General features: G+C 36.8%; 52 protein-coding genes and 3 tRNA genes (1 of these 55 running past the window's edge). 32 read left to right on the forward strand and 23 right to left on the reverse strand.

Annotated features, from left to right (window positions below; all coding sequences use genetic code 11):
* Nucleotides 1-113: 113 nt before the first annotated feature.
* From ftsH to O3643_RS06915, 15 genes are all read right to left on the reverse strand, one after another.
* Nucleotides 114-2,072, reverse strand: a complete 1,959-nt coding sequence (gene ftsH / locus O3643_RS06845; protein ID WP_036756480.1) for an ATP-dependent zinc metalloprotease FtsH — start codon at nucleotides 2,070-2,072, stop codon at nucleotides 114-116.
* Nucleotides 2,073-2,088: 16 nt separating this feature from the next.
* A complete protein-coding gene (hpt, locus tag O3643_RS06850; protein ID WP_371500769.1) occupies nucleotides 2,089-2,631 on the reverse strand; it encodes a hypoxanthine phosphoribosyltransferase in 543 nt (180 codons plus the stop codon).
* A gap of 4 nt (nucleotides 2,632-2,635) precedes the next feature.
* A complete protein-coding gene (gene tilS / locus O3643_RS06855; protein WP_371500771.1) occupies nucleotides 2,636-3,913 on the reverse strand; it encodes a tRNA lysidine(34) synthetase TilS in 1,278 nt (425 codons plus the stop codon).
* Entirely contained in the window at nucleotides 3,910-5,178 is a 1,269-nt protein-coding gene (locus O3643_RS06860; protein ID WP_314944540.1) for a serine hydrolase, read from the reverse strand. The genes tilS and O3643_RS06860 overlap by 4 nt, the downstream gene beginning before the upstream one ends.
* A complete protein-coding gene (locus O3643_RS06865) occupies nucleotides 5,171-5,293 on the reverse strand; it encodes an SP_0009 family protein (RefSeq protein ID WP_004250924.1) in 123 nt (40 codons plus the stop codon). The genes O3643_RS06860 and O3643_RS06865 overlap by 8 nt, the downstream gene beginning before the upstream one ends.
* Before the next feature lie 6 nt (nucleotides 5,294-5,299).
* Nucleotides 5,300-5,668: a septum formation initiator family protein gene (locus O3643_RS06870; RefSeq protein ID WP_371500774.1), complete on the reverse strand. Its 369-nt coding sequence runs from the start codon at nucleotides 5,666-5,668 to the stop codon at nucleotides 5,300-5,302.
* Nucleotides 5,661-5,927 carry an RNA-binding S4 domain-containing protein gene (locus O3643_RS06875; protein WP_371500776.1) on the reverse strand — a complete coding sequence of 89 codons (267 nt, stop codon included), beginning with the start codon at nucleotides 5,925-5,927 and terminating at the stop codon, nucleotides 5,661-5,663. The genes O3643_RS06870 and O3643_RS06875 overlap by 8 nt, the downstream gene beginning before the upstream one ends.
* A 65-nt stretch (nucleotides 5,928-5,992) precedes the next feature.
* The gene (mfd, locus tag O3643_RS06880; RefSeq protein ID WP_371500920.1) at nucleotides 5,993-9,496 is read right to left on the reverse strand and encodes a transcription-repair coupling factor; all 3,504 of its coding nucleotides are present in this window, start codon (nucleotides 9,494-9,496) and stop codon (nucleotides 5,993-5,995) included.
* Nucleotides 9,489-10,058 carry an aminoacyl-tRNA hydrolase gene (gene pth / locus O3643_RS06885; protein ID WP_371500779.1) on the reverse strand — a complete coding sequence of 190 codons (570 nt, stop codon included), beginning with the start codon at nucleotides 10,056-10,058 and terminating at the stop codon, nucleotides 9,489-9,491. Before pth ends, mfd begins: the two co-directional genes overlap by 8 nt.
* A gap of 72 nt (nucleotides 10,059-10,130) precedes the next feature.
* Nucleotides 10,131-11,246 (reverse strand): redox-regulated ATPase YchF, encoded by a 1,116-nt coding sequence (gene ychF, locus O3643_RS06890; protein WP_371500781.1) that lies wholly within the window; start codon nucleotides 11,244-11,246, stop codon nucleotides 10,131-10,133.
* A gap of 84 nt (nucleotides 11,247-11,330) precedes the next feature.
* Entirely contained in the window at nucleotides 11,331-11,525 is a 195-nt protein-coding gene (locus tag O3643_RS06895) for a DUF951 domain-containing protein (RefSeq protein ID WP_004250933.1), read from the reverse strand.
* A 66-nt stretch (nucleotides 11,526-11,591) separates the two neighbouring features.
* Nucleotides 11,592-12,728 (reverse strand): DNA polymerase III subunit beta, encoded by a 1,137-nt coding sequence (dnaN, locus tag O3643_RS06900; RefSeq protein WP_006154821.1) that lies wholly within the window; start codon nucleotides 12,726-12,728, stop codon nucleotides 11,592-11,594.
* Between the two features lie 158 nt (nucleotides 12,729-12,886).
* Entirely contained in the window at nucleotides 12,887-14,245 is a 1,359-nt protein-coding gene (dnaA, locus tag O3643_RS06905) for a chromosomal replication initiator protein DnaA (RefSeq protein WP_371500784.1), read from the reverse strand.
* 212 nt (nucleotides 14,246-14,457) lie between these two features.
* Nucleotides 14,458-15,219, reverse strand: coding sequence for a ParB/RepB/Spo0J family partition protein (locus O3643_RS06910; RefSeq protein ID WP_247913093.1), 762 nt, complete (start codon nucleotides 15,217-15,219; stop codon nucleotides 14,458-14,460).
* A 59-nt stretch (nucleotides 15,220-15,278) separates the two neighbouring features.
* Nucleotides 15,279-16,460 (reverse strand): S1C family serine protease, encoded by a 1,182-nt coding sequence (locus tag O3643_RS06915; protein WP_314944550.1) that lies wholly within the window; start codon nucleotides 16,458-16,460, stop codon nucleotides 15,279-15,281.
* Nucleotides 16,461-16,643: 183 nt separating this feature from the next.
* Here O3643_RS06915 and rlmH point away from each other — a divergent pair, with 183 nt between their 5' ends.
* The 7 genes from rlmH to O3643_RS06950 all read left to right on the forward strand — a co-directional run bounded on the left by rlmH (nucleotide 16,644) and on the right by O3643_RS06950 (nucleotide 19,820).
* Nucleotides 16,644-17,123 (forward strand): 23S rRNA (pseudouridine(1915)-N(3))-methyltransferase RlmH, encoded by a 480-nt coding sequence (gene rlmH / locus O3643_RS06920; protein ID WP_314944552.1) that lies wholly within the window; start codon nucleotides 16,644-16,646, stop codon nucleotides 17,121-17,123.
* Nucleotides 17,124-17,164: 41 nt separating this feature from the next.
* Nucleotides 17,165-17,238, forward strand: a tRNA-Arg gene (locus O3643_RS06925).
* Nucleotides 17,239-17,402: 164 nt separating this feature from the next.
* On the forward strand, nucleotides 17,403-17,528 hold the full coding sequence (gene comC / locus O3643_RS06930) for a competence-stimulating peptide ComC (protein WP_006149099.1): 126 nt from the start codon (nucleotides 17,403-17,405) through the stop codon (nucleotides 17,526-17,528).
* Nucleotides 17,529-17,549: 21 nt separating this feature from the next.
* Nucleotides 17,550-18,869 carry a competence system sensor histidine kinase ComD gene (comD, locus tag O3643_RS06935; RefSeq protein ID WP_371500922.1) on the forward strand — a complete coding sequence of 440 codons (1,320 nt, stop codon included), beginning with the start codon at nucleotides 17,550-17,552 and terminating at the stop codon, nucleotides 18,867-18,869.
* Nucleotides 18,866-19,618 carry a competence system response regulator transcription factor ComE gene (gene comE, locus O3643_RS06940; RefSeq protein WP_004250949.1) on the forward strand — a complete coding sequence of 251 codons (753 nt, stop codon included), beginning with the start codon at nucleotides 18,866-18,868 and terminating at the stop codon, nucleotides 19,616-19,618. The genes comD and comE overlap by 4 nt, the downstream gene beginning before the upstream one ends.
* 51 nt (nucleotides 19,619-19,669) lie before the next feature.
* A tRNA-Glu gene (locus tag O3643_RS06945) sits at nucleotides 19,670-19,741 on the forward strand.
* Between the two features lie 5 nt (nucleotides 19,742-19,746).
* A tRNA-Asn gene (locus O3643_RS06950) sits at nucleotides 19,747-19,820 on the forward strand.
* A 39-nt stretch (nucleotides 19,821-19,859) separates the two neighbouring features.
* Here the strand turns inward: O3643_RS06950 and O3643_RS06955 are convergent.
* Complete coding sequence (locus tag O3643_RS06955) at nucleotides 19,860-20,402, reverse strand: TetR/AcrR family transcriptional regulator (RefSeq protein WP_004250951.1); 543 nt, start codon at nucleotides 20,400-20,402, stop codon at nucleotides 19,860-19,862.
* A 128-nt stretch (nucleotides 20,403-20,530) separates the two neighbouring features.
* Here O3643_RS06955 and O3643_RS06960 point away from each other — a divergent pair, with 128 nt between their 5' ends.
* Nucleotides 20,531-23,185 carry a YhgE/Pip family protein gene (locus O3643_RS06960; protein WP_371500788.1) on the forward strand — a complete coding sequence of 885 codons (2,655 nt, stop codon included), beginning with the start codon at nucleotides 20,531-20,533 and terminating at the stop codon, nucleotides 23,183-23,185.
* 83 nt (nucleotides 23,186-23,268) lie between these two features.
* Here O3643_RS06960 and O3643_RS06965 read toward each other — a convergent pair whose 3' ends face one another.
* Nucleotides 23,269-24,891, reverse strand: a complete 1,623-nt coding sequence (locus tag O3643_RS06965) for an ATP-binding cassette domain-containing protein (RefSeq protein WP_371500790.1) — start codon at nucleotides 24,889-24,891, stop codon at nucleotides 23,269-23,271.
* A 207-nt stretch (nucleotides 24,892-25,098) separates the two neighbouring features.
* On the opposite strand from O3643_RS06965, the gene trpS reads away from it, so the two are divergent.
* Together trpS and guaB are read left to right on the forward strand one after the other, a co-directional pair.
* The gene (trpS, locus tag O3643_RS06970) at nucleotides 25,099-26,124 is read left to right on the forward strand and encodes a tryptophan--tRNA ligase (protein WP_004250956.1); all 1,026 of its coding nucleotides are present in this window, start codon (nucleotides 25,099-25,101) and stop codon (nucleotides 26,122-26,124) included.
* Between the two features lie 162 nt (nucleotides 26,125-26,286).
* Nucleotides 26,287-27,765: an IMP dehydrogenase gene (gene guaB / locus O3643_RS06975; RefSeq protein ID WP_247913086.1), complete on the forward strand. Its 1,479-nt coding sequence runs from the start codon at nucleotides 26,287-26,289 to the stop codon at nucleotides 27,763-27,765.
* A 54-nt stretch (nucleotides 27,766-27,819) separates the two neighbouring features.
* On the opposite strand, the gene recF is transcribed toward guaB, so the two are convergent.
* Together recF and yaaA are read right to left on the reverse strand one after the other, a co-directional pair.
* Complete coding sequence (gene recF / locus O3643_RS06980; RefSeq protein WP_371500793.1) at nucleotides 27,820-28,911, reverse strand: DNA replication/repair protein RecF; 1,092 nt, start codon at nucleotides 28,909-28,911, stop codon at nucleotides 27,820-27,822.
* 2 nt (nucleotides 28,912-28,913) lie between these two features.
* Nucleotides 28,914-29,282: a S4 domain-containing protein YaaA gene (yaaA, locus tag O3643_RS06985; protein WP_371500795.1), complete on the reverse strand. Its 369-nt coding sequence runs from the start codon at nucleotides 29,280-29,282 to the stop codon at nucleotides 28,914-28,916.
* Nucleotides 29,283-29,441: 159 nt separating this feature from the next.
* Here yaaA and yfmF point away from each other — a divergent pair, with 159 nt between their 5' ends.
* From yfmF to tsf, 12 genes are all read left to right on the forward strand, one after another.
* On the forward strand, nucleotides 29,442-30,692 hold the full coding sequence (yfmF, locus tag O3643_RS06990) for an EF-P 5-aminopentanol modification-associated protein YfmF (protein ID WP_371500797.1): 1,251 nt from the start codon (nucleotides 29,442-29,444) through the stop codon (nucleotides 30,690-30,692).
* Nucleotides 30,689-31,969 carry an EF-P 5-aminopentanol modification-associated protein YfmH gene (gene yfmH, locus O3643_RS06995; protein WP_371500799.1) on the forward strand — a complete coding sequence of 427 codons (1,281 nt, stop codon included), beginning with the start codon at nucleotides 30,689-30,691 and terminating at the stop codon, nucleotides 31,967-31,969. The genes yfmF and yfmH overlap by 4 nt, the downstream gene beginning before the upstream one ends.
* Before the next feature lie 42 nt (nucleotides 31,970-32,011).
* On the forward strand, nucleotides 32,012-32,839 hold the full coding sequence (rodZ, locus tag O3643_RS07000) for a cytoskeleton protein RodZ (RefSeq protein ID WP_371500801.1): 828 nt from the start codon (nucleotides 32,012-32,014) through the stop codon (nucleotides 32,837-32,839).
* An 11-nt stretch (nucleotides 32,840-32,850) separates the two neighbouring features.
* Nucleotides 32,851-33,390 (forward strand): CDP-diacylglycerol--glycerol-3-phosphate 3-phosphatidyltransferase, encoded by a 540-nt coding sequence (gene pgsA, locus O3643_RS07005; protein WP_247913081.1) that lies wholly within the window; start codon nucleotides 32,851-32,853, stop codon nucleotides 33,388-33,390.
* 2 nt (nucleotides 33,391-33,392) lie between these two features.
* Nucleotides 33,393-34,220 carry an energy-coupling factor ABC transporter ATP-binding protein gene (locus O3643_RS07010; protein WP_371500803.1) on the forward strand — a complete coding sequence of 276 codons (828 nt, stop codon included), beginning with the start codon at nucleotides 33,393-33,395 and terminating at the stop codon, nucleotides 34,218-34,220.
* Nucleotides 34,205-35,044, forward strand: coding sequence for an energy-coupling factor transporter ATPase (locus O3643_RS07015; protein WP_371500805.1), 840 nt, complete (start codon nucleotides 34,205-34,207; stop codon nucleotides 35,042-35,044). The genes O3643_RS07010 and O3643_RS07015 overlap by 16 nt, the downstream gene beginning before the upstream one ends.
* Nucleotides 35,037-35,831 (forward strand): energy-coupling factor transporter transmembrane protein EcfT, encoded by a 795-nt coding sequence (locus O3643_RS07020; protein ID WP_371500807.1) that lies wholly within the window; start codon nucleotides 35,037-35,039, stop codon nucleotides 35,829-35,831. The genes O3643_RS07015 and O3643_RS07020 overlap by 8 nt, the downstream gene beginning before the upstream one ends.
* Before the next feature lie 31 nt (nucleotides 35,832-35,862).
* Nucleotides 35,863-36,684 (forward strand): rod shape-determining protein MreC, encoded by an 822-nt coding sequence (mreC, locus tag O3643_RS07025; protein ID WP_371500809.1) that lies wholly within the window; start codon nucleotides 35,863-35,865, stop codon nucleotides 36,682-36,684.
* Nucleotides 36,681-37,175 (forward strand): rod shape-determining protein MreD, encoded by a 495-nt coding sequence (gene mreD / locus O3643_RS07030; RefSeq protein ID WP_371500811.1) that lies wholly within the window; start codon nucleotides 36,681-36,683, stop codon nucleotides 37,173-37,175. Before mreC ends, mreD begins: the two co-directional genes overlap by 4 nt.
* Nucleotides 37,176-37,268: 93 nt before the next feature.
* Nucleotides 37,269-38,477 (forward strand): peptidoglycan hydrolase PcsB, encoded by a 1,209-nt coding sequence (gene pcsB / locus O3643_RS07035; protein ID WP_371500814.1) that lies wholly within the window; start codon nucleotides 37,269-37,271, stop codon nucleotides 38,475-38,477.
* A gap of 224 nt (nucleotides 38,478-38,701) precedes the next feature.
* Nucleotides 38,702-39,484 (forward strand): 30S ribosomal protein S2, encoded by a 783-nt coding sequence (gene rpsB, locus O3643_RS07040; RefSeq protein WP_004250981.1) that lies wholly within the window; start codon nucleotides 38,702-38,704, stop codon nucleotides 39,482-39,484.
* 78 nt (nucleotides 39,485-39,562) lie between these two features.
* Nucleotides 39,563-40,603 carry a translation elongation factor Ts gene (tsf, locus tag O3643_RS07045; RefSeq protein WP_371500817.1) on the forward strand — a complete coding sequence of 347 codons (1,041 nt, stop codon included), beginning with the start codon at nucleotides 39,563-39,565 and terminating at the stop codon, nucleotides 40,601-40,603.
* A 101-nt stretch (nucleotides 40,604-40,704) separates the two neighbouring features.
* Here tsf and cysK read toward each other — a convergent pair whose 3' ends face one another.
* Both cysK and O3643_RS07055 read right to left on the reverse strand, forming a co-directional pair.
* A complete protein-coding gene (gene cysK, locus O3643_RS07050) occupies nucleotides 40,705-41,631 on the reverse strand; it encodes a cysteine synthase A (RefSeq protein ID WP_371500819.1) in 927 nt (308 codons plus the stop codon).
* A gap of 155 nt (nucleotides 41,632-41,786) precedes the next feature.
* Entirely contained in the window at nucleotides 41,787-42,422 is a 636-nt protein-coding gene (locus tag O3643_RS07055) for a YigZ family protein (RefSeq protein WP_371500821.1), read from the reverse strand.
* 55 nt (nucleotides 42,423-42,477) lie between these two features.
* Between O3643_RS07055 and O3643_RS07060 the strand changes: the two genes are divergently transcribed.
* The 9 genes from O3643_RS07060 (at nucleotide 42,478) to polA (ending at nucleotide 53,216) form a co-directional block, all read left to right on the forward strand.
* Entirely contained in the window at nucleotides 42,478-43,776 is a 1,299-nt protein-coding gene (locus O3643_RS07060) for a DEAD/DEAH box helicase (protein WP_371500823.1), read from the forward strand.
* Nucleotides 43,773-44,435 (forward strand): ComF family protein, encoded by a 663-nt coding sequence (locus O3643_RS07065; RefSeq protein ID WP_371500825.1) that lies wholly within the window; start codon nucleotides 43,773-43,775, stop codon nucleotides 44,433-44,435. The genes O3643_RS07060 and O3643_RS07065 overlap by 4 nt, the downstream gene beginning before the upstream one ends.
* Nucleotides 44,436-44,514: 79 nt before the next feature.
* Complete coding sequence (gene hpf / locus O3643_RS07070) at nucleotides 44,515-45,063, forward strand: ribosome hibernation-promoting factor, HPF/YfiA family (protein WP_371500827.1); 549 nt, start codon at nucleotides 44,515-44,517, stop codon at nucleotides 45,061-45,063.
* Between the two features lie 278 nt (nucleotides 45,064-45,341).
* Nucleotides 45,342-47,189, forward strand: a complete 1,848-nt coding sequence (locus tag O3643_RS07075) for a DHH family phosphoesterase (protein ID WP_371500924.1) — start codon at nucleotides 45,342-45,344, stop codon at nucleotides 47,187-47,189.
* The gene (gene rplI / locus O3643_RS07080) at nucleotides 47,186-47,638 is read left to right on the forward strand and encodes a 50S ribosomal protein L9 (RefSeq protein ID WP_004250991.1); all 453 of its coding nucleotides are present in this window, start codon (nucleotides 47,186-47,188) and stop codon (nucleotides 47,636-47,638) included. Before O3643_RS07075 ends, rplI begins: the two co-directional genes overlap by 4 nt.
* A gap of 42 nt (nucleotides 47,639-47,680) precedes the next feature.
* Nucleotides 47,681-49,039 carry a replicative DNA helicase gene (dnaB, locus tag O3643_RS07085; RefSeq protein ID WP_006153396.1) on the forward strand — a complete coding sequence of 453 codons (1,359 nt, stop codon included), beginning with the start codon at nucleotides 47,681-47,683 and terminating at the stop codon, nucleotides 49,037-49,039.
* Nucleotides 49,036-49,302: a Veg family protein gene (locus tag O3643_RS07090; protein WP_004250994.1), complete on the forward strand. Its 267-nt coding sequence runs from the start codon at nucleotides 49,036-49,038 to the stop codon at nucleotides 49,300-49,302. Before dnaB ends, O3643_RS07090 begins: the two co-directional genes overlap by 4 nt.
* Before the next feature lie 94 nt (nucleotides 49,303-49,396).
* Nucleotides 49,397-50,518: an SH3 domain-containing protein gene (locus tag O3643_RS07095; RefSeq protein WP_371500830.1), complete on the forward strand. Its 1,122-nt coding sequence runs from the start codon at nucleotides 49,397-49,399 to the stop codon at nucleotides 50,516-50,518.
* 64 nt (nucleotides 50,519-50,582) lie between these two features.
* Entirely contained in the window at nucleotides 50,583-53,216 is a 2,634-nt protein-coding gene (polA, locus tag O3643_RS07100) for a DNA polymerase I (protein ID WP_371500832.1), read from the forward strand.
* Nucleotides 53,217-53,321: 105 nt separating this feature from the next.
* Here the strand turns inward: polA and O3643_RS07105 are convergent, their stop codons facing one another.
* Both O3643_RS07105 and O3643_RS07110 read right to left on the reverse strand, forming a co-directional pair.
* Nucleotides 53,322-54,770, reverse strand: coding sequence for an APC family permease (locus O3643_RS07105; protein WP_006153364.1), 1,449 nt, complete (start codon nucleotides 54,768-54,770; stop codon nucleotides 53,322-53,324).
* A 429-nt stretch (nucleotides 54,771-55,199) separates the two neighbouring features.
* The gene (locus O3643_RS07110) at nucleotides 55,200-57,284 is read right to left on the reverse strand and encodes a GH92 family glycosyl hydrolase (protein ID WP_371500835.1); all 2,085 of its coding nucleotides are present in this window, start codon (nucleotides 57,282-57,284) and stop codon (nucleotides 55,200-55,202) included.
* Between the two features lie 172 nt (nucleotides 57,285-57,456).
* Here O3643_RS07110 and O3643_RS07115 point away from each other — a divergent pair, with 172 nt between their 5' ends.
* A protein-coding gene (locus tag O3643_RS07115) for a glycoside hydrolase family 125 protein (RefSeq protein WP_142559209.1) crosses the window boundary here: on the forward strand, nucleotides 57,457-57,671 show its 5' portion. It continues 1,066 nt past the right edge of the window; only the first 215 of its 1,281 coding nucleotides appear in the window; its start codon is at nucleotides 57,457-57,459; its stop codon lies off the right edge, out of view.

Below are 57,671 nucleotides of genomic sequence, written 5' to 3' on the forward strand. Positions count from 1 at the left end.
TAGTTTGTTTTGTTTTTTCTGAAATTTTTTTACTGGTTTTTCATAGATTAGTTTCTATAATAAGAAAGAGAGGATATAATAATACCCTCTCTTGTATCTCGTCTACTAATATTTTAGTTTTCTTCAGCCATTTTTGATTTGACTTCATCATATGATAGGGCACGTGATTCCTCTTCTACTGATTCAGGCATTTTCCCTGTTTCGTAAAGAGATTTGATTTGTGTACTATCCAATGTTTCATATTTCAATAAGGCTTCTGCAATTAATTTATGCGTTTCACGATTTGATTGAATAATTTCAGCTGCTTTATTACGTGCTTCATTCAACAATGCTCGAACTTCTTCGTCAATTTCATAAGCTGTACGCTCTGAAATAGATTTTTGTGGAGTTTGAGCACCAAACATTGCATGATTTCCTTCGTATTGAACAGGCCCAAGTTTTTCACTCATACCATACTCTGTAACCATTGCACGCGCCATTTGTGTAGCTTGCTCAAAGTCGTTTGATGCACCTGTTGTTTGGACATTAAAGATGATTTCTTCAGCAACACGTCCACCCATCAAACCAGCTAATTGTTCTTTCATGTCTTCTTTAGATAGCAACATTTGATCTTCTTTCGGAAGAGCAATCATGTAACCACCTGCACGACCACGTGGAACAATTGTTACCTTATGAACGACACGCGCATTTGATAAGACTAACCCTACGATAGTGTGCCCGGCTTCGTGATAAGCAACCATTTCACGTTCTTTTTGGGAAACAGTTTTATCTTTCTTAGAAGGCCCTGCAATAACGCGATCTTCTGCCTCATCAATATCAGAAGCATCAATGACTGATTTGTTGCGACGGGCAGCAACTAATGCCGCTTCGTTCAATACATTTTCTAAATCAGCACCAACAAAACCTGGAGTTTGTTGTGCTACTAACTTCAAATCCACATCTTCTGCTAGAGGTTTATTTCTAGCATGGACTTTCAGAATTGCTTCGCGTCCTTTAACATCTGGACGACCAACCAATACTTTTCTGTCAAAACGACCTGGACGAAGAAGAGCTGGATCTAGAACATCTGAACGGTTCGTTGCCGCAATGACAATGATCCCTTCATTTCCTTCAAAACCATCCATTTCAATCAAGAGTTGGTTCAAGGTTTGTTCACGTTCATCATTACCTCCACCAAGACCGACACCACGTTGGCGACCAACGGCATCAATTTCATCGATGAAGATAATAGCTGGTGCTGCTTTTTTAGCGTCCTCAAAGAGTGAACGTACACGGCTGGCACCGACACCGACGAACATTTCTACGAAGTCAGAACCTGAAATACTAAAGAATGGTACACCAGCTTCTCCTGCTACTGCTTTAGCAAGTAATGTTTTACCAGTTCCCGGAGGTCCTTCTAAGAGAACACCAGCTGGGATACGAGCACCTAATTTTGTAAAGCGTTTTGGATCTTTCAAGAATTCAACAACTTCAACAAGTTCTTGTTTTTCTTCTTCAGCTCCTGCTACATCTGAAAAGCGTACTTTGATATCTTCCTTATTAGCAGCCTTAGCTTTACTGCGTCCAAAGCTCATCGGATTGCGTCCGCTATTTCCTCCCATATTTCCCATCATAGAAAATAGGAAGAAGAATAAAATGGCAAATGGCACTACCGAAACTAGGATGTTAATCCACATACCACTTGAGCTTTCGTGCTTGACTTCAACTTGTGTTTGGTGTTCACCAGCTAGTTTTTGCAAATCTGCTACAGTAGTATCCGATGGAAGAATAATACTTGTAAATTTTTCTACTTTTGTTGCAGAAGGTGTGAAAAACTGAATACCTGTTTCCGGTTTTTCTGTTTTAGCAGTTTTATAGACACCAGACACTTCAATAACACTACCACTTGGTTGATAGGTTATTTCTTTTACATTGTCATTAGTGATTTCCTGCACCAATTCTGAGTATTTAATTTGTTGACTGTGCCCGGCAGCTCTCCCAGCGAAAAAGTACTGGAATCCCGTTACTAGCAAGAAAATCATCAACAAATAAAGAAATGGATTTTTTATAAAACCATTATTTTGTTTTTGCATTCAACAACTTACCCTTCTATTTTGAGTAAACTTCCTCTTTCAATACGCCTACATAAGGAAGGTTACGATAATTTTCATTATAGTCTAAACCATAGCCTACAACGAATTCATTTGGAATTGTAAAACATGTATAATCTGCTTCAATTTCTACAGTACGTCCTTCTGGTTTATCCAGCATAGTAACAATCTTAACAGACGCTGCTTCTCTAGCAGTAAACATATCTCTCAAGCTTTTTAATGTTTGTCCAGTATCAATAATATCTTCTACAAAGACAATATGTCTACCTTTAACATCTTGAGTGACATCTTGTTTGATATTGATGACACCACTACTTACAGTTCCACCATGATAACTAGAAACCATCATAAAATCCATTTCAAGATGAGTGTCGATATATTTGACTAATTCTGCCATAAATGGAATAGATCCTTTTAAAATCCCAACTAAAATCGGATTCTTACCCTCGTAATCTTTTGTCAATTGAGCACCTAACTTCTTAGTTGCTTCTGTAATTTCATCTTGTGAAATCAAAATCTTCTTGATATCTTGTTCTAACATGATTTTACCTATCTATTTTTTCTATATAAAGTACAGTGTTCATTATATCATTTTTCATTTTTATACTCAAATCACTGAGTTCGATTCCTAAAATTGAATAAATTTGTCCAAATTGCTCAACAATAATCGCATTTTTTCGTTTTTCTGCAGGTATTTTTAAATCAATAAAAAGTCGCCTTACTTTTTTTCGATGACCATTTATTATCAAATAATCACCTGGCTGTCGATGTCGCAAAATCAATGATGTTTCACGGGAAACATTTATTTGTTGAACACTTTTACCTTTTAGAGGAATTCCAAATGAAAATAGAAAACCTTCATAATAAACTTGATTTTGATAGTTTAACACACACTCGCTACTTTTTTCATCAGACTTTGGTCTGATTTTACTAATTTGAAAGTGCTGGTATTCTTTTATAAGTTCATAACCATTTTTTATATTATGGCAATATTGACTCTTAGTTTTTAAAATATGATGAATTTCTTGAAATTGTTCTCTTGTTACATTTAAATCAGCAAAACGACTAAGGTATTGTTGTAGTAAAACTCTTTGTGTTGCTTCGGAAAAAGATAAAAACTGAGTTAAATCTTCTACATCAACCGCTTCAGATAATTCAGCCAGAGCAATTTGATAATCAGAAACTTCTTTTCCAAACTCTAAAATTGCTTTTTTTACCTGAACATTTTCTTTTTCTAACTGTGGCAGATAGAGGTTGCGAATACGATTGCGAAGATAGTGATTTTTTTTATTTGTTGAATCTTCAAAATGCTCAATTTCAGGAAAATCCTTCTTATAAAAAGACAACAAAGGACGAATCAACTCTCCCTTATCAAATATTTGTCTTTCTTTAATAGCTGATAAATGGTGTAGTCTAACACCTCTAATCAATCGCATAAAGATTGTCTCAACTTGATCATCTGCATGATGAGCTGTTACAAGAGCTGTAGATGAAGTTTTCTCCATCACTTCTCTAAAAAATTCATAGCGAAATTGACGAGCATTCGCTTCTGAAAAATCTCCAGTAAAACAAGCTACATAAATTGGAACTCCAGCTTGTTCAGCTAATTTTCTTAATTCATTTTCTTCCTTATCTGACTCTGGTCGTTGTTTATGATTTACATGTGCTAAAAACAATTCAATACCAAGTTCTTTTTGATAGGTCAAAAGAAGTTGAAAAAGAAACATCGAATCCAATCCACCAGACAAGGCTAGCACAACTCTTGAATGTCCTTCAAAGTAACCTTTTTCTAGAAAATGATTTAAAAAATCTCGGTCTCTCATTTTAGGACCTCGTAGACATCCTTAGCAATTTTAGAAATGGTATCGTAATCAGAATTTTTGGTAAAGATTGAAATAACGAAAGGAGAATCTGTATAGACTATTCCTACATCGTGTTTAAATTCATCTGCATCCCCAATTTTATGGGCTACCTTAGCAGAAATATTCTTAGCAATCCGCTGATTATCAAATGATGTTTGTGATAGGGATTCTAAAACAAAACCATTTTGATTGTAAATAGATTCCATAACTTGACCAGCCATTTTAGCTGAAGCCATCTTATCTGTCACATTCCACTCTTCACCTGCGATAGTAGTCATCTCTTTTTTAAAGGCTTCATCTGATTTATTCGTAATATAATAAGCAAGAATATTATGAGCTACATTGTCAGATTCTTTTGCAGTTTTTGTGATTAAATCTTTGATTGTGTATTCTTTATTGTCCGCTGTTTTAGGGAGACTTCCGCTTCCTTCCGGTTTATAAGAACCAGGGAAATCATTAACTTCGGAAACATACTTCAATTTCGTGTCAAGTTGGTAATCACCTTGATTGATTTTTTCCTGAACAGAATAAAGATAAGGTAATTTCATAACACTAGCAGCGTACATTTTTTGATTTTCATTAATGCCAGCTTCCTTACCTGTACTCAATTGTTTAATATAAATAGAGAACTGTTCATTTTGATAATTCGCAGATAGCAACTCTTGTACTTTCTGAATACGATTATCATCATCGGAAATATAATCCGTCGAAATCCAGCCCGTTTGCTTGACATGTATGAATTCACGACCTTCTGCAAAAATAGACATATCTGCTTCAACTTCTTGATAAGGCGCTAAAGTAGACTTTAATTCTTGTTGATTATAAGGACTATTATAAACGACAAATCCTGGTTCTAACCATACTCGTTTAGAAAAATCGTTTACGATGGAACTATCGTATAAAAGTCGTTTATCAGCCATTACAAATTGATTATTTGACAATTTAAAGACAGGCTGTCCTTGTTTATTTAATCGCCATTCTAAAACGGTTAATTTTGTTTCTGCATTTACTTTACCCGATTCATTAATCAGGTCTTCTGTAGAATAAACAGGCGTCTCACCATAAAATTTTGGAGATTCTATAATATCTTGATAATAAAAATGATATGGAGTATGAGTTAAAGAATAAACTTCTTGTTTTGGAATGACAACTGGATTCTCAGTGCTTACTACTTGAACGCTTTTTAGGAAAATAGGAAGTAGTAATATCACTAAAAATTTACGCATTCTTTTTCCCCTCTTCTTCTTGTAGCCGTAACAGATGATTCTTTTGAGCTAACTCATCTAATTTTTCATCTGACTGACTTAAAAATTTTTCGATAATATCTAATAAATTTTCCATTTCACATTACCTAGGAAGTAAGTCCGGAATTGTATAAACTTCCTCCCATGTTTTTGAATAATAATATTTTGCACGGGAATATTTAGCCGCATAGGATTCATCTTTTAGCTTAGTTGCTAAACTAGCTTCTTTATCCTTTTCATCGCTCAAGTCCTGATATTGTTTTTTCAAATCAGCTAGTTGCTGGCGACGTGTTAGTAATTGTTGGTAACTTTGTGCTAAATTGTAAGTTGGTAAGATGAATAGCAACATAATTAAAATCAAAACCCAACCCATAAAACGATTACGTTTTTGACGTTCTTCCATCATGTATTTACGTCGTTGGTGTTCATTTTGAATAAATGAATTATTCATTTGGACTGTTTTTTTATACATCGTCTTCTACCCTTGTTTCACTGATAATTTCATACATCCTAGCTGCATCTTCTTTTTTTGTGCTATCTTTCATTTCGAGCACCTTTACAAGCAACAATTTATTTCCAAAACGAATTTCAACCTGATCATTGATTTTTAAATCAGTTGAACTTTTAGCAAGGATACCGTTAACCTTGATTCGCCCTTTATCTGCAACTTCCTTAGCTACCGTACGGCGTTTAATAATTCGTGATACTTTTAAATATTTATCTAATCTCATCTTATAATACCTCAAATTATTATTGTATCATTTTTATCCCTTTTATAGAAGAAAAAAGGTAATCCCTAATGCGACTCTTTTAAGTCTTTTATCTTCGCTAACGATTCTCCAAAGGTTAAGAGTCCTTCTAAAATCTCATAGTCTTTTTTATTTCGAATATCAAATACAACTTCGATCAAACCTTGATTTTCAGAAATATTAGCCTTCAAATTTGTCTGAGAAAGAGCCTGGAAATAATCTTGTGTTAAAAATAGCTGTTGCGATATTTTTTCAAATTGAATGACAAGCTTATTATTTCTTCTTTCAACTCGATTGACAAATACTTTATCTAGATAAGCTTTAGCTAATCCAATTTCTAAAAGATAAGCAACAACATCAGGATACTCACCAAAACGGTCAATTAACTCATCTTGTAATTCTTCGTAGTTGACACGGTTGTCAATTTGACGAATTCTCTTATAAATCTCAATTTTATGTCGCTCATCTGAAATGTACTCATCCGGAAGATAGGCATCAATTTGTAGAATTAACTCAGCATTACCTTTTTCACGTTTCTTAGCAGTTCCATTCTTCTTAGCAATTGCTTCTTCCAGTAACTGAGAATAGAGTTCAAAACCAACTGAATCGATAAAACCGGACTGCGAACTTCCTAAAAGATTACCAGCTCCACGAATGGATAAATCGCGCATAGCGATTTTGAAACCAGAACCCAATTCAGTGAAACCTTTAATTGCCTCCAATCTCTTCTCAGAAACTTCTGTCAATGATTTATCTGGTCGATACATAAGATAGGCATAAGCAATACGATTACTACGACCAACCCGACCTCTTAATTGATACAAGGTTGACAATCCCATGTGGTCTGCATTTTCGATAAACAAGGTATTGGCATTTGGAATGTCTACCCCTGTTTCAATGATTGTTGTTGTTACTAAAATATCATATTCACCTTCGATAAAGTCAAGTAGTGTATTCTCCAAACGAATTTCACTCATTTGACCATGAACAAAACCAATAGAAGCTTCTGGAATCAGTTCTTGTAACTCTGAAACCTTCTTTTCAATCGTGTCAACTTTATTGTAAAGATAGTAAACCTGACCACCACGATCAATTTCTCTCAATACAGCATCTCGAATGACACGATCATTCTGTTCAAGGACATAGGTTTGTACAGGATATCGATTTGTTGGGGGAGTTTCGATGACAGATAAATCTCGAATACCTAGCATAGACATATGTAGAGTTCGAGGAATTGGTGTAGCTGTTAAAGTTAAGACATCAACCTTCTTTTTTAATTCCTTCAAAGCTTCCTTATGTTTGACACCAAAACGTTGTTCCTCATCGATGATGATTAATCCTAAATCAGCAAATTCAACATCTTTAGATAAAACTCGATGGGTTCCTATCAGGATATCAACTTGGCCTTTTTTCAATTTTTCAAGTGTTTCAGTCTGCTCTTTTTTACTTCTAAAACGACTTAAAACATCTATATTGACAGCAAACTGCTCAAATCTTTCCTTGAAATTACTATAATGTTGCTGAGCAAGAACTGTGGTTGGTACTAAAACAACAACCTGTTTATGATTATTGACAGCCTTAAAAGCAGCTCGCATGGCCACCTCAGTCTTACCAAAACCAACATCTCCAACCAAAAGCCTATCCATTGGTTGAGAAGCCTGCATATCCTTTTTGATTTCATCTATACTTCGAAGTTGGTCCTCAGTTTCAACATAAGGGAAAGCCTCATCAAAAGCAACCTGATCTTCATCATCTTTTGAAAATGCAAAACCTTCAAGTTGACTCCTCTCTGCATATAACTTAATTAAGTCATCTGCAATGTCTTCAACTTGATTTTTAACTTTTTGCTTAGCTTTTTTAAAACGTCCATCGTTTAATTTGTTTAACTTTGGAGCCTTACCGTCACTTGAAACATACTTAGATAAGGTTTGGATTTGTTCTACAGGGATAGAAATTCGATCTCCATTTTGATATTGAATACTTACATAATCTCGGTGAATCCCTTTGAGTTCAATCGTTTCGATTCCTAAATATTGACCAATCCCATGAATTTGATGAACAACATAATCTCCTTTTTGGAGTTCACTATAGTCCTTTAATCTCTCAGCATTACTGATATTTTGTCTTCTGTATTTGCGTTTAATCTTCTTTTTGAATATTTCATACTCAGTGATGAATACAAGATTCTCATCCACAAAATGAAAACCATGACGAAGGTTTCCTTCAACAAGATTGACAGTTCCTTTACAAATTTCACTTTGATTACTATTGTCAACTTTAATGCTATATTCATCAAGAATCGTTGACAGTTTTTTTAGTTCTGTTTGGCTGCTTGATTGAAGAACAATCGTATATTTTAATTTTTTATAACGTTCAATTTCTTCTTTCAGAAAAGAAAACTGATTGAAGAATTCTTGCATAGGATATTGATTGAATTGATAAAGATGATCAAATTTTAGATTTCCAAGTCCCTTTTGAAAATTAGAAAAGAAGCTGGCTGGTAAATATTTTTTTAACTGACTTTCTACATCAGCAAAATATTGTAAACTTGGTACAGCTTTACTGTTGTGTAAATCCTCTGTAAAGTATCCAGCTGTTTCCTTATCAAAAATATCATACTGATTCATGATTTTTTGAAAATCATCAAAGATAATAGGTGCTTGGTTCAAGTAGTCAATCAAGGTCCACTGTTTTTTATAAAAAACAGACAAAAATTTACGAATATCTGCATGAAGGACTTGCTCTTTTGCACAACTAAAAACTTCTTCTAGGTAGGACTTTAATGTAGGTGAAATAGTTTTATCAATCTCATGTTCTAAGAATTGTTGACCACGATTGTAATCCTCAACAGTTAATAAAATGTCACTAGCTGGATATATAGAAATTTCTAACCGACTATCTTTTGATAATTGTGTATCTGCGTCGAATTCTCTAATCCCATCTATTTCATCACCAAAAAATTCTATTCGGTAAGGAGATAGTTGTGAAGTTTCAAAGATATCTAAAATATCCCCTCGAAGACTAAATTCGCCTTGACTTTGAACTTGAGTAACTTTTTTATAACCAAGTGAAATCAATTGATTTTTTAATTCTCTTTGTTCACATTCTTCGCCAACTTCAAGTTTTAACACACTGTTATCAAAGATTTGAGGATTTGGTAAGAATAAACGGCTAGCTGCCATGTTACAAACTAATATTCCTTTTTGAGATTTATCTCTTAGAAAACGCAAGGCTTCAACTCTTGAAAAAATCTTTTCTTGAGACGATACTAAAAATTCTACCATTGGTGAATCATCTACTAAAAATGGATAAACCATATCAGTACCCAGGATAGAAATTAAATCATTGACTAAACGCTCAGCTTCTCCATAAGTAGAGGTCATTACTAAAATCTTGTTCTGATTTTTAACACTACTTGCAATAGCTAAAGACTTTGCTGAACCAGAGAGACCTAGTAGTAATTCCCTCTGCTTGAGAGATAAATGTTCACCCCATAACTGTATCTGCTTGTTCTCTAAAAAGAATTCGATTAATGACATTCCCTTACCCATTGTATTTCTGCATTGTTTTTTCAAAGTTTTTCTCTTGTAAATAATAATTTACAGCATCGTCAACCTTGTCAATAGACTGTAAAATACCTATATAGTCATCCTTGTCAAATTTACTCAAAACGTGGTGAACAACAGACATTCCTTTTTTAGGTCTACCAATACCAATCTTTACACGATTGAAAACCTGTGTACCAATATGTTGGATAATTGACTTGATACCATTATGACCGCCAGCTGATCCTTTAGCGCGAAGTCGAATTTTTCCTACTTCCATGTCAAGATCATCGTAAATAATCAGTAAATCTTTAATATCTAAACCATAGTAGGTTAATAAAGCATGAACTGCTTTCCCACTTTCATTCATAAAAGTTGTTGGTTTCACTAGATAAATTTTTTCACCATTAAGGAAAAATGAAGCTAATTCAGCTTGGAATATTTTATCGTGTGTAAAGGATACATTCTTTTTTTTTGCTAGTTGGTCAATCAACATAAAACCAACATTATGCTTTGTCTCAAAATATTTATCCCCTGGATTTCCCAATCCTACAAGTAATTTTGTCATTTAAATTTCCTTTCAAAAGCCAAAAGGGCTGGAATTTTTTTCCAACCTAATTGACACTATTAAAAATGTTGATTATACGTTAAAGCGGAATTCCATAATATCGCCATCTTGAACGACATATTCTTTTCCTTCTTCTCGTAAGCGTCCAGCTTCTTTTACCGCCTTTTCAGATCCGTATTTAATCAAATCATCATAAGACATAGTTACTGCACGAATAAAGCCTTTTTCGAAGTCAGAGTGGATGATACCAGCAGCTTGAGGGGCTTTCATGCCACGTTTAAAGGTCCAAGCACGAACCTCTTTTTCACCAGCTGTGAAGTAAGTTCCAAGTCCAAGTAGATGGTAAGCAGCACGAGTCAACTTATCCACACCTGATTCTGTCAAACCAATAGCTTCAAGAAACTCTTTTTTATCTTCATCGTCTAATTCAGAAATTTCTTCTTCAGCACGCGCAGAAATGACCACTACCTCTGCATTTTCCGTTGCTGCGAATTCACGAATCTGATTCACATAATCAATAGATTCTGGGTCTCCAACAACATCCTCATCCACATTCGCTACATAAAGAACTGGTTTAGTAGTCAAGAGGAAAAGACCTTTGACAACCTTTTGCTCTTCATCTGTAAATTCAATAGTACGAGCTGATTTACCGTCTTCAAGGACAGGTTTAATCTTTTGGAGAACGTTAAATTCTGCAACTGATTCCTTATCTTTTTGCGTACGTGCCATCTTTTCCACACGCGCGTAGCGTTTATTAACAGATTCTAAGTCAGCAAGAATCAATTCTAGGTTAATGGTATCAATATCTGCTAATGGATCTACAAAAGCATCTTCACGACCTTGCTCACGCATGACATTTTCATCATCAAAGGCACGAACTACATGGACAATGGCATCCACTTCACGGATATTGGCCAAGAATTTATTACCGAGACCTTCTCCTTTTGATGCACCTTTTACAATCCCTGCAATATCTGTAAATTCAAAGGTTGTTGGGACTGTCTTCTTAGGAGTAATCATTTCAGTCAATTTTTGGAGGCGTTCATCTGGAACTTCTACCATCCCAACATTTGGATCAATGGTTGCAAATGGATAATTTGCAGCCTCTGCTCCTGCTTTTGTAATTGCGTTAAATAGGGTTGATTTACCAACGTTTGGCAACCCCACGATACCTGCTGTTAAAGCCATAGTTTCTCAATCTCCGTTCACATTTCAATCTCCAATATTATAACACAAAAAGGGAAAACTTGCTAACCCTCTAACTACTTGCATTTAGTCGATGATTTTACTCATTTTTCTTTCAAAATCATAGCGACTCATCATGACAACATGATCACAATTACTGCATTTTATTTTGATATCTGCACCTAGACGTGTAATTTCCCAACGATTGGCTTTTTTACCTGTAGACTTGATTGTACAAGCATGTGGTTTTTTCATTTCAACAAAATTTCCAACTTGATACATACTACTCTCCTTTTCATATTTCTGATTATATCATAAAAGAGGTGAGCTAGGCTCAACCTCTTTAACTTAATTTGTACGAACTGGTGTAATCAGCTGCATGAAATCTTCATCTGTATCAGCTGGTACCAAGGTAAATGGACGAACTGCTGAAATGAAGCTGATTGTTACCTTTTCACTATTCAAGGCTTTTAGTGCTTCAATCAAGTAAGTTGGGTTAAAGCTAATAGTTAAATCTTCACCAGATACAGCAATTGTATCGATTTCTTCGTTCACTTTACCAACTTCTGGAGAATTTACATGAGCTGTAACTACTCCTTGTTTGATTTCTAATTTTACAGTTCCGTTTTGAGTAGCACTTGATAAAAGACGAGCACGTTCCATAGATTGACGTAGATTCACAACATCAAAAGTCACTGTCGTATTAAAATCTGTTGGAATCAGACGATCTGTATCAGGATAATTACCTTCTAAGAGACGTGTATAGAAACTAATATTTTCGCTTCTAAAGAGAATTTGGTTGTTTGCGAAGAAAATCTCTACTGTTTCAATATCGTCCGTAAAAACAGCTGAAAATTCGCGTAGAGAGCGACTTGGGATAACAACATCAAAATTATCACTATTTTTTTCAAGAGTTAATTTTTTCTGGCTGAGACGATGTGAGTCTGTTGCTACTGTTTTTAATTCTTGATGATTACTCAAAACAAAGTGAACACCAGTCAAGATTGGACGACTTTCTTGTACACTAGCAGCAAAAGCAGTTTCGTTAATAATCTTCTTAAGAAGTTTTGTTTCAAGAACTAGAGGATTACTTGCTGCGATTTCCTGAATACGTGGATACTGTTCGCTGTCTTTTCCTTTCAGAGTAATTTCTGATTTTCCACTTGTTAGTACAATTTGATGTTGTTCAATTTCTTTAAAATCAAGAGTCACATCTGGAAGACTAGAAACAACATTGATAAAGAAAGAAGCTTCTAAAAGAATTGATCCTAAAGAGTTAATCAAAAGACCTGCATTTTCATCTTTTTGAGAAATGAAATTCTCAATTGAAATTTGACCATTTGATCCAATTAATGTAATTCCTTCGTTAGTCACATCAATTTTAATAGTTGATAAAACAGGAATAGCATTTTTTGAACTAATAGCACGTTTTGTAATATTTAATGATTGCAGGAATAAATTTTTATTAATAGAAAAATGAATCATGGAATCTCCTTTATTTATTTTTATTATTAGAAGGTTAATAGTAATAGTAGGCTGTGTGAAATCTGTGGAAAACCAAGTTTAGTTTAGAAAAATCAAGAAGTTAGACTTGTTTAAAATTTGTTAATAAATCAGTAAAATTTTAAACACTTATCCACAAGTTATTTGATTTTCTTTTTGATGGTTTCGATTTCTATACGTAATTTATCATCAGTTTCAATCATAGATTTGATTTTTGCATGAGCATGAATGACGGTTGTATGATCTTTACCACCAAATTCTTTTCCGATTTTTGGAAGACTGTTATCAGTTAATTCTCTAGCTAGGTACATAGCAACTTGGCGAGCTAGAACAATATTCTGAACACGTCTAGTTCCCTTCATCTCCTTAACGCTCACATCATAAAATTTTCCGACTTCCTCTTGGATTTTTTCAATCGGAATGACGATCATGGTGCTGACGCTTTGTTTTCGAGCACGTATAGCTTCAGATGCAATATCCACAGTTATAGTGTTGATTTGTTTGATTTTAGCCATAAGACTAATATCTTTGAGCGCACCTTCTAATTCACGTACATTTGAATCAAACTGGCCAGCCAAATATTCGATTGTGTCAGGTTGAAAATGATAATCTAAATCCTCTGTTTTACTATTTAGGATAGCGATACGAGTTTCAAAATCAGGTGGAGTAATATCCGTTGTTAATCCCCATGAGAAGCGCGTGACAAGTCGTTCAGGTAGATTTTCTAGTTGTTCTGGCCTACGGTCACTCGTTAAAACGATCTGTTTATTATTACTGTGAAGTTTGTTAAATGTATTGAAAAATTCATCCTGAGTTTGCACTTTATTTCCGCTGAGAGATTGAATATCATCAATAAGAAGGAGATCTAGACTTCGATAGGTTTTTTTAAAATTATCCATATCATTGAGTCTTAAATGATCTAAAAATTCATTAATAAAACTTTCAGCAGGAATATATTTTACACGCGCATTAGGATTTTTTTTGAGAATTTCGTTCCCCAAAGCATTGAGCAAGTGAGTTTTACCTAGACCAGGTCCTCCATATATAAACAGAGGATTATAAGTTAGTCCAGGATCTTCCGAGACGGCTAAAGCAGCAGACTTAGCCCAAATATTTCCATCACCTTGGATAAAATTATCAAAAGTATAGATGTCTCTTAATCCTGTTTCTGAATAGGGTATAGATTTTTTAATTTCTTCCTGTTGATGATTACTATTTTCAACATTGCTTGCTATATCGGAGGTATTAGAATCTTCTTTAGTCAATACATATTGAGCTTTTATTTCAGTGTCATAGATTTGAAAACCGACAGCTACAATAATATCATTGAGTTTTGTACTCCAAACCATTTCCATTTCAGATCTTGGCAAAAATATGGTAGCTACATTTCCCTCAACCTTTATTAATTCAGCAGGTGTTGCGTAGAAATCAAACATTGATCGTGTCAATCTCTCTTTAGCTAATTCTAAAATCTGATTCCAAAATTGTTTTTCTTTCAACAACAAACTCCTCCTTTTCTAAATGGTGTAATCTTAAACACTATTTTATCACATAGCAAGCAATTTTTCCACAACTTGTGAAAAACAATCCACAATGTTTGAAAGATTTATCCACAACTTGTGGATAAAAGGTCTAGATTTTGATTTAATAGACTTTTTCTATACTAATCCAGTGGAAAAGTATGTGAGTTTAGAAAAATAAAATAACAGCCTTATTTCAGGCTGTTAATAAAACGTTGGTATTCTTCTTGATTATGAAAAGAGATAGTTATTTTTCCTGCCTCTTTTTTTTGAAGGACGATTTGGACATCTAATCCCAACAATTTTTTCAAATTTTCTTCTTCTTCTTTGATAAAGTGATCTTTTTCTTTGCTTTTCTTCTTATTTTTTTCTTCTTTAAGTAGATGTTCCACCTGCCGAACTGATAAATCCTCTTTCTGAATGCGATTGAGTAAATTTTTTTGTTCTTTCAAAGGTAGTTGGATTAGAAGTCTAGCATGTGCTTGAGACAATTTTCCAGTTTCTACTTCTTTTAAAATAAAATCAGGGAGCGTTAGCAATCGAACAAGATTAGTGATATAAGGGCGTGATTTCCCCATTTTTTCAGCAATGTCTGCATGAGTATATCCTTTATCAATTAAAGATTGATAAGCTTTTGCTTCTTCAATCGGATTTAAGTCTTCTCGTTGTAAATTTTCAATGATTGAGTGAACCATCATATCCTGATCAGATAATTTTTTGATGATTACAGGAACTTCTGATAGCCCAGCTTCTATCGATGCCCGATACCGTCTTTCTCCAGCTAGGATTTCATATCCGATAACTGGAGATTGACGGACAATAATGGGTTGAATTAAACCATTTTCTTTAATAGATTGGGCAAGTTCTTGAATTTTTTCTTTTGAGAATTCTTTACGAGGTTGATAGGGATTTTTTTGAATATCACTGATACGAATTAGTTTAAATTCTTCCATGCCTCTACAGTATCATATCTTTAATATTCTGTAAAGTAGGTTTACAAATATGTAAACTATTAATTTAAATCACTTGTACTCTTGTCCAACTTGATTTTAGTTGTTTCTTCTTTACCATTACGGTAATAAGTTACAGTCATTTCATCTCCAATAGAGTGGCTATATAGAGCATTTTGTAATTCAGTTGTAGATGAAATCTTAGTATCATCTATTTTTGTGATAACATCATATTGTTGTAAATGTCCATTTGCAGGCATGTTCTTTTGAACAGAACGAACAGCTACACCAGAAGTAACGTTGTCAGGAAGTTTCAATTTTTGTAGATCGGTAGTGCTAAGGTTTGTCAAATTAACCATGTGGATACCAAGAGCTGGTCGAGTTACTTTTCCATCTTTTTCCAACTGTTTGATAATATTCTTAACATCATTTGCAGGAATAGCAAAACCAAGACCTTCTACGGATGTTCCACCATTAGAGGCGATTTTACTTGATGTAATACCGATAACTTCTCCCTGGATGTTAATCAAAGGTCCTCCAGAGTTACCAGGGTTAATAGCTGTGTCTGTTTGGATGGCATTTGTTGAAATAGCTTGACCATCTTCAGATTTCAAAGAAACGTGTCTGTTCAAGCTTGATACAATCCCTTGTGTAACTGTATTTGCATATTCTGACCCCAAAGGGCTACCGATTGCGATAGCTGTTTCCCCAACAGATAATTGACTTGAGTCACCAAACTCAGCTACTGTAGAGACCTTTTCTGAAGATATTTTTACTACTGCAATATCAGAATAGGTATCAGAACCAACAATCTCACCTGGTACTTTTGTTCCATCTGCTAGACGAATATCAACTTTTTTAGCTCCACTAATAACGTGAGTGTTGGTTACAAGATAAGCATCATCCCCATCTTTTTTATAGATGACACCAGAACCTTCACTGTTGATTTGTTCAGTGTTTGAATCTGTATCAGTATCATCAGTTCCAACAAAACCACTTTGAGAATTTCCTGAATAAGTGATAATCGATACAACTGCATCTTTAACTTTATCTACAGCCTGTGTAGTAGAATTTTCATTTTTCGAAGCTGTCTGAGTGATGGCTGCACTATTTTGCTCTCTGTTTCCTTGTTTTTGGTTGAACTGAAGAACAGCCAAACTTCCTAATAGACCACTAAAAAAACTAATAAGTATAACTAGTAAAAGTTGTCCAATCGTTTTTGAAAACTTGTTTAAGTTTTTCATAGAATCCTCCATATTTGATTAATTAGTGAAAGTATAAGATTATTAACTTAATTCTAACTTAAAAAACTTAAGTTTTCAACAATCTGTGGATAATTGTTGAAAATTTGTGAATTCATTGTGTTTTTCACCTTTTTCATTTGTGAATAAGATGTGAATAGAACACGATTATGGTAAAATAGAAGCATGAAAATAAAAATTGTAACAGTTGGAAAACTAAAAGAAAAGTATCTCAAAGATGGAATTGCAGAATATTCTAAAAGAATATCACGATTTGCTGCCGTAGAAATGATTGAATTAGCTGATGAAAAGACACCAGATCGTGCCAGCGATTCAGAAAATGAAAAAATCTTGAATTTAGAAGGAAATCGAATCCTTTCCAAAATTGGGGATAGAGAATTTGTTGTTGTTTTGGCTATTGAAGGGAAGACATTATCTTCTGAAGAATTTAGTAGCCAATTAGAACAAGCTTCTATAAATGGTTATTCAACCTTAACCTTTGTTATCGGTGGAAGTTTAGGGCTCTCTCATCAAGTAAAAAAGCGTGCTAATCTATTTCTTAGCTTTGGTCGTTTAACTCTTCCACATCAACTAATGCGTCTAGTTCTTGTAGAACAGATATACCGAGCCTTTACCATCCAACAAGGTTCTCCCTATCATAAATAGGATTGACTATTCTCGATTATTTTGATAAGATAAACTAGTTAGGTCTCATAGCTCAGCTGGATAGAGCATTCGCCTTCTAAGCGAACGGTCGCAGGTTCGAATCCTGCTGGGATCATATACTAGATTTAACGCTGGGGAAACCCAGCGTTTTTTGTAAAAATTGACAGTTCAGGTACAAAAATGTGCAGTTGAGAATGAAATGTTTTAAAACAGACTCCGTTTTGTATAATAAGCTTGTAAGTTAATTTACAAGAAAAAAACAATAAAGGGGAGTTTAATATGGAAAAAACAGTTAAATTAGAGCAGTTCAAAAAACTTACAGAAAAAGAATTACAGGAAATCCAAGGTGGGGATAAAAGATTAACTTACTTTATTACTAATCTTTTTCCTAAAAGGAAAAAATAGAAAACATTATAGGGAGACATGATGGATTTATTAAAAATATTCATAGTTATTCTTCATATTTTTATTCTAATAAATAGCTATAAACTAATTTGTAGAGCAACAAAAAAAGAAAGATTTCTATTCATATGTTGGATTTTTATATTGCAGTCCGTAGTTGAAATTTTCTTTTATTTTGTTTTTTTACATGGGTTAGGTTTAGAAAAATTCATGTTTCCCTTTATTATATATGTCTATCTAATAGGGGTAAAAAAGTATAATAAGTACAAGGCTATTTTTATCAGTCTACTATTGTCTTTACTATATCATAGTACTCATACTTTTATAGCAGTAATCATATCCTCTATAACAGGTGATTCTTTTGTAACAAAATATGAAGCTCTCTTTTTTGTAGTAGTTTTATTGCTGACTTATTTTGTAATAAAAGAAATTATTACTTATTTTCACCTTGAACTTCATTATTTTGACAAAGATTACCTCTATCCATTTTTAAAAAAAGTTATACTTGGTTTCTTTACTTTACATATTCTATCATTCATTTCAGATATGGTAAGTACTCATGCACATTTTAATAGCTTTGGTAGTATTTTAGCAACAATTGTCTTTATTTGTTTACTACTAATCTTCTTCGCTATGAATTCTTATAAGGTGCGAGTTGAAAAAGAAATAGCCCTAAAACAGAAAAAATTTGAACAAGAACATTTACAGACTTATACAGATGAAATTGTGGGTTTGTATAATGAAATCCGTGGATTTCGTCATGATTATGCAGGTATGCTTGTCAGTATGCAAATGGCTATTGACAGTGGAGATTTACAGGAAATTGACAGAGTTTACAATGAAGTTCTAGTCAAAGCTAATCAAAAATTACGTTCAGATAAGTATACATACTTTGACTTAAACAACATAGGAGACTCAGCTTTACGAAGTTTGATTGCTCAATCTATTGTATATGCCAGAAATAATGACGTAGAGTTTACACTAGAAGTAAAGGATATTATCACAAGGTTGTCAATTGATTTGCTTGATCTTGTGCGTATTATGAGTGTTTTGTTGAACAACGCTGTCGAAGGTGCTGCAGAAAGTTACTCGAAACAAATGGAGGTTGCAGTGATTAAGATGGATTTAGAAACAGTTATCGTGATTCAAAATTCGTGTAAAATTACTATGACGCCTTCAGAAGACTTGTTTGAACTAGGTTTTTCTACTAAAGGTAGAAATAGAGGAATTGGTCTTAATAATGTCAAAGAGATTTTGGATAAGTATGAAAATATCATTTTAGAGACAGAGATGGAAGATAGTAAGTTTAGACAGATTATTAGATTTAAGAGAGAGTTTGAATGAAAGTATTAATTTTAGAAGATGTTATTCAACATCAAGTCAGATTAGAAAGAACCTTGGATGAAATTTCAAAGGAATTGAATATTCCTATTTCTTATAAAACAACAGGTAAAGAACGAGAATTTAAGGAATATATCGAAAATGATGAAGTAAACCAGCTTTATTTTCTAGATATTGATATTCATGGCGTTGAGAAAAAAGGATTTGAGGTAGCACAGTTTATTCGTCGCCACAATCCCTATGCAATTATCGTATTTATCACTAGTAGATCAGAATTTGCTACCTTAACTTACAAATATCAAGTATCAGCCTTGGATTTTGTAGATAAAGATATCAATGATGAATTATTTAAAAAACGTATCGAACAGAGTATCTTATATACCAAAAGTATGCTGCTTGAAAATAAAGATGTTGTGGATTATTTTGACTATAATTACAAGGGAAATGATTTGAAAATTCCCTACCATGATATTTTATATATTGAAACAACAGGAGTATCTCATAAGTTAAGGATTATTGGTAAGAATTTTGCCAAAGAATTTTATGGTACTATGGCGGATATTCAAGAAAAAGATAAAGATACTCAAAGATTTTATTCTGCTCATAAATCATTTCTTGTCAATGTAGGAAATATTAGGGAAATTGATCGAAAAAATTTAGAAGTGGTTTTTTATGAGGATCATCGTTGTCCAATTACCCGTCTAAAGGTACGGAAATTAAGAGATATTCTGGAGAAAAAATCTAAAAAGTGATTGACAATTAGTAATAAATTGATATAATGGTTATATCTGCTACAGATAGATGGTCCGTTGGTCAAGGGGTTAAGACACCGCCTTTTCACGGCGGTAACACGGGTTCGAATCCCGTACGGACTATATTATCCGCCATAGCTCAGTTGGTAGTAGCGCATGACTGTTAATCATGATGTCGTAGGTTCGAGTCCTACTGGCGGAGTTAAACAAAAAGAACACCATTGGTGTTCTTTTTTTGTCTCTAATTTGCATCTCCCAACATTTTCATAAGAAAATTTGTCATTTCTTGTGGACTTTCTTTTTTTCCATGAGCAATCCAGGTTTGGCATACACCAAATAGAGCGTTTGTTAGATAAATACTGCTATACTCTAACTCAATATTGTTTAAATTTAATTGCATAAAGCGTTTTTGGAGGTCAGTGCTAAGCATAATGTGAAGTTTATTTCTCAGGAAGTTTTGTATCTCTTTTGTACCATTTTCAGATAGAAGAGCAGCTAGTAAAGGTTCAGACTCTAAGTATTCAAACACTTCTAGAATAGCATCTCTTTTATGGTTTGCGTGTTTTTGGAAAATATACTCAAAGGTATGAAAAAGCTTACTTTGGTAATGTTCAATCATATCATACTTATCTTTGTAATGAGTATAAAAACTAGAACGACTAATTCCGGCTTTTTCTGCCAGCTTAATAGTGCTAATTTGATCAAATGGTTGTTCCGTTAATAATTGAACCATGGCGTTCTCAATAGTACGTTTGGTTTTTAAGCGTTTGTTGCTCTCTTTCATAGTTCCTCCTTGTGAACAAAAATAGACTCAGTGTCTAAAAATGATAATTTTGACTTGTAAATAAGAATTTTTAATGTATAATCTATTATATCAAAATTTTAGACAATATGTGTAAAAAAGGAGACAATATGTTTAAAGAATGGAAAGCAATTTTTAAAAAACCAACCTTTATCATTGTAATGATAGGGATTTCTCTTATTCCTGCTTTATACAACATCATATTTTTATCATCTATGTGGGATCCATATGGCCAATTATCTGAGTTGCCTGTAGCGGTCGTTAATAATGATAAAGAAGCATCTTATAATGGAAACACAATGACTATTGGAAAAGACATGGTGTCCAATTTAGAGCAAAATAAATTATTAGATTTTCATTTTGTCAGTGAAGAAGAAGGTAAGAAGGGTCTAGAAGACGGTGATTACTATATGGTAGTAACTTTACCAAGTGACTTATCTGAAAAGGCTGCTTCTATTCTATCAGATCACCCAGAACAAATGAATATTAACTATCAAACTTCTAGCGGGCATAGTTTCATTGCAAGTAAGATGAGTGATTCTGCCATGACACAGTTAAAACAGAATGTTTCTGCTAATGTAACCGAAACCTATACGAAAGCTTTATTTCAAAAGATGGGAGATTTAAAATCTGGTTTAACAAAGGCAGCTGATGGAAGTGAACAATTGGGCAATGGGGCTAGTCAGTTAGCTGTAGGAAGTCAGACATTGTCTTCTAATCTTGATACTTTAGCTAGTTCAAGTTTAACCTTTTCTGATGGCACAAATCAATTTACAAAAGGGTTGACAACGTATGTAACAGGAGTAAAGCAACTGAATAGTGGCTTAGGTACATTTAATGATGGTTTACAGAACTATACAAGTGCAGTTTCACAGGTTGACACTGGACTTAATCAATTATCTTCCAAGACTCCAGAATTAGTAGCAGGTGTCAATCAGCTAAATACTGGGATGAAGTCATATGCAGGAGGAGTTTCGCAACTGAATACAGGCCTCAATCAATTTTCAGTTGGTGTCAATGCTTACACAAGCGGTGTTGACAAGCTATCTATTGGGGCAAATCAATTATCTAGTCAATCAGATACATTGAGAGACGGTATTACCCAATTAAATAAAGGGATTAAAGAAATTTCGACTCAATTGAATACTTCATCTCAACAAAAAGAGGAAATCACTCAATTAGCAACTAGTTTAGATGAATTGAATAAAGCACTTCAAGCTGTAACTATTTCAGATAATACTGAACTTAAAAGTACAATATCTAATGATTTAGCGAATATATCCACTCTTGCTCAAACTATTGTGACTAATAGTCAAACAGAGCAAGAGAAAACTCTTACCAATCTTCAAGCAACAGCAACTTATCAATCTCTTACTGATACTCAGAAACAAGAACTGACTGCAGCTGTTTCAAATAATTCTAATTCTACGATAGAGTCAGCAAAAGCAATTTTAACGACGGTAGGAGATTTAAAAGAAAATTTGGGAAATGTAAACCAACCAGTCTCTAATCTTTCTACTTTACAGACTAAAGCAAATCAAGTATTACCTGTGGCATCTAGTTCCTTGACATCTATGTCAAGTGGATTTACACAGTTGCAAAATGCTGTAGATAATCAGTTAGTTCCTGGAAGTCAATCGATTGAAAATGGAGTTAATGATTATACTAAAGGGTTGGATACTATTTCTTTAGGTGTAAACCAACTAAGTGAAAAAAATACAACTTTAACAACAAGTTTGGATCAATTGGTTTCTGGATCAAGTAAGTTGACAGAAAACTCTTCAACCTTGACAACTGGTTTGGATTCGCTAGCTGGGAAAACTCCAGAATTAGTAACAGGTATCGAAAAACTCTCATCTGGTTCTAATCAATTAAACAGTAAGAGTTCAGATTTAATTGCTGGACTTGATAAGATACAGCTAGGTTCTAGTCAATTAACAGATAAATCAAGTCAATTGCTTTCAGCTAGCTCTCAATTAGGAAGTGGAGCAGTGAAAATTGCCGATGGCGCTGGAAAACTAGCAGATGGTGGAACAACTTTAACTGCTGGTATTGAAAGTTTACAAGTAGGATCTACAGGACTAGGAGAAGGACTAAATAGTGCTAGCAATCAACTAAAAACAGCATCAACAGAGCCTAACAATGCAGAAGTATTATCTGAGCCCTTGAGTATTTCAAAAACAGACAATGATCAGGTTCCTGTAAATGGGATTGCTATGGCTCCTTATATGATATCTGTTGCCCTCTTTGTTGCTGCGTTATCAACAAATATGATTTTTGCTAAGTTACCTTCAGGTCGTCATCCTGAAAGTCGTTGGGCTTGGGTTAAATCTCGTTTCGAAATAAATGGAGTTATAGCTGTTTTAGCAGCTGTCTTAGTCTATGGAGGAGTTCATCTTATCGGTCTAACAGCAAATCATGAAATGAGAACCTTGCTCTTAATCATCATCGCAAGTTTGACCTTTATGTCTATGGTAACCGCGTTAACGACATGGAATAGTCGCTTAGGTGCTTTCTTCTCTCTTATTTTACTATTATTACAATTAGCATCAAGTGCAGGAACTTATCCACTTGCTTTGACTAATGATTTCTTTAAGGCTGTCAATCCTTGGTTACCAATGAGTTATTCAGTTTCAGGATTGAGACAAACCATTTCTATGACAGGAAATATTCACCATCAGGTAGTTTTCCTTCTCATAACTTTAGCCCTATTCATAGGATTAGGTATGCTAGCTTATCAACCTAAAAAAATGGATGAAGATTAAAAAAGTTTCACGTGAAACAATGAATGATTTACAAGTAATTAATAAAAAAACTCAGTTGGGTTCCCAACTGAGTTTTATTTTTTTTAGTCTTTCCAAAGTTCTTTTACTTTTGCTTGAACTTCAGCATTTTCTAAGAATTCATCATAGGTTTCATCAATACGATCGATGACGCCGTTTTTAGATAAGACAATAATGTGGTTAGCCAAAGTTTGAATAAACTCATGGTCGTGACTGGCAAAAATGATGGACTCTTTAAAGTTTTTCAATCCATCGTTCAAGCTTGAGATAGATTCCAAGTCTAAGTGATTTGTAGGATCGTCAAGTACAAGAACGTTTGATTTTAAAAGCATGAGTTTTGAGAGCATCACGCGCACCTTTTCTCCCCCTGACAAGACGTTTACAGGTTTGTTAACTTCGTCTCCAGAGAAGAGCATACGACCTAGGAAACCACGCAAGAAAGTGTTGTCATCTTCTTCTTTACTTGCGAATTGACGGAGCCAGTCAAGGATAGATTCACTGCCAGCATAATCAGCTGAATTGTCTTTTGGCAAGTAAGAGCGACTAGTTGTAACTCCCCACTTGACAGTCCCTTCATAGTCAATTTCACCCATAATGGCACGAATCAAGGCAGTTGTTTGGATGTCATTTTGTCCGATAAGAGCTGTCTTGTCACCTGGACGCAAGATGAAGCTGATGTTGTCAAGAATAGTTTCACCGTCAATCTTTACAGATAGATTTTCTACTGTCAAGAGGTCGTTCCCAATTTCACGTTCAGCTTTAAAGCTGATGAATGGATATTTACGACTAGAAGGAACAATTTCCTCTAGCTCAATCTTGTCAAGCATTTTTTTACGTGAAGTTGCTTGTCTTGATTTAGAAGCATTAGCAGAGAAACGAGCAACGAATTCTTGAAGTTGTTTGATTTTTTCTTCTGCTTTAGCATTACGGTCTGCTAGCAATTTAGCAGCAAGCTCAGAAGATTCCTTCCAGAAGTCGTAGTTTCCGACATAGAGTTTGATTTTTCCAAAGTCCAGGTCAGCCATGTGAGTACATACTTTATTCAAGAAGTGACGGTCGTGGGATACGACAATGACAGTATTATCAAAGTCGATTAGGAAATCCTCTAGCCAAGTGATGGATTGAATATCCAGACCATTGGTTGGCTCGTCCAAAAGAAGGACATCTGGTTTACCGAAGAGGGCTTTAGCAAGGAGAACCTTTACTTTGTCGCCATTTGCTAGTTCACTCATATTTTGGTAATGAAGTTCTTCTGGAATATTCAAATTTTGTAAGAGTTGTGAAGCTTCACTCTCAGCTTCCCAACCACCTAGTTCAGCGAATTCTCCTTCAAGTTCAGCTGCGCGAACACCATCTTCTTCTGAAAAATCTTCTTTCATATAAATGGCGTCTTTTTCTTTCATGATGTTGTATAGTTTTTCATTACCCATGATAACAACATCAATAACACGCTCATCTTCGTAGTCAAAGTGATTTTGACGAAGTACTGAAAGACGTTCGTCTGGTCCAAGAGAGATATGCCCAGTTGTCGGTTCAATATCTCCAGCTAAGATTTTTAAAAAGGTTGATTTTCCAGCACCGTTGGCCCCAATCAAACCATAGGTATTTCCTTCTGTAAATTTGATGTTTACATCATCAAAAAGTTTACGATCACTAAAACGTAGTGAAACATCAGATACTGTTAGCAAAGTTTTTCTCCTATTATATGTAATACTCTAATTCTACTAGAAAATCATCAATTATTCAAATTTTTATTTGTCAATTTTTTGTAAACAAAGTTGACAACCCCTTTACGATTGAAAGGGGTAACATCTCTATTGTTTCAATAAAAAAATTATCTGTCTTTTTATTAAAAAAATGCTATAATTGAAAGGACCATATCAAAGGAGAATAAGATGAGTAAACCCATTATTTTAACAGGAGATCGTCCAACGGGGAAATTACATATTGGGCACTACGTTGGTAGTTTGAAAAATCGTGTCTTACTACAAGAAGAAAATAAATATGACATGTTTGTTTTTTTAGCTGACCAGCAAGCACTAACAGACCATGCAAAAGATCCACAAACTATTGTAGAGTCTATTGGGAATGTTGCTTTGGACTATCTTGCAGTGGGATTAGATCCTAATAAAGCAACGATTTTCATTCAAAGCCAGATTCCAGAATTGGCAGAGCTCTCTATGTATTATATGAACCTAGTTTCATTAGCTCGCTTGGAACGAAATCCAACCGTAAAGACTGAAATTGCTCAAAAAGGCTTTGGTGAAAGTATTCCAACTGGATTTTTAGTTTATCCAGTTGCGCAAGCAGCAGATATTACAGCATTTAAGGCTAACTTGGTTCCAGTAGGGAATGATCAAAAGCCGATGATTGAACAAACACGTGAAATTGTGCGTTCTTTCAACCATGCCTATAACTGTGATGTTTTAGTAGAACCAGAAGGAATTTACCCTGAGCACGAAGGTGCGGGACGTTTACCAGGTCTTGATGGTAATGCCAAAATGTCGAAATCACTTAATAATGGAATTTACCTAGCTGATGATGCAGATACTTTGCGTAAAAAAGTAATGAGTATGTATACAGATCCAGACCATATTCGTGTTGAGGATCCAGGTAAGATTGAAGGAAATATGGTTTTCCATTACTTGGACGTATTCGGTCGACCTGAGGATGCTCAAGAAATTGCTGAAATGAAGGAACATTATCAACGTGGAGGCCTTGGTGATGTTAAGACTAAACGTTACCTACTTGAAATCCTAGAACGTGAACTTGGTCCAATCCGTGAACGTCGCCTAGAATATGCTAAAGATATGGGTGAGGTTTATAATATGCTCCAAAAAGGTAGTGAAAAAGCTCGAGAAGTTGCTGGGCAAACACTATCAGAAGTAAAAGCTGCAATGGGTCTAAATTACTTTCACTAATGGATAAAATATGAACTATAAAACTATTTCTTCTTTAAAATAAGAGGGATAGTTTTTTATTTATTCTCTTATAAATTTAATTGACAAATTTTCATAGAATGGTATGATAGATACAATACAAAAAGCGTTTAGCTCAATAAAGAAAGAAAAGAGGAAACTTCAATGTCTAATTGGGGCACTAAATTTTTGAAAAAAGGTTTTACCTTTGATGATGTATTGCTAATTCCAGCAGAGAGTCATGTGTTGCCTAATGATGCGGATTTAACAACAAAATTGGCAGATAATTTGACTTTAAATATCCCAATTATTACAGCTGCAATGGACACTGTAACAGAAAGCCAAATGGCCATTGCAATCGCACGTGCAGGTGGACTTGGAGTTATCCATAAAAACATGTCTATTGAGCAACAAGCTGACGAAGTTCGTAAGGTAAAACGTTCTGAAAATGGTGTTATCATTGATCCATTCTTCTTGACTCCTGAACATACAATCGCTGAAGCAGATGAACTCATGGGCCGTTACCGTATCAGTGGTATCCCAGTGGTTGAAACTCTAGAAAACCGTAAGTTAGTTGGTATTTTGACCAACCGAGATCTGCGTTTCATTTCTGACTACAACCAACCAATTTCAAAACACATGACTAGTGAAAACCTAGTTACTGCTCCGGTTGGTACAGATTTAAAAACTGCTGAGAGTATTCTTCAAGAACACCGTATTGAAAAACTACCTCTAGTTGACGAAGAGGGTCGTCTTTCTGGTTTAATCACCATTAAAGATATTGAAAAAGTGATTGAGTTCCCAAATGCGGCAAAAGATGAATTCGGTCGTCTTCTAGTTGCTGGTGCAGTAGGAGTTACTTCTGACACATTTGAACGTGCAGAAGCCCTCTTTGAAGCAGGAGCTGATGCTATTGTTATCGATACTGCCCATGGTCACTCAGCGGGTGTACTTCGTAAAATCGCTGAAATCCGTGCGCATTTCCCAGACCGTACACTGATTGCTGGGAACATCGCTACTGCTGAAGGTGCGCGTGCTCTTTATGATGCAGGTGTTGACGTTGTTAAAGTCGGTATTGGCCCAGGTTCAATCTGTACAACTCGTGTTATTGCTGGTGTAGGAGTTCCCCAGGTAACAGCAATTTACGATGCAGCAGCAGTTGCTCGTGAATATGGCAAAACAATTATCGCTGATGGTGGAATCAAATATTCTGGAGATATTGTAAAAGCCCTTGCTGCTGGAGGAAACGCAGTGATGCTCGGATCAATGTTTGCAGGAACAGATGAAGCTCCAGGTGAAACTGAAATCTTCCAAGGGCGTAAGTTCAAGACATACCGCGGTATGGGTTCAATCGCTGCTATGAAGAAGGGTTCAAGCGACCGTTACTTCCAAGGTTCTGTCAATGAAGCAAACAAACTCGTTCCAGAAGGAATCGAAGGTCGTGTTGCTTATAAAGGTGCAGCAGCTGATATTGTTTTCCAAATGATTGGTGGTATTCGATCTGGTATGGGTTACTGTGGTGCTGCTAACTTAAAAGAATTACATGACAATGCTCAGTTTATCGAAATGTCAGGTGCTGGTCTAAAAGAAAGCCATCCACACGATGTGCAAATCACTAATGAAGCACCAAACTATTCAATGTAATAAAAAAATCTCCTGTTAAACGGGAGATTTTTTTGTTTTACAAAGATGTAAAGTTTAATTTACAGTCAATTGACCATTATCTACTGTAAAGACGCTCAAGTTATCAGGCAAGTTTTGAAGATGGTCTAAACTAGTAGTTGTAATAAACGTTTGAATGTTATGAGAAATAGTTTCCAATAATTTAAGTTGACGTGTATTGTCAAGTTCACTCATGACATCGTCAAGCAAAAGAATGGGAGATTCTTTGGTAATGCTCTCCATCAATTCGATTTCAGCAAGTTTTATAGAAAGCACCAAGCTACGATGTTGCCCTTGACTTCCGAAACTTGCTTCCATTCCATTAATCATGAAAATCATATCATCCCGATGAGGACCAACTCCAGTATTCTTCTTAAATAAATCTCTGGATCTACTTTTTTGAAGTGCTATATGGAAAGATTCAGCCAAATGTTTCTTGTCAACAAAGTTTACAGAAGGTTGATAACGGATTGACAACTCTTCTAACTGATCTGAGATATCAAAATGTTTTTTCTTGCCAAAGAGTTCCATTTTCTGGATAAAGTCAGCTCGATGATTCATTACACGACAGCCATACTCTACCAGTTGGTCATCAAGAACAGTTAGGAAAGTCTCATCTATGTTTTGTGTAGATTTGAGATAGGTATTTCTCTGTTTAAGGACGTGGTTATAACTTGACAGGTCTGACAAGTAAATCGGTTTAATTTGCCCTAATTCTATGTCAATGAATTTACGACGAATGGCCGGAGCGCCTTTGACAAGTTGTAAATCTTCTGGAGCGAATAAGACAACATTCATATGACCAATATAGTCTGATAGGCGAGCTTGTTTTAAGTAATTCACTTTAGTAATTCGCCCTTTTTGTGTTAGGTCAATTTCAAGTGGAATGCTTGCTGTTTTCTTTTGCAAGATTCCAGAAACTTGCAGTTGTTCTTCTTCAAATTGAATTAAATTTTTATCAGTCTTAGTTCGATGACTTCTCGTTAAGGCTAAAAAGTAAATACTTTCAAGAAGATTGGTTTTTCCTTGAGCGTTTCGGCCAACAAATACATTTAATTTTGGATTAAAATTAACTTCGACATCTCGATAGTTACGAAATTGTTTAATGGATAGATTTTTCAGCCACATATTTATCTACCTGGGAAACGTGGTGTAGGTTTTGTTTTTGTTGCTTGAGCTTTTTTTGTTGGCTTTTTTTGAACTTTTTTATTTATTTCCTTGACAAGCTTAGCTACACGTTCTTTCTCAAGTTTTTCTAGACGAAACTCCTCTAGTTCTTCTGATGTTGGTTTAACTAGAATAATTTGAGTTTTTAAATCAGGAATTTCAATAGAATCCCCGATTCTAATTTTCTTGCCTCGACGATTCTCTAATTCTCCATTAAAATATACAAGATGGTCCGCTAAAAAAGATTTAATAGCACCGCCACTTTGGATGATTCCAAGATCTTTCAAAAGAGCTTGGAGAGTAATAAATTCTTCAAATAATTTGTATTCCATAGTTCACCTCAATCTTTGGTATTATACCATATTTTGCACAAAATAGTTGAGAAGAAACAACTGATATGAAAACGATTTTAATTTCAAAAGAGTCAAAGAGAACGGGAAAAATTTTCGTTTTCATGGTATAATAGAACTCTATGTAAAAGGAGGTAAAAGATGGAGTTATTCCCTGGAATTGCAGTGCATTTTATCCAATCTAAAAAGTTTAAGACAAATAAAATAACCATGCGTTTCACAGCTCCATTATCTCTGGATTTAATTTCTGGTCGCATGCTAAGTGCCAGTATGCTTGAAACTGCTAATAAAGGCTATCCAACTGCTCAGCTTCTTAGAAAACATCTGGCAGCATTGTATGGAGCAGATTTGTCAACTCATGCGTATAGAAGGGGGCAAAGTCACTTAGTAGACGTGAGTTTGACTTATGTTCGAGATGAATTTTTAAGTAAGAAGAACGTATTAACTGCTCAGATTTTAGAATTATTGTATCAAGTCATATTTAATCCATTGTCAAATGAAGATGAATTTGAGAACAATGCCTTTGAAATTGAAAAAAAACAATTGTTGGCGAGACTAGAATCAGAATTAGAGGATCCTTTCTTCTTTGCCCATAAAGAATTGGATCAGTTGTTTTTCCAAGAGGAATCAATGCAGTTAGTTCCTAGAGATTTAATTGCCAGAATTTCCGAAGAGACTTCTAAATCTTGCTATTCAAGTTTTCAAAAAATGCTGAAGGAAGATAGAATTGATTTATTCTTTTTAGGTGATTTTAATGAAATTGAAGTCTTAGAAAACTTGAAGAAATTTAACTTGACAGGTCGTAAAGAAACTGTAAACATTCAATATCAGCAAGGTTATTCAAATGTTCTTAGAGAAGGTATTGCTAGGAAAAACCTAGGTCAGTCTATCCTAGAAATGGGTTATCATAGTACAATTGGTTATGGCGATGATCAAAAGATGGGCTTGCTTCTCGTGAATGGTTTGCTTGGAGCTTTCCCGCACTCTAAATTATTTACCCAAGTTAGGGAAAAGGAAGGGTTGGCCTACACTGTTTCTAGTCACTTAGATCTCTTTAGTGGATTTTTAAGATTGTTTGCTGGGATAAATCGTCAAAACCGAAACAAGGTAAGAAAATTGATGAATGATCAATTGTTAGCTATCAAAAATGGTAGATTTACAGATGCTGAAGTTAATCAAACTAAGGAAATGATTCGTAGGACGATGTTGTTGAGTCAGGATAATCAAGATTCGATTATAGATAGAGAATACTTAAGCCTCTTTTTTGGTAAATCGGTTTTAGACCTGGATACTTTGATAGAGAGACTAGAGCAAGTTGACAAGGATGAAATCTGTAGGGCAGCATCTAGTTTGAAATTGCAGGCTATCTATTTTATGGAAGGAGCAGAATGACTAGAGTTACTTTTCAAGAGAAATATTATCCTGCTGTAAAGGAAACTCTTTATCAAGCAAAATTAGAAAACGGATTGACAGTTTCTTTACTTCCTAAAAATGATTTTAACGAAGTTTATGGTGTAGTAACTGTCTATGTTGGTTCAGTTGACACTGAGTTTACAGCTAGAGATAGTAAAAAGAAAACATATCCAAAGGGGATTGCTCATTTTTTAGAACATAAACTTTTTGAAAGAGAAAATTCTGAGGATATCATGGCTGCATTTACCAAATTAGGTGCAGATAGTAACGCCTTTACAAGCTTTACAAATACAAGTTATCTTTTTTCAACCTCTGACAATGTCGCTGAGTGTTTGGACTTGCTTGACGAGCTTGTTAAAAGCTTTAACATTACTGAAGAATCTGTTGAACGAGAAAAGGATATTATTCAGCAAGAACGCGAAATGTATCAGGATGATCCTGATTCTTGCTTGTTCTTTAAAACACTTGCAAATCTATATCCAGAAACTCCACTAGCTTCAGATATTGTTGGGACTGAAGATTCGATCGAAGATATTAGTTTAGAGGATCTACGGGACAGTTTTGATGAATTTTACACTCCTGTCAATAGCCAAATTTTCCTCGTTGGAAATTTTGATTTAGAGTTGATACAGAATTATTTCTTGCAAAAGGATGTTGGAGGTTGTATCGTTCCAAATCCAAAAGAACCAATCGCTTTACACCCTGTAAAGAAGGTTGAGAGCATTCGTATGGATGTTGCATCACCTAAATTAGCAATAGGAGTTCGAACGAATTCTGATATGGGTCATCAGGACTGCTATCGATATAGCGTTCTATTAAGAGCGTTATTTACGATGATGTTTGGTTGGACCTCTAAAAGATTTCAGAGTTTGTATGAAACTGGGAAATTAGATTCTTCATTATCTTTAGAAGTTGAGATCAATCGACGTTTTAATTTTTTGATGCTGACAATGGACACAAAGGAACCTGTTGCTATTTCGCATCAATTCCGAAAGGCAATTCAGAGCTTTGTTACTGATGCAGATATTTCGGAAGAACATCTTGATTTAATAAAAAGTGAAATTTATGGAGAATTTATCCATAGTATGAACTCTTTAGAATTTATTGCGACCCAATATCAGTCACATTCTGACGAAACAACCCTGTTTGATTTACCAAAGATTATACAGGAAATGACCTTGGACGATGTTCTTGAGGTAGGACATCATTTTATCGACAATAGTGAAATAGTTGAATTTACGATTTTTCCACTATAGTCATCGAAATATAAAATAAACTAGAAAGAAGGCATGGTAAGTATGAGAAAAAAAACAATTGGTGAAGTGTTACGTTTAGCAAGAATCAATCAAGGTTTGAGTTTAGAGGAATTGCAGCGCAAGACAGACATTCAACTGAATCTGCTTGAGGCTTTAGAATCAGATGATTTTGACCAATTGCCAAGCCCTTTTTATACACGTTCTTTTTTGAGGAAGTATGCTTGGGCAGTTGAGTTGGATGAAAACCTTGTTTTAGACGCATATGATTCAGGGAGTATGATTACCTATGAGGAAGTTGATGTTGATGAGATAGAACTATCAGGTCGTAGACGTTCTAATCGCAAGAAACGTTCCTTGCTCCCTCTGTTTTACTTTATTCTCTTCTCCTTATCTATTATAATTTTTATTTCTTATTATGTTTGGAATTACATTCAAACACAACCGACAGCAACAACTTCAGCCAACTATAATGTTGTGACTACGACAACAAGTGCAACAAGTAGTGAAACAACAACTAGCAATCAAACCACTAGTCCATCAAGTTCGAGCGACGCATCAACTGTGACGGTTTCTGGTCAGGGAGATGTTATATCGGTAGAATATAAAACTGCTAAAGATACTGCCGAACTTCAACTATCTGTGACGGATGCAACAAGCTGGATTAGTGTTTCAGATACTGAATTGGCTGGAGGAACTACTCTTGAGCCTAATAATAAGATGGTCAAAACAACAGTTTCTAAAGGCTCTCCAGTAACTATCACATTAGGCGTTGTCAAAGGCGTGAAAATCAAGATCGATAATCAGGAAATTGATACTTCGAAATTAACTGGTCAAACTGGCTGGATTACATTGAAATTAAGTTCAAATTAAGGAAGGATAACATGAAAAAAGAGAATATTCCTAACATACTTACGCTTGGTAGAATTTTATTTATTCCGATTTTTGTTCTCCTTCTATCATTTGGACAGTCTCCTGTGTTACATAAAATAGCAGCAATTATTTTTGCCGTTGCCAGTATCACTGACTATCTAGATGGCTATTTAGCTAGGAAATGGCAAGTAGTTAGCAATTTTGGGAAATTCGCAGATCCAATGGCAGATAAGTTGTTAGTTATGTCGGCATTTATCATGCTAGTAGGTCTAAATATGGCTCCTGCTTGGGTAGTAGCTATTATCATTTGCCGAGAACTTGCTGTTACTGGGTTGCGCCTACTCTTAGTTGAAACTGGTGGAACTGTTTTAGCTGCAGCAATGCCAGGAAAAATAAAAACATTTAGCCAGATGTTTGCGATTATCTTCTTGTTATTTCATTGGAATTTACTTGGTCAGATAACTCTTTATATCGCTTTGTTCTTTACAGTCTATTCTGGTTATGATTACTTCAAGGGAAGCGCGTATTTGTTTAAAGGAACCTTTCGCTAGATATGGAATCGATTATTGAAATTAAGAATCTGTCATTTCGATACCAGACAGATCAAGAACACTATGATGTTCATAACATTTCGTTTCACGTGAAACGTGGAGAATGGTTGTCTATCGTTGGTCATAATGGTAGTGGAAAATCAACAACTGTTCGCTTGATTGACGGTTTACTAGAAGCGGAATCTGGAGAAATTTGGATAGATGGTGATTGCCTAACTTCGGAAAACGTCTGGGAAAAAAGACGTAAGATTGGTATGGTATTTCAAAATCCTGATAACCAATTCGTGGGGGCAACCGTAGAAGATGACGTTGCTTTTGGGCTTGAAAATCAAGGGATTCCACTTGAAGAGATGAAGAAGCGAGTTTCTGAAGCTCTGTCATTAGTTGGGATGGCTGAATTTTCTAAAAAGGAACCAGCTCGCTTGTCAGGTGGCCAAAAACAGAGAGTGGCTATCGCAGGAGTTGTTGCTCTGCGACCAGACATTTTAATTTTGGATGAGGCTACAAGCATGTTGGATCCAGAGGGACGACTAGAGTTGATTAAGATCGTCCAAAAGATTCGTCAAGACCACCATATGACAGTCATATCCATTACACATGACTTAGATGAGGTGGCCATGAGTGACCGTATTTTGGTGATGAAAAAAGGAGAGGTCGAGTCAACAAGTACTCCTAGAGAACTATTTTCTAGGTCAGATTTAGATCAAATTGGTTTAGATCAACCCTTTGTCAACCAATTAAAAGAATCTCTACGTACTAGTGGCTTGAAATTACCAGAGCACTACCTGACCGAAGAGGAGCTCGAGGAGGCTTTATGGGAATTATTCTAGACAATGTGAGTTATACGTATCAGGAAGGAACCCCCTTTGCCTCAGCCGCCTTGTCCGATGTTAATTTGTCAATAGAGGACGGATCTTATACAGCAATTATTGGGCATACAGGAAGTGGGAAATCTACAATTCTTCAACTTTTGAATGGTTTGTTGGTTCCCACAAAGGGAAGTGTTCGTGTCTTTGATACATTAATTACATCAACATCCGTCAATAAGCAAATTCGTCAAATTCGCAAACAAGTGGGCTTAGTCTTTCAGTTTGCAGAAAATCAAATCTTTGAGGAGACTGTCTTAAAAGATGTGGCTTTTGGACCTCAAAATTTTGGAGTTTCTATAGAAGAGGCAGAAGCTATTGCGCGTGAAAAACTAGCTTTAGTAGGAATTGATGAGTCACTCTTTGGACGTAGTCCCTTTGAGCTTTCAGGCGGACAAATGAGAAGGGTTGCGATTGCTGGTATTTTGGCGATGGAGCCTAGCATTTTGGTCTTAGATGAGCCAACAGCTGGTTTGGATCCAATTGGTCGAAAAGAGTTAATGAACTTGTTTAAAAAGCTTCATCAGGATGGTATTACGATTGTTTTAGTAACCCATCTGATGGACGACGTTGCTGAATTTGCTGACCAAGTTTATGTGATGGAAAAAGGAAAGTTGGTCAAGAGTGGGAAGCCGAGTCTTGTTTTTCAAAATGTCGAATTCATGGAAGAAATCCAATTAGGTGTTCCAAAAATCACAAGATTTGCTCAAAGGCTAGCTGAACGAGGAGTTTCTTTTAAACAATTGCCGATAACGATAGAGGAGTTTAAGGAGTTCATCAATGGATAACATGATTTTAGGTCGTTACATACCAGGAAATTCGATTGTTCATCGTTTGGATCCTCGTAGTAAGTTAGTGGCAATGATTTTATTGATTATGATCGTTTTTTGGGCCAATAATCCAATAACTAATGTGATCCTTTTCGTTGTAACAGGTATATTTGTAGCCTTATCTGAGGTTTCCTTATCCTTTTTCATAAAAGGTTTGCGGTCTATGTTTTTTCTGATTGCTTTTACAACCCTTTTTCAACTTTTCTTTATCTCTGGTGGAGATGTCTTGTTCGAGATGGGGTTTATTAAAATCACGAGTCATGGCATTGAGCAGGCGGGAATCATTTTTTGCCGCTTTGTGTTGATTATCTTTTTCTCAACTTTGCTTACCTTGACAACCATGCCATTAAGCTTGGCTACAGCAGTTGAGTCCTTGCTTGGACCCTTGAAAAGATTTAAGGTTCCTGTTCATGAAATCGGGCTCATGTTGTCTATGAGTCTACGTTTTGTACCAACCTTAATGGATGATACGATTCGAATTATGAACGCTCAAAAGGCGCGTGGTGTTGATTTTGGAGAAGGGAATATAATCCAAAAAGTTAAGGCTATGATTCCTATTTTGATTCCTTTATTCGCTACTAGTTTGAAACGAGCGGATTCTCTTGCTACAGCCATGGAGGCTAGAGGATATCAAGGTGGGAACGGACGCAGTCAGTACCGGCAGTTGAATTGGATGAATAAAGATAGTGTGGCCTTACTCCTGGTATGTGTGTTGGGTTTGATTCTATTTTTGTTGAAATCCTAAAGTGAAGTATAGAATGAGATAGGGTAGAGGTATGAACCGTTTTAAAAAATCAAAATATATCATTGTTCTATTTGTCGTTGTGTTAGTAGTTTCTGTTCTTTTAGTAATGACGAAATCAAGTACAGTTGTGACAAAAGCTGGAGATGGCATTTCTCTGATAGATAGAATTGTGCAAAAACCATTTCAATGGTTAGAATCTACAAAGTCAGATTTAGGAAATTTGACGAGAGCTTACAATGAGAATGAAACTCTCAAAAAAGAATTCTATCAAATGGAAAAGGAAAAGAATGAAGCAGATCGCTTAAAAGAAGAAAATGAACAACTGCGTCAATTACTAGATATGAAGTCAAAATTGAATGCGACTAAGCTAATTGCTGCGGATGTTATCATGAGAACTCCGGCGACTTGGAAACAAGAATTAACAGTTAATGTTGGTTCGCAACAAGGTGTAACAACTAGTATGCTTGTTGTTTCTGGTGGAGGATTGGTTGGAAGCGTTGAAAACGCAGAAGACAACTCAACTGTGGTCAATTTATTAACAAATGCTGAAAATACAGAGAAAATTTCTGTTAAAATTCAGCATGGATCTAGTAGTATTTATGGTATTATCGTTGGCTATGACAAGGAAAAAGAACTACTGAAAATTAGTCAGCTAAATAATAGTGGAGATATTAGTCAAGGTGATAAAGTGGTAACTGGAGGTTTGGGGAACTTCAATGTCACAGACATTCCTGTAGGAGAAGTCGTATCTGTGACCCCTACCAATGATTATCTGACAAGAGAAGTTATGGTCAAAATGCATGCTGATCCAATGAATCTTAAAGTCGTAGAGTTAGTGGGGAATCCATCATGAGACTTTTTAAGCAAATAGGGATGTTTTTGCTCTTGCCCGTAATCATTTTAATAGATAGCCACTTAGGACAATTTGTAAATAGCTTTTTTCCACATCTTCAAATTGTAAGCCACTTTATCTTCATCTTCTTATTATTCGAGACAATAGAAGTATCAGAATATTTGTTTTTGGCCTATTGCTTGGTTCTAGGACTTATATACGATATCTATTTCTTCCATCTGATAGGGATAGCCAGTCTTCTTTTTGTGATTATTGGAGCAATCGTATATAAAAGCAACTCTGTTATTTTGTTAAATAGATGGACAAGATTATTAGCTATTTTAATGATGGTTTTTACATTTGAATTTGGTAGCTTTATCCTAGCACACGTGGTAGGATTGACTGCAGAAAATCTACCTGTTTTTATAGTTTATAGTCTGGGCCCTACTATGATATTGAATTTTATATGGATGATAGTTTTCCAATATATTTTTGAAAAAATATATCTATAAGAAAGAAACAAAACTGTAATAAAGGCGTAATATTTATTAGGCCTTTTTTTGATATACTAGTATTGTCTTTTTAAAGAAGGAGTATTTACACTTATGAAGAAAAAAATTCTAGCATCACTTTTGTTAAGTACAGTATTGGTTTCACAAGGAGCTGTTCTTTCAAGTGTTAAAGCTAACACAACAGATGAAAAAATTGCAGCTCAAGATAGCAAAATTAGTGAGTTGACAACGCAACAAAAAGAAGCTCAAAAACAAGTTGATGAGATTCAAACTCAAGTTACAGCTATTCAAACAGAACAAGAAAAGTTGCAAACTGAGAATGAAAATCTTCAAGAAGAATCTAAAAAACTTGAAGGTGAAATCACAGAGCTTTCAAAAAATATCGTAGCTCGTAATGAATCGCTTGAAAACCAAGCGCGTAGTGCACAAACTAACGGAACTGCAACAAGCTACATTAATACAATTATTAACTCTAACTCAATCACAGAAGCTATTTCTCGTGTAGCAGCTATGAGTGAAATTGTGTCAGCTAACAACAAAATGTTGCAACAACAAAAAGAAGATAAAAAAGCTATTGCTGAGAAACAAGTTGCTAACAATGAAGCAATCAACACAGTTATTGCCAACCAACAAACACTTGCAGATGACGCCCAAGCTTTGACAACAAAACAAGCTGAATTGAAAGTGGCTGAGTTGAATCTTGCAGCAGAAAAAGCTACTGCAGAAGGTGAAAAAGCTACCTTGCTAGAGCAAAAGGCGGCAGCTGAGGCAGAAGCGAAAGCAGCAGCAGCAGCAGAAGCAGCTTACAAAGCTCAACAAACAAGTCAACAACAAACAGTTGCAGCTTCAGCAAACACAACATTTGCAGCACAAGTACAAGCAACTTCAAGTTCTTCATCTTCATCAGATGATGACTCAAGTTACACACCTGCACCAACTCCTGTAAGCCAACGTCCTACATATAGTACAAACGCTTCAAGTTATCCAACAGGTGAATGTACATGGGGAGCTAAAACATTGGCACCTTGGGCTGGAGATTACTGGGGTAACGGAGCGCAGTGGGCAACAAGTGCAGCAGCAGCAGGTTTCCGTACTGGTTCTCAACCACAAGTTGGTGCGATTGCATGTTGGAATGATGGTGGCTATGGACACGTAGCGGTTGTTACAGCTGTTTCATCATCATCAAGTATCCAAGTATCAGAATCTAACTACGGTGGAGATCGTACAATCGGTAACAAACGTGGATGGTTCAACCCAACTACAACTTCTGAAGGTTATGTTACTTACATCTATCCAAACTAATGAAAAAATTGAGACTCTTTCTGAGTCTCTTTTCTTGTCTTTAAATTGAGAAGTTCTGCTAAAAAACCATCAAAATAGCTTGATAATATTGAGAAATTGTGGTAAAATGAACTTTGTCGTGTGAACGATAATACTCATTCTTGATGAATTGTGAAACTGTTGCCTTTGGGTTGTTTTGCAAGCTGAAATCGAGAAGAGGAAAAAACAAAAAAGGAGAAATACTCATGGCAGTAATTTCAATGAAACAACTTCTTGAGGCTGGTGTACACTTTGGTCACCAAACTCGTCGCTGGAACCCTAAGATGGCTAAGTACATCTTCACTGAGCGTAACGGAATCCACGTTATCGACTTGCAACAAACTGTAAAGTACGCTGACCAAGCATACGACTTTATGCGTGATGCAGCAGCTAACGATGCAGTTGTATTGTTTGTTGGTACTAAGAAACAAGCTGCTGACGCTGTTAAAGAAGAAGCAGAACGTTCAGGTCAATACTACATCAACCACCGTTGGTTGGGTGGCACCCTTACTAACTGGGGAACAATCCAAAAACGTATCGCTCGTTTGAAAGAAATCAAACGCATGGAAGAAGAAGGAATCTTCGACGTTCTTCCTAAGAAAGAAGTTGCACTTCTTAACAAACAACGCGCTCGTCTTGAAAAATTCTTGGGTGGTATCGAAGACATGCCTCGCATCCCAGATGTAATGTACGTAGTTGACCCACATAAAGAGCAAATCGCTGTTAAAGAAGCTAAAAAATTGGGTATCCCAGTTGTAGCGATGGTTGACACAAACACTGATCCAGATGATATCGATGTAATCATCCCAGCTAACGATGACGCTATCCGCGCAGTTAAGTTGATCACAGCTAAATTGGCAGACGCTATCATCGAAGGTCGCCAAGGTGAAGATGCTGTAGCAGCAGTTGAAGCAGAATTTGCAGCTTCAGAAGCTCAAGCAGACTCAATCGAAGAAATCGTTGAAGTTGTAGAAGGCGACAACGCTTAATTCAAATAAGTAATCATTACCTAGGAGGGCGGGGCTTAGCCCGGCTCTCCTATTTTTAAAAAATATAGGAGAATCAAAATGGCAGAAATTACAGCTAAACTTGTTAAAGAGTTGCGTGAAAAATCTGGTGCTGGTGTCATGGACGCTAAGAAAGCATTGGTCGAAGTTGAAGGTGATATCGAAAAAGCGATTGAATTGCTTCGCGAAAAAGGTATGGCTAAGGCAGCTAAAAAAGCTGACCGTGTTGCTGCAGAAGGTTTGACTGGTGTATTTGTTAACGGTAACGTCGCAGCAGTAGTTGAAGTAAATGCTGAAACTGACTTCGTTGCGAAAAATGCTCAATTCGTTGAATTGGTAAATGCTACAGCTAAAGTAATCGCTGAAGGTAAACCAGCTAACAACGAAGAAGCTCTTGCTTTAACAATGCCTTCAGGTGAAACTCTTGAAGCAGCTTATGTGTCTGCAACAGCAACTATCGGAGAAAAAATCTCATTCCGTCGCTTTGCTTTGATTGAAAAAACAGATGCACAACACTTCGGTGCTTACCAACACAACGGCGGACGTATCGGTGTTATCTCTGTAATCGAAGGTGGAGACGAAGCACTTGCTAAACAAATCTCAATGCATATTGCTGCGATGAAACCAACAGTTCTTTCATACAAAGAATTGGATGAGCAATTTGTTAAAGATGAGTTGGCACAATTAAACCACGTAATCGACCAAGATAACGAAAGCCGTGCAATGGTTAACAAACCAGCTCTTCCACACTTGAAGTATGGATCAAAAGCTCAATTGACTGATGAAGTAATCGCTCAAGCTGAAGAAGCTATTAAAGCTGAATTGGCTGCAGAAGGTAAACCAGAAAAAATCTGGGATAAAATCATTCCAGGTAAAATGGATCGCTTCATGCTTGACAACACTAAAGTTGACCAAGCATACACACTTCTTGCACAAGTCTACATCATGGATGACAGCAAGACAGTTGAAGCATACCTTGAATCAGTTAACGCTTCAGTAGTTGAGTTCGCTCGCTTTGAAGTTGGTGAAGGTATCGAAAAAGCTGCAAATGACTTTGAAGCTGAAGTTGCAGCTACAATGGCAGCAGCTTTGAATAACTAATAATAAAAAGAGGAAGCAGCTTTGCTTCCTTTTTCATATAGAAAAACTTTATAAAAAAAAATTAAAAAGCCCTTGTTAAAGGGCTTTGTGTATTTAGGAGACTATACTTCGAACTCATAGAGCGCTGTAGATAGGTAACGTTCTCCGTTATCTGGTGCAAGCGCAAGGACTTTTTTACCTGCCCCAAGTTTTTTAGCAACTTCGATTGCTGCATAGATAGCTGCGGCAGAAGAAATACCTACCAAGAAGCCTTCTTTTCCACCAATTTCGCGACCAAGTGCAAGAGCATTGTCTGATGTCACGCGAACGATACCATCATAAGCTTCTGTATCAAGTGTTTCTGGTATGAATCCTGCAGAGATACCTTGAATTTTGTGAGGTCCTGGTTTTTCACCTGACAAGATAGCTGACTCGTCTGCCTCAACTGCAAAAACTTGAATGTTTGAGTTAGCAGTTTTAAGAGCATGAGAAACACCTGAAATAGTTCCTCCAGTACCTACACCAGCAACAAAGGCATCTAAACCATCAGCTCCGAAATCAGCTAGAATTTCAGCTCCTGTTGTTCTTTCGTGAACTTCTGGGTTAGCTTGGTTATCAAACTGTAATGGTAGGAAACCATCGCGTTCAGCAGCAATTTCTTGCGCTTTTGCAATCGCACCTTTCATTCCTTCACTACCGGGAGTGAGGACTAGTTCAGCACCATAAGCTTGGATGATCTTACGGCGTTCAACACTCATTGTTTCAGGCATAACGATGACAACTTTATAACCTTTAGCAGCGCCAACCCATGAAAGACCGATACCAGTGTTCCCACTTGTTGCTTCTACAATAGTAGAGCCTGGTTTCAGTTTACCCTCTTGCTCTGCTTTTTCAATCATACTAAGAGCGATGCGGTCTTTAACGGATGAACCTGGGTTAAAAGCTTCTAGTTTTACGTAAACGTCTGCTGCACCTTCTGGTACAATGTTATTCAATTTAACAATCGGTGTTTTTCCGATAAGTTCTGTGATATTGTTATAAATAGCCATGTTAGCACCTCTTTATATAAGATGCTTCTAGTATAACGCTAACTTTGACTTTTGTAAAATATAGAAATCCTATCGAAGCGATAGGATTTTTTTATAACAATCAGAAAAATAGTTAGTGTAAATATAAAAATTGAGGGAAGATATTTAAAAGTACTTTACACAAGGTTTACAGGGACTTCAACTTCTCGTAAGCCTTGATCTGTTAGAATAACTTTCCCATTAAAAAATTCTATGAGGGCAGCTTTGGTATCCTCTTTAACTTCTTTATCGACAAAGATAATTGTGTCAACTTGATCTGTAAAGTTGGTTTCGAGTTCCACAAGATTATGTTCTTTAAGAAAATTCCCATACTCTTGATATTGAGCATAGCTCATTTGAATTTGAACCCCTGCTTGTTCTTTAATTTCAACAATTCCAATTTCTTTGACAGCTAAGGCAACACTACCTGCATAAGCGCGAATAAGACCTCCTGCTCCCAGTTTGATACCACCAAAATATCTGGTAACAACTACACAAACATTGGTCAAATTGTGATTTTCTAGAACTCCTAGCATAGGTACACTAGCAGTTCCACTTGGCTCCCCATCATCACTGGTTCGCTTGATTTCACTGCGCTCACCGATAATAAAAGCAGAGCAGTTGTGCGTAGCCTTATAGTGTTCTTTTTTGATAGCAGTGATAAAGGCACGAGCTTCTTCTTCACTATAGACACGTTTTGCATGACAAATAAATCGTGATTTTTTGATTTCTTCTTGGATTTGTCCGTCCTCTTTTATCGTTCTAAATTCCATATTTTTATTGTACTAAAAAATAGTCTAAAGTTCTAGATTTTAAGAATAAAGAAGTATGAAAATAAATCCAAATTATCTTGGTCGACTTTTTACAGAACAAGAATTAAGCCCTGAAGAACGACAACTGGCGGAGAAGCTGCCAAGCATGAGAAAAGAGAAGGGGAAACTCTTCTGCCAACGATGTGATAGTATGATTCAAGATGAATGGTCTCTACCTATTAATGCTCATTACTGCCGAGAATGTTTGTTGATGAAGCGAGTTAGGAGTGATCAGGCCTTATATTATTTCCCTCAAGAAGATTTTCCTAAACAAGATGTTCTTAAATGGAAGGGACAATTGACTCCATTTCAAGAGAAAGTATCAGAAGGCTTACTTCAAGCAGTAGAGAACCAGCAACCGACTTTAGTTCATGCAGTGACTGGCGCTGGGAAGACAGAAATGATTTATAAAGTTGTTGCGAAAGTTATTAATGATGGTGGTGCAGTTTGTCTAGCAAGTCCACGGATAGATGTTTGTTTGGAATTGTATAAGCGATTGCAGAATGACTTTGCTTGCGAAATAGCTTTACTGCATGGTGAGTCTGAACCATACTTTCGGACACCACTAGTTGTTGCAACAACTCATCAATTATTAAAGTTTTATCACGCTTTTGATTTACTAATAGTAGATGAAGTAGATGCTTTTCCCTATGTTGACAACAAGATGCTTTACAAAGCTGTAAAGAATTGTGTAAAGGAAAATGGACTCAGAATTTTTCTCACTGCAACTTCTACAGATGAGTTGGATAAGAAGGTTCGCTTAGGGGAGCTAAAACGACTAAGCCTGCCAAGGCGGTTCCATGGAAATCCTTTAATTATTCCAAAACCCGTTTGGCTATCTGATCTGAATAAATGTTTGGATAAGTTTCGCCTACCACCAAAGCTAAAAAGATATGTTGAAAACCAGAGAAGAACTGGCTACCCCTTACTAATATTTGCATCAGAAATTACAAAGGGAGAGAAGTTGAAGGAAATCTTACAAGAGAAATTTCCAAATGAGAAAATTGGTTTCGTATCCTCAGTTACTGAAGATAGATTAGAGCAAGTTCAAGCTTTTAGGGATAGGGAATTGACCATATTGATAAGCACAACAATATTGGAGCGCGGAGTTACCTTCCCTTGTGTTGATGTCTGTGTCGTAGAAGCAAACCATCGTCTTTTTACAAAATCAAGCCTCATTCAAATTGGAGGACGTGTCGGTCGTAGCATGGATAGACCTACGGGAGATCTAATTTTCTTTCATAATGGATTAAATTGTTCGATTAAGAATGCTATAAAGGAAATTAAACTGATGAACAAGGAGGCAGGCCTATGATTTGTTTACTATGTGCTCAACATTTGAAGAAAAATCTAACCTTTGGAGAACTTCTTTTTTTGAAAAAGGAGGAGGGCTCACTTTGTTTAGCTTGTTACTCAAGTTTTGAAATGATTGGGGAAGAACATTGCCCAAATTGTCATAAAAAAGGAGTGTCAAGTTCGTGTCAAGATTGTCAACTTTGGTGTAAAGAAGGGATTGAAGTAAGCCATGAAGCGATTTTTAGTTATAATCAAGCCATGAAAGACTTCTTTAATCGTTATAAATTTGATGGTGATTATATGCTCCGAAAAGTTTTCGCAACGATTTTAAGTGAGAATTTAAAAAAGTACAAGGGCTACGATTTTGTTTTAATACCGTTAAGTCCTGAGAGATACGCAAAAAGAGGTTTTAATCAGGTTGCAGGCCTAATAGAGGCTGCAGGACTTTCCCATCTGGATATATTAGGGAAAAGAGAAGAAAAAGCAAGTTCTTCTAAAAATCGTTCGGAGCGTTTGGCCACGGAACTTCCGTTTTTTATTAAAGAAGACAGTAGGATTCCAAAAAAGATTCTATTGATTGATGATATTTATACGACAGGAGCGACTGTTAACCGTGTCAAGAGTATGCTAGAGAATGCAGGAGCAGAAGAGGTTAGAACATTTTCCCTCGTAAGATGAGGAAAAAGATTGCAAAAAAATTATGAAAGCGTTATAATAAATATAGAAAAACAAATATGTTTAGAAAGAAGGTACTTATATGATTAAATATAGTATCCGTGGTGAAAACCTAGAAGTAACAGAAGCAATTCGTGATTATGTAGTTTCTAAACTCGAAAAGATCGAAAAATACTTCCAAGCAGATCAAGAATTAGATGCGCGTGTCAATTTGAAAGTGTATCGTGAAAAGACTGCTAAGGTAGAAGTAACAATTCCACTTGGGTCTATTACTCTTCGCGCAGAAGACGTTTCTCAAGATATGTATGGATCTATTGATTTGGTGACAGATAAGATTGAACGTCAAATCCGTAAAAATAAAACTAAAATTGAACGTAAGAACAGAAATAAAGTTTCTACTAGCCAACTATTTACTGATGCCTTGGTAGGAGAGACAGATGCTGCTCAACCTAAAGTTGTTCGTTCAAAACAAATTGATTTAAAACCAATGGACCTTGAAGAAGCACTTCTTCAGATGGACTTATTGGGCCATGATTTCTTCATTTATATCGATGTTGAAGATGAAACAACAAATGTCATTTATCGACGCGAAGATGGAGATATTGGTCTTCTTGAAGTGAAAGAATCATAATACTTAATATGCTTAGATTAAAAAGGTGGTTTACACTAGTGTAAACCACCTTTTGTGTTCATGAATACTACATTTGAGCACAAGTGCTATTCCTTCTTTAAAGGTCGCTTTTTCAGTGCAAATATGGTATAATATTGCGCAAGAGGTTTGTAATGAAAAAAAATGAAATGAATCCCTTTTTTATATACTTATTTGTTGGGATTGCCTTTATAATCATGACTGTATTGGTTATTTTTCTTCAAAATAACCTAGTCACAATAGCATGCTTATTTTTCTTGATGGTGGCATTTCTTTTGCTATTTTATTTTCAGAAGAAATCTTATCAAAAAACAGAAATTGAACAAATTCAGTACGTAAACCATCAGGCGGAAGATAGCTTAAGTTCACTCTTAGAACAGATGCCGGTTGGAGTTGTCAAACTAAACATGGAAAGCAGTGAGATTGAGTGGTTCAATCCCTACGCAGAGTTAATGCTGACAACGGAAGATGGAGAAATTGACCTTCCTCAAGTTCAAGAAATTATAAAAACATCCATATCTTCTCCTGGGATTTATGCAAATGTGGGAGAAAAACGTTATGCGGTACATCTAGATAGAAATTCTGGTGTGCTCTACTTTTTTGACGTTTCTGGAGAGTACGAAGCCACAGTAGAATTGGTTACAAGTCGCCCTGTTATTGGTATTATTTCGGTAGATAATTACGATGATTTAGAGAACGAAACATCTGAATCAGACATCAGTCATATTAATAGTTTTGTCGCAAATTTTGTATCAGAATTTACTGGAAAATATCAGATGTTTTCTCGTAGAGTGACCATGGATCGTTTTTACTTATTTACCGACTATACGGTATTAGAGCAATTGATGCAGGATAAATTTTCTGTAATTGATACCTTCCGTGAAGAAGCTAAGCAGAGAGATTTAGCCTTAACCATGAGTATGGGCTTGTCATACGGTGATGGCGATCATGAGGGTATTGGTAAAGTTGCTTTATCAAATCTCAACCTTGCAGAAGTTCGAGGTGGAGACCAGGTCGTTGTAAAAGAAAATGACGAGACGAAAAATCCAATTTATTTTGGTGGTGGCTCTGCAGCTTCTATTAAGCGAACAAGAACACGTACAAGAGCAATGATGACGGCAATCTCTGAAAAGTTGAGAAGTGTTGACCATGTCTTCGTAGTTGGTCATAAAAACTTAGACATGGATGCTTTAGGCTCTGCTGTTGGTATGCAATTGTTCTCGAGTAACGTCTTGGATGAAAGTTATGTGGTCTATGATGCAGAACAAATGTCTCCGGACATTCATCGTGCCATTCAATTCTTAGAGAATGAGGGAGTAACAAAACTCATCCCTCTAACTCAAGCTATGGGAATGGTCACTAATCGTTCCTTGCTAGTGATGGTCGACCATTCTAAGACAGCTTTAACCTTGTCAAAAGAGTTTTATGATTTGTTTACACAAACCATCATTATTGACCACCATAGACGAGACCAGGATTTCCCGGAAAATGCTGTTATCACCTATATCGAGAGTGGAGCAAGTAGCGCGAGCGAGCTTGTAACAGAGTTAATTCAATTCCAAAACTCTAAGAAAGCACGCTTAAGTCGTATCCAAGCTAGTGTTCTTATGGGCGGTATGATGCTGGATACTAAGAATTTCACCTCTCGTGTAACTAGCCGAACCTTTGACGTGGCAAGTTATCTAAGAACACGTGGTAGTGATAGTATTGTAATTCAAGAACTTGCGGCGACTGACTTTGAAGAGTATCGATTGGTTAATGAGCTAATCTTGCAAGGACAGGCCGTACAACCTTCTATTCTTGTAGCTCAGGCCAAGGATGATAAGGAGTATGATATTGTAGTGATTAGTAAAGCAGCTGATACTATGTTGGCTATGTCAGGTATTGAAGCTAGCTTTGTCATTGCTAAAAACAGCCAAGGAGATATTTCCATTTCTGCACGAAGTCGAAGTAAGATCAATGTGCAACGGATTATGGAAGAATTGGGAGGTGGAGGCCACTTCAACTTGGCAGCTGCCCGACTGACAGATATGACTCTGCAAGAAGCAGGTGAAAAACTAAAAACCGTTATTTCTAATGAAATTAGAGAAAAGGAGACAGAAGAATGAAAGTAATCTTTTTAGCAGATGTAAAAGGCAAAGGAAAAAAAGGCGAAATCAAGGAAGTGCCAACAGGTTATGCGCAAAACTTTTTGATTAAGAAAAACCTTGCTAAAGAAGCGACTTCTCAAGCAATTGGGGAGTTGCGCGGGAAGCAAAAATCTGAAGAAAAAGCACATGCTCAACTTCTTGCAGAAGCACAAGAAATTAAGGCGAAACTTGAAGCAGAAGAAACAATTGTTGAGTTTGTTGAAAAAGTTGGTCCAGATGGAAGAACTTTTGGTTCAATTACTAGCAAGAAAATTGCGGAAGAACTCCAAAAACAATTTGGAATTAAAATTGATAAACGTCATATTCAAGTTCAATCTCCAATTCGAGCAGTTGGCTTGATTGATGTTCCGGTAAAAATTTATCAGGATGTAACTAGCGTCATCAATCTTCGTGTAAAAGAAGGCTAAGCTAGATTTGAGTAATGATTTTGTAAAAGGAAGGAAAGTCTGATGGCAGAAGTAGAGGAACTACGAGTTCAGCCCCAGGATATTTTGGCAGAACAATCGGTATTGGGAGCTATATTTATCGATGAGAGTAAACTCGTATTTGTTCGAGAATATATTGACTCTCGAGACTTCTTTAAGTATGCTCACCGTTTGATTTTTCAGGCCATGGTTGATTTGTCAGATCGAGGCGAAGCCATTGATGCAACGACTGTTCGTACGATATTAGATGATCAAGGTGATTTGCAAAATATTGGTGGCTTGTCCTACCTTGTTGAGATTATCAACTCTGTACCAACCTCTGCAAACGCTGAATACTATGCAAAAATTGTAGCAGAGAAAGCCACGCTTCGTCGTTTGATTGCCAAGTTGACAGAGTCTGTAAACCAAGCTTACGAAGCCTCTAGTCCAGCAGATGAAATCATTGCACGAGCAGAAAAAGGTTTGATTGATGTTAGTGAGAATGCAAATCGTAGTGGTTTTAGAAACATTCGTGACATTTTAAATCTTAATTTTGGGAATCTGGAAGTTCGATCACAACAAACGTCGGATATTACGGGGATTGCTACTGGTTATCAAGATTTGGATCATATGACAACTGGTTTGCACGAGGAGGAGTTAATCATTCTTGCTGCTCGTCCTGCGGTTGGTAAGACTGCTTTTGCCTTGAATATTGCTCAAAATATTGGAACCAAGCTAGACAAGACCGTTGCAATTTTCTCACTCGAGATGGGTGCTGAGAGTTTGGTCGACCGTATGTTGGCTGCCGAAGGACTAGTAGAGTCTCACTCTATCCGTACAGGGCAATTGACTGAGGAAGAGTGGCGTAAGTACACCATTGCTCAAGGTAATCTTGCAAAAGCAAGTATCTATATTGACGATACCCCTGGAATTCGAATTACGGAGATTCGTTCACGCGCCAGAAAATTGTCTCAGGAAACAGGCAATCTTGGATTGATCTTGATTGACTACCTGCAGTTAATTACAGGGACTGGTCGTGAGAACCGTCAACAAGAGGTTTCAGAGATTTCACGTCAGTTGAAAATTCTGGCCAAGGAACTGAAGGTGCCTGTTATCGCGCTAAGTCAGCTGTCACGTAGTGTTGAGCAACGTCAAGATAAAAGGCCAGTATTATCAGATATTCGTGAGTCTGGATCTATCGAGCAGGATGCGGATATCGTAGCCTTTCTCTATCGTGATGACTATTATGAGCGTGGTGGCGAAGAAGAGGAAGGTCTTCCGAATAACAAGGTAGAAGTTATTATTGAGAAGAACCGTAGCGGGGCACGTGGAACGGTAGAATTGATTTTTCAAAAAGAGTATAACAAGTTTTCTAGTATATCGAAGAGAGAGGAACAAAGATGACAGATGCATTTACAGATGTAGCCAAGATGAAAAAAATTAAAGAAGAAATCAAGGCGCATGAAGGACAAGTCGTGGAAATGACCTTAGAAAATGGTCGTAAACGCCAAAAGAATCGCTTAGGAAGACTTATTGAAGTCTATCCATCGCTCTTTATCGTTGAATTTGGGGATGTTGAAGGGGACAAACAGGCCAACGTCTACGTTGAATCCTTTACCTATTCTGATATTTTAACGGAAAAGAATTTGATTCACTATTTGGATTAAGGTTGAAAGTGGGAGTTTTCTCACTTTTTTCTTTTTCTTTCGAATGATATAAATGAGGTCAACCTCAAAAATTTATCTATTCGAAGGAGAATGAATGACATATAGTAAAAAGGGAACTTTTCTTAAGAGAACGACAGTAGGGACAGCTTCCCTACTGTTAGCAGGTGCTTTTTTGTTTGGTGGAGGAGCTGTTCATGCCAATCAGGCAAACAATGGCTCACTGGCACGAGGAGATGATTATCCCTATTATTATAAAAATGGAAGTCAAGAAATTGATAAATGGCGTCTATACTCCAGACAGTGTACATCTTTCGCTGCCTTTCGTTTAAGTAGTGTCAATGGTTTTGAGTTGCCTGGTGCGTACGGGAATGCTAAGGATTGGGGTTATCGTGCTAAACGAGAAGGTTATCGTGTGGACAAGACTCCAACAATTGGTTCGATTGCTTGGGACGGAAGCGGAGAATATGGCCACGTTGCATGGGTTTCTAATGTTTTTGGTGATATGATTGAAATTGAGGAGTACAATTATGGTATTAGAGAGAAGTACAATCGTAGACTTGTGAAGGCAAGCTCTATGTCTGGTTTCATTCATTTTAAAGATGTCGGACAGTCTAGCACAGGAAATCATCAATCAACTTTAGTATCTAGTGGAACCCATGTTTTTGCAGAAAAAGCTGCTATTATGAACCAGCCATCACAAGCGGCTGCGATTATTGACTATTACTATCCTGGAGAAAGTGTTCATTACAATCAGACTCTTGAAAAAGATGGCTATAAATGGATTAGTTATCTATCCCGAACTGGAAATCGCAGATATGTCCAGTTAGCTAAAACAGCCACCTCTAAGAATGGATGGGAAAAACAGGGGATAACATGGTACTACTATGAAAATGGGAAAGTCGCTCTTGGTTGGAAAAAGATAAACGGCAGTTGGTACTATTTCCAAACTAATGGTTCAATGAGAACAGGTTGGCTAAAAGACGGTTCCAAGTGGTACTACTTGAAATCATCTGGAGAAATGCAGACAGGATGGTTGAAGGACAAAGGCATTTGGTATTATTTTGAAAACTCAGGAGCTATGAAAACAGATCAGTGGTTCCAGGTTTCAGGGAAATATTATTACGTGAACGCATCTGGAGAATTGGCAGTAGATACGACAATCGATGGTTTTCAAGTTGACAGCAATGGTGCGCGAGTAGAACAAGCGTCCCAATAAGCCTTGACCGATAATCTAACTCTTAGCAATGGTATTTTTCCCTGCTTTCCTTTATAATGGGTGTATGGACAAGAAAAAATTATTATTGATTGATGGATCTTCAGTTGCTTTCCGAGCATTTTTTGCACTTTACCAGCAACTGGATCGTTTTAAAAATGACAATGGACTACATACTAATGCAATCTACGGTTTTCACCTGATGCTAAATCACCTATTGGAACGTGTCCAGCCAAGTCATATTTTGGTTGCTTTTGATGCGGGGAAAACGACTTTCCGTACAGAGATGTATGCAGATTATAAGGGTGGTCGTGCGAAGACTCCAGATGAGTTTCGTGAGCAATTTCCCTTCATTCGTGAGTTGCTAGACCATCTTGGGATTCGCCATTATGAGTTGACTCAGTATGAGGCGGATGATATCATTGGAACTCTTGGTCGCTTGGCTGAAAAGGAATCTTTTGATGTAACAATCGTTAGCGGGGACAAGGACTTGATTCAGCTGACGGATGAACGTACGGTGGTCGAGATTTCCAAGAAAGGTGTGGCTGAGTTTGAGGCCTTTACACCAGAATACCTCATGGAAAAGATGGGACTCACACCAGCTCAGTTTATAGACCTCAAGGCCCTGATGGGGGATAAGTCTGATAATATCCCTGGGGTGACCAAGATTGGTGAAAAGACTGGGATCAAGCTCTTGTTAGAATATGGCTCGCTGGAAGGTATTTATGAAAATATCGATGGCATGAAGGCTTCCAAGATGAAGGAAAATCTTGTCAATGACAAGGAACAAGCCTTTCTGTCTAAAACACTAGCGACCATCGACACGAAAGCGCCAATCGAGATAGGTCTAGATGATTTGGTCTATAGTGGACCAAATGTGGAAAACCTTGGGATGTTCTACGATGAGATGGGCTTTAAGCAGCTCAAACAAGCCTTGAATGCTTCTCAGGCGAATCAAGCTGAGACTTTGAATTTCACCATGGTGGACAAAGTGAGTGAAGATGTGCTGAGTGCCGACTCCATCTTCCACTTTGAACTTTTTGGTGAAAATTACCATACAGATGATTTGGTTGGTTTTGCTTGGTCATGCGGAGACAAGCTCTATGCTACAGATAAGCTGGAACTTCTGCAGGATCCGATTCTTAAGGATTTTCTAGAAAAAACACCTCTGAAAGTATATGACTTTAAGAAAGCTAAAGTTCTCTTAAATCGCTTTGGTTTGGACTTGCAGGCTCCTGCTTTTGACAGTCGCTTGGCCAAATACCTTCTCTCTACTGTAGAGAATAATGAAATTTCAACCATCGCTAGTCTCTACGGCCAAACTTATTTGGTTGATGATGAAACCTTCTATGGTAAGGGTGTCAAGAAAGCTATCCCTGAGAGAGAAACCTTCTTGGAGCACTTAGCTCGTAAGGTTGCTGTGCTGGTTGAGACAGAGCCTGTATTGCTTGAAAAGTTAAGTGAAAACGGACAATTAGACCTTCTCTATGACATGGAGCAACCTCTGGCCCTTGTTCTTGCTAAGATGGAAATCGCTGGAATCAAGGTTAAAAAAGAAACTCTACTCGAGATGCAAGCTGAAAATGAGCTTGTCATTGAAAAGCTAACTCAAGAGATTTATGAATTGGCTGGTGAGGAGTTTAATATCAACTCGCCTAAGCAGTTGGGGGAACTACTTTTTGAAAAGCTAGGTCTCCCTATAGAATACACCAAGAAAACCAAGACAGGTTACTCAACAGCAGTGGATGTGTTAGAGCGCCTAGCTCCTATTGCCCCAATCGTCAAGAAAATTTTAGATTATCGTCAGATTGCTAAGATTCAATCGACTTATGTGATTGGTTTGCAGGATTGGATTTTAGCGGATGGCAAGATTCACACGCGCTATGTGCAAGATTTGACTCAGACAGGGCGTCTGTCTAGTGTGGATCCAAACTTGCAAAATATTCCTGCTCGCTTGGAACAAGGTCGCCTCATTCGTAAGGCTTTCGTGCCAGAGTGGGAGGATAGTGTCCTTCTCAGCTCGGACTATTCACAGATTGAGTTGCGCGTTTTGGCTCATATCTCTAAAGATGAGCACTTAATCAAGGCCTTCCAAGAGGGAGCTGATATCCATACCTCTACAGCCATGCGTGTCTTTGGAATTGAACGTCCTGAGGATGTGACTCCAAACGACCGTCGCAATGCCAAGGCTGTCAACTTTGGAGTAGTTTACGGAATTTCAGACTTTGGTTTATCCAATAACCTAGGTATCAGCCGTAAAGAGGCTAAGGCATACATCGACACTTACTTTGAACGCTTCCCAGGTATTAAAAACTACATGGATGAAGTCGTTCGTGAGGCGCGTGATAAGGGTTATGTAGAGACTCTCTTCAAACGTCGTCGTGAGTTGCCAGATATTAATTCGCGTAACTTTAACGTTCGTGGTTTTGCGGAACGTACAGCTATCAACTCCCCTATCCAAGGTTCGGCTGCAGATATTCTCAAAATCGCCATGATTCAGCTAGATAAGGCCTTGGTTGCAGGTGGTTATCAAACTAAGATGTTGTTACAAGTGCACGATGAAATTGTTCTTGAAGTGCCTAAGTCAGAATTAGTAGCTATTAAAAAACTTGTCAAACAAACCATGGAAGAAGCCATTCAACTCAGTGTGCCACTGATTGCTGATGAAAATGAAGGCGTAACTTGGTACGAGGCTAAGTAGAGATAGCCTATCAGACAAAAAAGAAATCCCCTTGAACATTATGGTTCAAAGGGGATTTTTCTTTCAGGAAAAGACAAAAGTGATACTATCAAGCTAATAGTAGATTTATTTGATTTGTTTCTTTTGTTCTTTTTTTGCAAGGATTGGTAGAATAACACCTAAACCAATCAGAATAATTGGGGTCAATATGTTTGTAAGAAGAGAGAATTGCCAAGCAGTTGGATTCTCAGCATAGCTAATTTTTGGAACCATACCTAGGATACAAGCAAAGGCAGTGAAGAGGAAGCACCAAGTACCGATCACAAAGCCAAGCTTAGGATTGTTCACAAACTTGTATTCGGCATTTTTGTATGTTTTCCAAGCGCGATTGAGCATCATATAGGCAAGGAATACCCAGAGATAACGCATTGGCATTACGATAGAATTGAGGTTGGTCATCCATTTTACAAGTCCATCAATTTCTTGGATACCAAAAATTGGAAGGATGATGATAAGGCTAACGAGGACGCCTGTAAGGAGGTAGCCGTTAATGAGGACACCTTTTTCAGTACGTTTACGAAGCCAGCTTGGGATGTAGTTTTCGTCAGCGTTATTGAGTAGGATTTGTAATGGTGCGTCAATAGAGAAGGCAAGTGCCGCGATTTGTCCGACCATATTTGTAAGAGCGTAAATCACAACGAAAAGATTTCCAACTCCCCAAGAATTTCCTAACATTTGGAAGGCTTGATAAGCACCATTACGCATGAGGTCTTCAGGGATGTTATTACCATCAAATAGCATTCCCATGGCAACTGAACCAAGGATAGCAGAGAGTCCTACCATGATGGCCATGACAATCATACCTTTTGGAAATTCTTTTGCAGGATTGCGAGTTTGATTCACATAAGGGGAAATTTTTTCACAACCACCAACTGCAAAGACCAGTAATGAGATGGTTGTAAAATAAGAAAAATCAAAGTTTGGAATGTAGGTGCTCAGTTGATCCATGTGTGGTGTCGCAAACTGAATGTCTGGCTTAATGAAAGGCAGACCGACAGCCAAAAGCACAAAGAGTAAAGACATAATCAACATGGCACTTCCTGCCAAGCTACCGATGACTTTCAGTGTTGTCAATCCTTTTGTAGAAAGGTAGAGGAAAAGTCCAAAGATTAGCAAGCAGAGAATAACAATCCAGTGGATGTCGATTTGTTTTAGAAATTGTCCGTTACCCTGCAAGGCCCATCCAAGCGGAATCAGGATTCCTTGAGGTTTTTGTGCAAGATAAGGGATATGCACAACCCAGTAGGTCCAAGCGGCAAAGTAGGCGAGGCGTTTGGTTGATGTTTTTTCAACCCAGTCACTAACACCACTTCCGCTTTCCTTGAAGGTAGAACCTAGTTGTCCGACGATGAGTGAATATGGGATAAAGTAGAGTGCGAGGATTAAAACCCAAGATACGACTACTGAAATCCCCTGTTGAGAATAGTTGTTGACAACGTTTCCAAGCCCCCAAACCATGTTGAAAGCAATCAGAGAAACCATCAGCCAATTAAGTTGGTGTTGATCTTTTTTCATAATGTCTCCTTTTCTGATAATTTTAGTATATCATGATTTTTTGAAAGCGCCTAACAAAATTTGAAATTTACTATAAAAAAAGTAGAGGACAGCTAACAAATAGGGAATAGGACTTGTTGGTTTAGAAAAGGATTATCCACAGCCTGTGGATAACTAAAGGTATCAACAACAACTGTCTCTTTATAATTTTAATAGGAAAAAGAGAGACGAAATTTATAGAATAGGAAACAAATCAATCTTTTATAAACCTTGTTAGGACAAGGTTTATAGACGTTATTCTTCTGTACATCCTATGAACTTGGATTGGAAAGATATTTTGGAAAAGCTTGAAAATCTTTTCCGCAGAAAGGTTGAAGGTTATTCACAGCATGTGGATAACTTTATATGGATAAGAAAACCCCTTTGTGCATGACAAAGGGATTTGACCTATTAATGCTTTGGTAACCAGCTGAGGGTAAAGTCAAGAGTCTTAGCATTGAGCAATTCCTGATGGTTGATGCTTTGTTTCTCTTTTCCGTCCAGTTGACAGTCTTGGACAAAGTGGAAGTGTTCATAATTTTGTTGAGTACGAACATCCAACCACTGATTTTTTTCTGCCAGATGGACACGAAGGTGATTAAAGAGCGGAATTCCAAGATCATAGCTTGCTTTCCCTGGGCAAGTCGGGTAAAGTCCGAGAGCAGACCAGACATACCAAGCCGAAAGACTACCATTATCCTCATCGCCCGGATAAGCATCCCAGCTAACTCGGAAGGCTTTTTGACGGAGGGTCTTGATTAAGAGACTAGTATATTGTGGATAATTACTGTAGCGGAACAGATAAGGGATGTGGAAGCTTGGTTGGTTTGAAATGGCTAGTTGACCAAATGGCGCTGTTGCCATCTCGCTCATCTCATGAATTTCATATCCATAGCCCGTCGTTTCAAAAAGTGGGAGACTTTGACAAGCTTTCAAAAGATAGTTGCTAAAGGCTTCTTTTCCACCCATTAGTTGGCTAAGTCCAGAAATGTCGTGTAAGACACCGAGACTGGCTTGAATAGCTGAACACTCAGCGTAGTCACGACCCCAACTATAGGGAGAAAAGTCAGGACGGAAGTTGCCATCTACATCACGCGCCCTCATGTAACCCGTCTCAGAGTCAAATAGATTCTGATAGTTTTTAGAATATTGAGCATAGGTTTGTGCTAGCTCTTCTTGACATAATTTTGTTGCACATGTAGAGATACAAAAGTCACTGTAAGCATAGTCTAGTGTGTGACTGACACTTTCATGATAATCTGTGGATAAATAGCCCAGTTCTTGGTATTGGCTTAGGCCGTGTCGCCCGTTGATAGCTTTTGGATCTGCCTTAGTAGCAGTTTCAATCATGGCTTTGAGAAATTCTTCTTCAAACTCAGGTGCCATATCCTTGCAGGCACTATCTGCAAGAAGGCCATCAATCAAAGTCCCAGGCATCATTCCTCTTTCGTCAGGAGCCAGCCACTTAGGGAGATACCCGGTATCTCTATAGCTATTGAGGAAACCTTCAAGAAACTGACGATAGTGCTCTGGAATAATTAAGGCAAAGAGTGGGAATGAAGTGCGGAAGGTATCCCAAAAACCATTGTTGGTATAGAGTAGACCAGGTTTGATCGTTCCTGAAGCAAGGTCTATATGAATAGTCTCGCCTTGCTCATTTACCTCATAGAAGGTTTGTGGGAAAAGAAAGAGTCTATAAAGACAGTGATCAAAAAATGTTCGGTCTACAGAGCCAGTTTCCACGACATCAAAACGGCCTAGAAGGTCTTCCCAATTTGCTTTAGCCTCTGACTTCGTTTCTTCAAAGTCTTTTCTAGGCAGATTAAAGAGGGCCTGTTCTTTAGAAATAAAAGAAGTAGCCAGTTGAACTTGAGCTTCTGCTCCAGCCAAGTCGATACGCCAGTCTTGCCCCACTTGATAGATAGATAGAATATCCGTAGAGAATACGAGAGCAGTAAACATAACGAGAGGACTCATATTGGTTTCGGTTAATCCGCTTTGACCAAGGCTGACAGTACGCTCATCTACTTGCTCTAATGATAAATCATCAGCTGCATGCAGATAGAGTGAGATCTTCTTGCCTTGTATCTGTCTTAGTTGGATAGAAGCCCCATAGCAAGTAGGTGTGAGTTGGGTTTCAATCTGATAACGCTCAGAAAAAATTCTGAGATAATGGGGATTGAAAATAGCACGATCAAGGTTATAAGAAGACTGACGATGGAAGAGGGTGTCGCCACTGATTTCTCCTGTAACAGGAGTCAGTAGCAACCAAGAATAATCACCAATCCAAGGGCTAGGCTGATGGGTTAGTCGAATACCCTGAAAGATAGGAAGATGGGGATCAAAAAACCAAGACCCTTCCTGGTCACTAGTTTGTGGAACAAAGTAATTCATCCCAAAAGGCACTCCAGCGTAAGGTAGGGTATTTCCCCGAGAAAAGGCATGCTTGCTCGCGGTGCCAAAACGCGTATCAATGGTTTCAAGTATAGGCTTCATAGCGATTTCCTTCTGTAGTTTTCTACATTATATCAGAAAAAGGATACTTTTAGAAAATGACTTCAAAATATAACAATTTTGTAGAATAATGACTAACATTTGTGTATATATTTTCTGGGCTAAAAGCTATATACTGAAAATGAAAATCTGTTTGAAAGAGGCAAAATAGTTTATGGTTTATTCTAAAGAAATCGTCAGAGAGTGGCTAGATGAGGTAGCGGAGAGAGCCAAGGAACATCCTGAATGGGTGGATGTCTTTGAGCGTTGCTATACAGACACTTTAGACAATACAGTTGAAATCTTAGAAGACGGCTCAACTTTTGTACTAACTGGGGATATCCCAGCTATGTGGCTTCGTGATTCAACTGCTCAGCTTAGACCATACCT

It is taken from the genome of Streptococcus sp. 20925_1_44 (genome assembly GCF_041432435.1).
GTDB classification, from domain to species: Bacteria; Bacillota; Bacilli; order Lactobacillales; family Streptococcaceae; genus Streptococcus; species Streptococcus infantis.

Bases quoted from the DNA above. Each gene is read 5' to 3' on its own strand.
- yaaA (WP_371500795.1), bottom strand. From the start codon at position 29,282: ATGGAATACAAATTATTTGAAGAATTTATTACTCTCCAAGCTCTTTTG.
- O3643_RS06910 (WP_247913093.1), bottom strand. From the start codon at position 15,219: ATGGAAGAATTTAAACTAATTCGTATCAGTGATATTCAAAAAAATCCC.
- O3643_RS07110 (WP_371500835.1), bottom strand. From the start codon at position 57,284: ATGAAGCCTATACTTGAAACCATTGATACGCGTTTTGGCACCGCGAGC.
- hpf (WP_371500827.1), top strand. From the start codon at position 44,515: ATGATTAAATATAGTATCCGTGGTGAAAACCTAGAAGTAACAGAAGCA.
- O3643_RS06960 (WP_371500788.1), top strand. From the start codon at position 20,531: ATGTTTAAAGAATGGAAAGCAATTTTTAAAAAACCAACCTTTATCATT.
- comE (WP_004250949.1), top strand. From the start codon at position 18,866: ATGAAAGTATTAATTTTAGAAGATGTTATTCAACATCAAGTCAGATTA.
- comD (WP_371500922.1), top strand. From the start codon at position 17,550: ATGGATTTATTAAAAATATTCATAGTTATTCTTCATATTTTTATTCTA.
- mreC (WP_371500809.1), top strand. From the start codon at position 35,863: ATGAACCGTTTTAAAAAATCAAAATATATCATTGTTCTATTTGTCGTT.
- O3643_RS07055 (WP_371500821.1), bottom strand. From the start codon at position 42,422: ATGGAATTTAGAACGATAAAAGAGGACGGACAAATCCAAGAAGAAATC.
- tsf (WP_371500817.1), top strand. From the start codon at position 39,563: ATGGCAGAAATTACAGCTAAACTTGTTAAAGAGTTGCGTGAAAAATCT.
- dnaN (WP_006154821.1), bottom strand. From the start codon at position 12,728: ATGATTCATTTTTCTATTAATAAAAATTTATTCCTGCAATCATTAAAT.
- O3643_RS07015 (WP_371500805.1), top strand. From the start codon at position 34,205: ATGGGAATTATTCTAGACAATGTGAGTTATACGTATCAGGAAGGAACC.
- comC (WP_006149099.1), top strand. From the start codon at position 17,403: ATGGAAAAAACAGTTAAATTAGAGCAGTTCAAAAAACTTACAGAAAAA.
- hpt (WP_371500769.1), bottom strand. From the start codon at position 2,631: ATGTTAGAACAAGATATCAAGAAGATTTTGATTTCACAAGATGAAATT.
- polA (WP_371500832.1), top strand. From the start codon at position 50,583: ATGGACAAGAAAAAATTATTATTGATTGATGGATCTTCAGTTGCTTTC.
- tilS (WP_371500771.1), bottom strand. From the start codon at position 3,913: ATGAGAGACCGAGATTTTTTAAATCATTTTCTAGAAAAAGGTTACTTT.
- mfd (WP_371500920.1), bottom strand. From the start codon at position 9,496: ATGGGTAAGGGAATGTCATTAATCGAATTCTTTTTAGAGAACAAGCAG.
- O3643_RS06860 (WP_314944540.1), bottom strand. From the start codon at position 5,178: ATGCGTAAATTTTTAGTGATATTACTACTTCCTATTTTCCTAAAAAGC.
- O3643_RS06955 (WP_004250951.1), bottom strand. From the start codon at position 20,402: ATGAAAGAGAGCAACAAACGCTTAAAAACCAAACGTACTATTGAGAAC.
- rodZ (WP_371500801.1), top strand. From the start codon at position 32,012: ATGAGAAAAAAAACAATTGGTGAAGTGTTACGTTTAGCAAGAATCAAT.
- pth (WP_371500779.1), bottom strand. From the start codon at position 10,058: ATGACAAAATTACTTGTAGGATTGGGAAATCCAGGGGATAAATATTTT.
- rpsB (WP_004250981.1), top strand. From the start codon at position 38,702: ATGGCAGTAATTTCAATGAAACAACTTCTTGAGGCTGGTGTACACTTT.
- guaB (WP_247913086.1), top strand. From the start codon at position 26,287: ATGTCTAATTGGGGCACTAAATTTTTGAAAAAAGGTTTTACCTTTGAT.
- O3643_RS06915 (WP_314944550.1), bottom strand. From the start codon at position 16,460: ATGAAAAACTTAAACAAGTTTTCAAAAACGATTGGACAACTTTTACTA.
- O3643_RS07090 (WP_004250994.1), top strand. From the start codon at position 49,036: ATGACAGATGCATTTACAGATGTAGCCAAGATGAAAAAAATTAAAGAA.
- recF (WP_371500793.1), bottom strand. From the start codon at position 28,911: ATGTGGCTGAAAAATCTATCCATTAAACAATTTCGTAACTATCGAGAT.
- O3643_RS06875 (WP_371500776.1), bottom strand. From the start codon at position 5,927: ATGAGATTAGATAAATATTTAAAAGTATCACGAATTATTAAACGCCGT.
- O3643_RS07020 (WP_371500807.1), top strand. From the start codon at position 35,037: ATGGATAACATGATTTTAGGTCGTTACATACCAGGAAATTCGATTGTT.
- pcsB (WP_371500814.1), top strand. From the start codon at position 37,269: ATGAAGAAAAAAATTCTAGCATCACTTTTGTTAAGTACAGTATTGGTT.
- ftsH (WP_036756480.1), bottom strand. From the start codon at position 2,072: ATGCAAAAACAAAATAATGGTTTTATAAAAAATCCATTTCTTTATTTG.
- O3643_RS06865 (WP_004250924.1), bottom strand. From the start codon at position 5,293: ATGGAAAATTTATTAGATATTATCGAAAAATTTTTAAGTCAGTCAGAT.
- dnaB (WP_006153396.1), top strand. From the start codon at position 47,681: ATGGCAGAAGTAGAGGAACTACGAGTTCAGCCCCAGGATATTTTGGCA.
- rplI (WP_004250991.1), top strand. From the start codon at position 47,186: ATGAAAGTAATCTTTTTAGCAGATGTAAAAGGCAAAGGAAAAAAAGGC.
- cysK (WP_371500819.1), bottom strand. From the start codon at position 41,631: ATGGCTATTTATAACAATATCACAGAACTTATCGGAAAAACACCGATT.
- O3643_RS07010 (WP_371500803.1), top strand. From the start codon at position 33,393: ATGGAATCGATTATTGAAATTAAGAATCTGTCATTTCGATACCAGACA.
- yfmH (WP_371500799.1), top strand. From the start codon at position 30,689: ATGACTAGAGTTACTTTTCAAGAGAAATATTATCCTGCTGTAAAGGAA.
- O3643_RS07095 (WP_371500830.1), top strand. From the start codon at position 49,397: ATGACATATAGTAAAAAGGGAACTTTTCTTAAGAGAACGACAGTAGGG.
- ychF (WP_371500781.1), bottom strand. From the start codon at position 11,246: ATGGCTTTAACAGCAGGTATCGTGGGGTTGCCAAACGTTGGTAAATCA.
- yfmF (WP_371500797.1), top strand. From the start codon at position 29,442: ATGGAGTTATTCCCTGGAATTGCAGTGCATTTTATCCAATCTAAAAAG.
- O3643_RS07065 (WP_371500825.1), top strand. From the start codon at position 43,773: ATGATTTGTTTACTATGTGCTCAACATTTGAAGAAAAATCTAACCTTT.
- O3643_RS07105 (WP_006153364.1), bottom strand. From the start codon at position 54,770: ATGAAAAAAGATCAACACCAACTTAATTGGCTGATGGTTTCTCTGATT.
- O3643_RS07075 (WP_371500924.1), top strand. From the start codon at position 45,342: ATGGTGGCATTTCTTTTGCTATTTTATTTTCAGAAGAAATCTTATCAA.
- trpS (WP_004250956.1), top strand. From the start codon at position 25,099: ATGAGTAAACCCATTATTTTAACAGGAGATCGTCCAACGGGGAAATTA.
- O3643_RS07060 (WP_371500823.1), top strand. From the start codon at position 42,478: ATGAAAATAAATCCAAATTATCTTGGTCGACTTTTTACAGAACAAGAA.
- O3643_RS06870 (WP_371500774.1), bottom strand. From the start codon at position 5,668: ATGTATAAAAAAACAGTCCAAATGAATAATTCATTTATTCAAAATGAA.
- O3643_RS06895 (WP_004250933.1), bottom strand. From the start codon at position 11,525: ATGTATCAAGTTGGAAATTTTGTTGAAATGAAAAAACCACATGCTTGT.
- mreD (WP_371500811.1), top strand. From the start codon at position 36,681: ATGAGACTTTTTAAGCAAATAGGGATGTTTTTGCTCTTGCCCGTAATC.
- pgsA (WP_247913081.1), top strand. From the start codon at position 32,851: ATGAAAAAAGAGAATATTCCTAACATACTTACGCTTGGTAGAATTTTA.
- rlmH (WP_314944552.1), top strand. From the start codon at position 16,644: ATGAAAATAAAAATTGTAACAGTTGGAAAACTAAAAGAAAAGTATCTC.